The sequence below is a fragment of the Streptomyces sp. E-08 genome (assembly GCF_049913095.1).
Classification (GTDB): Bacteria; Actinomycetota; Actinomycetes; order Streptomycetales; family Streptomycetaceae; genus Streptomyces.
This window is the reverse complement of the sequence record NZ_CP183971.1, coordinates 6,683,642-6,739,975: the sequence shown is the minus strand read 5'-3', so window position 1 is coordinate 6,739,975 and position 56,334 is coordinate 6,683,642. Positions and strand designations below refer to the sequence as shown.

General features: G+C 71.9%; 51 protein-coding genes and 2 pseudogenes (2 of these 53 only partly in view). 11 read left to right on the top strand and 42 right to left on the bottom strand.

Annotated elements, in window-relative coordinates:
* The 6 genes from ACN9MM_RS31005 to ACN9MM_RS30980 form a co-directional block, all read right to left on the bottom strand.
* On the bottom strand, positions 1-37 hold the beginning of the coding sequence (locus ACN9MM_RS31005; RefSeq protein WP_382865644.1) for a nucleobase:cation symporter-2 family protein. The gene continues 1,382 nt to the left of window position 1, outside the view; only the first 37 of its 1,419 coding nucleotides appear in the window; the start codon lies at positions 35-37; its stop codon lies off the left edge, out of view.
* 71 nt (positions 38-108) lie between these two features.
* Entirely contained in the window at positions 109-1,032 is a 924-nt protein-coding gene (gene pucL / locus ACN9MM_RS31000) for a factor-independent urate hydroxylase (RefSeq protein ID WP_426367016.1), read from the bottom strand.
* Positions 1,033-1,037: 5 nt separating this feature from the next.
* On the bottom strand, positions 1,038-1,427 hold the full coding sequence (gene uraH, locus ACN9MM_RS30995; RefSeq protein ID WP_116158141.1) for a hydroxyisourate hydrolase: 390 nt from the start codon (positions 1,425-1,427) through the stop codon (positions 1,038-1,040).
* A complete protein-coding gene (gene uraD, locus ACN9MM_RS30990; protein WP_426367015.1) occupies positions 1,424-1,948 on the bottom strand; it encodes a 2-oxo-4-hydroxy-4-carboxy-5-ureidoimidazoline decarboxylase in 525 nt (174 codons plus the stop codon). Before uraD ends, uraH begins: the two co-directional genes overlap by 4 nt.
* 155 nt (positions 1,949-2,103) lie before the next feature.
* Positions 2,104-2,442 (bottom strand): helix-turn-helix domain-containing protein, encoded by a 339-nt coding sequence (locus ACN9MM_RS30985; protein ID WP_382865943.1) that lies wholly within the window; start codon positions 2,440-2,442, stop codon positions 2,104-2,106.
* A gap of 44 nt (positions 2,443-2,486) precedes the next feature.
* Positions 2,487-2,741, bottom strand: a complete 255-nt coding sequence (locus ACN9MM_RS30980; protein WP_382865653.1) for a hypothetical protein — start codon at positions 2,739-2,741, stop codon at positions 2,487-2,489.
* A 137-nt stretch (positions 2,742-2,878) separates the two neighbouring features.
* Between ACN9MM_RS30980 and ACN9MM_RS30975 the strand changes: the two genes are divergently transcribed.
* From ACN9MM_RS30975 to ACN9MM_RS30960, 4 genes and pseudogenes are all read left to right on the top strand, one after another.
* Positions 2,879-3,712, top strand: a complete 834-nt coding sequence (locus tag ACN9MM_RS30975; protein ID WP_426367014.1) for a TIM barrel protein — start codon at positions 2,879-2,881, stop codon at positions 3,710-3,712.
* 47 nt (positions 3,713-3,759) lie between these two features.
* Positions 3,760-4,650: a 2-hydroxy-3-oxopropionate reductase gene (locus ACN9MM_RS30970; RefSeq protein WP_426367013.1), complete on the top strand. Its 891-nt coding sequence runs from the start codon at positions 3,760-3,762 to the stop codon at positions 4,648-4,650.
* A 188-nt stretch (positions 4,651-4,838) separates the two neighbouring features.
* Complete coding sequence (locus ACN9MM_RS30965; RefSeq protein ID WP_426367012.1) at positions 4,839-6,296, top strand: catalase; 1,458 nt, start codon at positions 4,839-4,841, stop codon at positions 6,294-6,296.
* A 546-nt stretch (positions 6,297-6,842) separates the two neighbouring features.
* Positions 6,843-7,181: pseudogene (locus ACN9MM_RS30960) on the top strand (HNH endonuclease); the annotation flags it as partial.
* On the opposite strand, the gene ACN9MM_RS30955 reads toward ACN9MM_RS30960, so the two are convergent.
* Entirely contained in the window at positions 7,117-8,349 is a 1,233-nt protein-coding gene (locus ACN9MM_RS30955; protein ID WP_426367011.1) for an MFS transporter, read from the bottom strand. The pseudogene ACN9MM_RS30960 and the gene ACN9MM_RS30955 sit on opposite strands and share 65 nt — an antisense overlap.
* 58 nt (positions 8,350-8,407) lie before the next feature.
* On the opposite strand from ACN9MM_RS30955, the gene ACN9MM_RS30950 reads away from it, so the two are divergent.
* A complete protein-coding gene (locus tag ACN9MM_RS30950) occupies positions 8,408-9,424 on the top strand; it encodes an ArsR family transcriptional regulator (protein ID WP_426367010.1) in 1,017 nt (338 codons plus the stop codon).
* A 9-nt stretch (positions 9,425-9,433) separates the two neighbouring features.
* On the opposite strand, the gene gcl is transcribed toward ACN9MM_RS30950, so the two are convergent.
* Positions 9,434-11,221: a glyoxylate carboligase gene (gcl, locus tag ACN9MM_RS30945; RefSeq protein ID WP_426367009.1), complete on the bottom strand. Its 1,788-nt coding sequence runs from the start codon at positions 11,219-11,221 to the stop codon at positions 9,434-9,436.
* A 742-nt stretch (positions 11,222-11,963) separates the two neighbouring features.
* On the opposite strand from gcl, the gene ACN9MM_RS30940 reads away from it, so the two are divergent.
* From ACN9MM_RS30940 to ACN9MM_RS30930, 3 genes are all read left to right on the top strand, one after another.
* Positions 11,964-12,605, top strand: coding sequence for a hypothetical protein (locus ACN9MM_RS30940; protein WP_426368865.1), 642 nt, complete (start codon positions 11,964-11,966; stop codon positions 12,603-12,605).
* Between the two features lie 96 nt (positions 12,606-12,701).
* On the top strand, positions 12,702-13,532 hold the full coding sequence (locus tag ACN9MM_RS30935; protein ID WP_426367008.1) for a TIGR04222 domain-containing membrane protein: 831 nt from the start codon (positions 12,702-12,704) through the stop codon (positions 13,530-13,532).
* Between the two features lie 19 nt (positions 13,533-13,551).
* Positions 13,552-14,079: a GNAT family N-acetyltransferase gene (locus tag ACN9MM_RS30930; protein WP_426367007.1), complete on the top strand. Its 528-nt coding sequence runs from the start codon at positions 13,552-13,554 to the stop codon at positions 14,077-14,079.
* Here the strand turns inward: ACN9MM_RS30930 and ACN9MM_RS30925 are convergent.
* Both ACN9MM_RS30925 and ACN9MM_RS30920 read right to left on the bottom strand, forming a co-directional pair.
* Complete coding sequence (locus ACN9MM_RS30925; protein ID WP_426367006.1) at positions 14,076-15,662, bottom strand: AMP-binding protein; 1,587 nt, start codon at positions 15,660-15,662, stop codon at positions 14,076-14,078. The two genes, ACN9MM_RS30930 and ACN9MM_RS30925, sit on opposite strands and share 4 nt — an antisense overlap.
* A gap of 78 nt (positions 15,663-15,740) precedes the next feature.
* Positions 15,741-17,426: an AMP-binding protein gene (locus tag ACN9MM_RS30920; protein ID WP_426367005.1), complete on the bottom strand. Its 1,686-nt coding sequence runs from the start codon at positions 17,424-17,426 to the stop codon at positions 15,741-15,743.
* 91 nt (positions 17,427-17,517) lie between these two features.
* Here ACN9MM_RS30920 and ACN9MM_RS30915 point away from each other — a divergent pair, with 91 nt between their 5' ends.
* On the top strand, positions 17,518-18,342 hold the full coding sequence (locus ACN9MM_RS30915; RefSeq protein WP_426367004.1) for a helix-turn-helix transcriptional regulator: 825 nt from the start codon (positions 17,518-17,520) through the stop codon (positions 18,340-18,342).
* Between the two features lie 55 nt (positions 18,343-18,397).
* Here ACN9MM_RS30915 and ACN9MM_RS30910 read toward each other — a convergent pair whose 3' ends face one another.
* The 5 genes and pseudogenes from ACN9MM_RS30910 to ACN9MM_RS30890 form a co-directional block, all read right to left on the bottom strand.
* On the bottom strand, positions 18,398-19,528 hold the full coding sequence (locus ACN9MM_RS30910) for an SUKH-3 domain-containing protein (protein ID WP_426367003.1): 1,131 nt from the start codon (positions 19,526-19,528) through the stop codon (positions 18,398-18,400).
* Between the two features lie 11 nt (positions 19,529-19,539).
* Positions 19,540-19,932, bottom strand: a complete 393-nt coding sequence (locus tag ACN9MM_RS30905) for a YwqJ-related putative deaminase (RefSeq protein WP_426367002.1) — start codon at positions 19,930-19,932, stop codon at positions 19,540-19,542.
* Positions 19,925-20,386 (bottom strand): SUKH-3 domain-containing protein, encoded by a 462-nt coding sequence (locus ACN9MM_RS30900; protein WP_426367001.1) that lies wholly within the window; start codon positions 20,384-20,386, stop codon positions 19,925-19,927. The genes ACN9MM_RS30905 and ACN9MM_RS30900 overlap by 8 nt, the downstream gene beginning before the upstream one ends.
* A 58-nt stretch (positions 20,387-20,444) precedes the next feature.
* A pseudogene (locus tag ACN9MM_RS30895) lies at positions 20,445-22,163 on the bottom strand (YwqJ-related putative deaminase); the annotation flags it as partial.
* Positions 22,164-22,280: 117 nt separating this feature from the next.
* Positions 22,281-23,393 (bottom strand): winged helix DNA-binding domain-containing protein, encoded by a 1,113-nt coding sequence (locus ACN9MM_RS30890; RefSeq protein ID WP_426367000.1) that lies wholly within the window; start codon positions 23,391-23,393, stop codon positions 22,281-22,283.
* 146 nt (positions 23,394-23,539) lie between these two features.
* Here ACN9MM_RS30890 and ACN9MM_RS30885 point away from each other — a divergent pair, with 146 nt between their 5' ends.
* Positions 23,540-24,646, top strand: coding sequence for a magnesium and cobalt transport protein CorA (locus ACN9MM_RS30885; RefSeq protein WP_426366999.1), 1,107 nt, complete (start codon positions 23,540-23,542; stop codon positions 24,644-24,646).
* A 320-nt stretch (positions 24,647-24,966) separates the two neighbouring features.
* Here the strand turns inward: ACN9MM_RS30885 and ACN9MM_RS30880 are convergent, their stop codons facing one another.
* From ACN9MM_RS30880 to ACN9MM_RS30860, 5 genes are all read right to left on the bottom strand, one after another.
* Positions 24,967-25,494: a flavoprotein gene (locus ACN9MM_RS30880; RefSeq protein ID WP_426366998.1), complete on the bottom strand. Its 528-nt coding sequence runs from the start codon at positions 25,492-25,494 to the stop codon at positions 24,967-24,969.
* Between the two features lie 219 nt (positions 25,495-25,713).
* Positions 25,714-26,151 (bottom strand): NUDIX hydrolase, encoded by a 438-nt coding sequence (locus tag ACN9MM_RS30875; RefSeq protein WP_426366997.1) that lies wholly within the window; start codon positions 26,149-26,151, stop codon positions 25,714-25,716.
* Positions 26,152-26,181: 30 nt separating this feature from the next.
* Positions 26,182-26,358, bottom strand: a complete 177-nt coding sequence (locus ACN9MM_RS30870; RefSeq protein ID WP_426366996.1) for an SDR family oxidoreductase — start codon at positions 26,356-26,358, stop codon at positions 26,182-26,184.
* 798 nt (positions 26,359-27,156) lie between these two features.
* Positions 27,157-28,374 (bottom strand): cation:proton antiporter, encoded by a 1,218-nt coding sequence (locus tag ACN9MM_RS30865; protein ID WP_426366995.1) that lies wholly within the window; start codon positions 28,372-28,374, stop codon positions 27,157-27,159.
* A 396-nt stretch (positions 28,375-28,770) separates the two neighbouring features.
* Positions 28,771-29,352, bottom strand: a complete 582-nt coding sequence (locus tag ACN9MM_RS30860) for an aminotransferase class III-fold pyridoxal phosphate-dependent enzyme (protein ID WP_426366994.1) — start codon at positions 29,350-29,352, stop codon at positions 28,771-28,773.
* A 535-nt stretch (positions 29,353-29,887) separates the two neighbouring features.
* On the opposite strand from ACN9MM_RS30860, the gene ACN9MM_RS30855 reads away from it, so the two are divergent.
* Positions 29,888-31,249 (top strand): hypothetical protein, encoded by a 1,362-nt coding sequence (locus tag ACN9MM_RS30855; protein ID WP_426366993.1) that lies wholly within the window; start codon positions 29,888-29,890, stop codon positions 31,247-31,249.
* Here ACN9MM_RS30855 and ACN9MM_RS30850 read toward each other — a convergent pair.
* The 22 genes from ACN9MM_RS30850 to ACN9MM_RS30745 form a co-directional block, all read right to left on the bottom strand.
* A complete protein-coding gene (locus tag ACN9MM_RS30850; RefSeq protein ID WP_426366992.1) occupies positions 31,246-32,061 on the bottom strand; it encodes an alpha/beta fold hydrolase in 816 nt (271 codons plus the stop codon). The two genes, ACN9MM_RS30855 and ACN9MM_RS30850, sit on opposite strands and share 4 nt — an antisense overlap.
* Positions 32,058-32,972 (bottom strand): helix-turn-helix domain-containing protein, encoded by a 915-nt coding sequence (locus ACN9MM_RS30845; protein WP_426366991.1) that lies wholly within the window; start codon positions 32,970-32,972, stop codon positions 32,058-32,060. Before ACN9MM_RS30845 ends, ACN9MM_RS30850 begins: the two co-directional genes overlap by 4 nt.
* 42 nt (positions 32,973-33,014) lie before the next feature.
* Complete coding sequence (locus tag ACN9MM_RS30840; protein WP_426366990.1) at positions 33,015-33,866, bottom strand: alpha/beta fold hydrolase; 852 nt, start codon at positions 33,864-33,866, stop codon at positions 33,015-33,017.
* Between the two features lie 137 nt (positions 33,867-34,003).
* Positions 34,004-35,251: a PucR family transcriptional regulator gene (locus tag ACN9MM_RS30835; RefSeq protein WP_426366989.1), complete on the bottom strand. Its 1,248-nt coding sequence runs from the start codon at positions 35,249-35,251 to the stop codon at positions 34,004-34,006.
* 136 nt (positions 35,252-35,387) lie between these two features.
* Positions 35,388-38,222 carry a helix-turn-helix transcriptional regulator gene (locus tag ACN9MM_RS30830; protein ID WP_426366988.1) on the bottom strand — a complete coding sequence of 945 codons (2,835 nt, stop codon included), beginning with the start codon at positions 38,220-38,222 and terminating at the stop codon, positions 35,388-35,390.
* 59 nt (positions 38,223-38,281) lie between these two features.
* Positions 38,282-38,896, bottom strand: coding sequence for an FMN reductase (locus tag ACN9MM_RS30825; RefSeq protein WP_426366987.1), 615 nt, complete (start codon positions 38,894-38,896; stop codon positions 38,282-38,284).
* A complete protein-coding gene (locus tag ACN9MM_RS30820; protein WP_426366986.1) occupies positions 38,893-39,978 on the bottom strand; it encodes an LLM class flavin-dependent oxidoreductase in 1,086 nt (361 codons plus the stop codon). The genes ACN9MM_RS30825 and ACN9MM_RS30820 overlap by 4 nt, the downstream gene beginning before the upstream one ends.
* Positions 39,979-40,082: 104 nt before the next feature.
* Positions 40,083-40,919, bottom strand: coding sequence for an alpha/beta fold hydrolase (locus ACN9MM_RS30815; RefSeq protein ID WP_426366985.1), 837 nt, complete (start codon positions 40,917-40,919; stop codon positions 40,083-40,085).
* Between the two features lie 131 nt (positions 40,920-41,050).
* Positions 41,051-43,807 (bottom strand): helix-turn-helix transcriptional regulator, encoded by a 2,757-nt coding sequence (locus tag ACN9MM_RS30810; RefSeq protein WP_426366984.1) that lies wholly within the window; start codon positions 43,805-43,807, stop codon positions 41,051-41,053.
* Positions 43,804-44,691 carry a carbohydrate ABC transporter permease gene (locus ACN9MM_RS30805; RefSeq protein ID WP_426366983.1) on the bottom strand — a complete coding sequence of 296 codons (888 nt, stop codon included), beginning with the start codon at positions 44,689-44,691 and terminating at the stop codon, positions 43,804-43,806. Before ACN9MM_RS30805 ends, ACN9MM_RS30810 begins: the two co-directional genes overlap by 4 nt.
* A complete protein-coding gene (locus ACN9MM_RS30800; protein WP_426366982.1) occupies positions 44,688-45,653 on the bottom strand; it encodes a carbohydrate ABC transporter permease in 966 nt (321 codons plus the stop codon). The genes ACN9MM_RS30805 and ACN9MM_RS30800 overlap by 4 nt, the downstream gene beginning before the upstream one ends.
* The gene (locus tag ACN9MM_RS30795; RefSeq protein WP_426366981.1) at positions 45,653-46,978 is read right to left on the bottom strand and encodes an ABC transporter substrate-binding protein; all 1,326 of its coding nucleotides are present in this window, start codon (positions 46,976-46,978) and stop codon (positions 45,653-45,655) included. Before ACN9MM_RS30795 ends, ACN9MM_RS30800 begins: the two co-directional genes overlap by 1 nt.
* Positions 46,979-47,093: 115 nt before the next feature.
* Positions 47,094-47,819, bottom strand: coding sequence for an alpha/beta fold hydrolase (locus tag ACN9MM_RS30790; RefSeq protein WP_426366980.1), 726 nt, complete (start codon positions 47,817-47,819; stop codon positions 47,094-47,096).
* Between the two features lie 47 nt (positions 47,820-47,866).
* Positions 47,867-48,181, bottom strand: coding sequence for a GNAT family N-acetyltransferase (locus ACN9MM_RS30785; protein WP_426366979.1), 315 nt, complete (start codon positions 48,179-48,181; stop codon positions 47,867-47,869).
* A gap of 45 nt (positions 48,182-48,226) precedes the next feature.
* Complete coding sequence (locus ACN9MM_RS30780) at positions 48,227-48,967, bottom strand: GPR1/FUN34/YaaH family transporter (protein WP_426366978.1); 741 nt, start codon at positions 48,965-48,967, stop codon at positions 48,227-48,229.
* A 14-nt stretch (positions 48,968-48,981) separates the two neighbouring features.
* A complete protein-coding gene (locus ACN9MM_RS30775) occupies positions 48,982-50,868 on the bottom strand; it encodes an amidohydrolase (RefSeq protein ID WP_426366977.1) in 1,887 nt (628 codons plus the stop codon).
* Complete coding sequence (locus tag ACN9MM_RS30770) at positions 50,865-51,818, bottom strand: alpha/beta hydrolase (protein WP_426366976.1); 954 nt, start codon at positions 51,816-51,818, stop codon at positions 50,865-50,867. Before ACN9MM_RS30770 ends, ACN9MM_RS30775 begins: the two co-directional genes overlap by 4 nt.
* Positions 51,819-52,248: 430 nt before the next feature.
* The gene (locus tag ACN9MM_RS30765) at positions 52,249-53,673 is read right to left on the bottom strand and encodes a dihydrolipoyl dehydrogenase family protein (RefSeq protein ID WP_426366975.1); all 1,425 of its coding nucleotides are present in this window, start codon (positions 53,671-53,673) and stop codon (positions 52,249-52,251) included.
* Positions 53,673-54,251, bottom strand: a complete 579-nt coding sequence (locus ACN9MM_RS30760; protein WP_426366974.1) for a Dps family protein — start codon at positions 54,249-54,251, stop codon at positions 53,673-53,675. The genes ACN9MM_RS30765 and ACN9MM_RS30760 overlap by 1 nt, the downstream gene beginning before the upstream one ends.
* Positions 54,252-54,343: 92 nt before the next feature.
* Positions 54,344-54,850: a DoxX family membrane protein gene (locus ACN9MM_RS30755; RefSeq protein ID WP_426366973.1), complete on the bottom strand. Its 507-nt coding sequence runs from the start codon at positions 54,848-54,850 to the stop codon at positions 54,344-54,346.
* A gap of 5 nt (positions 54,851-54,855) precedes the next feature.
* On the bottom strand, positions 54,856-55,518 hold the full coding sequence (locus tag ACN9MM_RS30750; RefSeq protein ID WP_426366972.1) for a hydrolase: 663 nt from the start codon (positions 55,516-55,518) through the stop codon (positions 54,856-54,858).
* A gap of 219 nt (positions 55,519-55,737) precedes the next feature.
* Positions 55,738-56,334: the end of an FAD-dependent oxidoreductase gene (locus ACN9MM_RS30745; protein ID WP_426366971.1), read on the bottom strand. It continues 774 nt past the right edge of the window; only the last 597 of its 1,371 coding nucleotides appear in the window; its start codon lies beyond the right edge, outside the window; its stop codon occupies positions 55,738-55,740.

Sequence of the window (56,334 nt, the reverse complement as noted above, 5' to 3'; positions counted from 1 at the left end):
CTTCGGCGGTTGCCGGCCCCTTTGCAGGCTGTGCCATGAGATTCCCTCCGGTCTGGCGCGGCCCCCGCCCGACTGCGGGCGGGCGGGGGCCGGTCACTCAGATGCCGCTTAGAGGTTGGTCATGTCGACCGGGATCTGCGCCGTGGCTCCGTCACGGAGGACGGTGGCCTCGATGAGGCCGTACATGCGGTCGGCGGCGTAGTAGACCTCGTTGTCGTTCTTCAGGCCGAAGGGCTCGAGGTCCACCAGGAAGTGGTGCTTGTTCGGGAGCGAGAAGCGGACTTCGTCGATCTCCGAGCGGTGGTTGATGATGCGCGTGGCCATCTGGTACAGCGTCTGCTGCAGGGAGTACGAGTACGTCTCCGAGAAGGCCTCGAGCATGTGCTTCCTGGTCTGCTCGTACGAGCGCTCCCAGTTGGGCATGCGCTGGTCGTCGTCGGTCCAGTTGAAGCGCCAGCGGGCGGACACCTGGGTGGCCAGGATGCGGTCGTACGCCTCCTGGAGGGTGGTGTACTTGTCCTTGATGTAGCCCCAGAACTCCGAGTTGGTGGAGTTCATGACGACGAGGTCCTTGAGGCCGGAGATGACCTCCCACTTCTCGCCGTCGTAGCTGATCTGGGTGACGCGGGTCTCCTGGCCCTTGCGGGCGAAGGAGTGGTTCACCTCGTCGGATCCGATGAACTTGGAGTTGGCGTCGGAGGAGGCGATGCGCTCCCACGAGTACTCCTCGATCCGGATGCGCGCCTTCTTGATCGGCTCCTGGCTCGTCACGAAGTGGCGGGCGAGGTGGATGCCGAACTGCTCGGCGGACTCGATGCCGTGCTCCTTGGCGAACGCGAAGATGGTGTTCTTCGTCGTGTCGGTGGGGAGGCAGTGGGCGTTGGAGCCGGTGAGGTGGACGTCGTCGAGGTCGCCGGAGAGGGCGACGGAGACGTTCAGGTCCTTGATGTGGTGGGTGGCGCCGTCCCGCGTGATCTTGACGACGCGGTTCTCTGCTTTGCCGTACTGGTTCTGGCCGAGAATCGTGGGCATGTCTGCTAGCTCCCTCGGTAAACGGAGTAGCCGAACGGGTTGAGCAGCAGCGGTACGTGGTAGTGCTCGCCCGGCTTGACGGCGAACGTGATCGCCACCTCCGGGAAGAACGCACCGCTGTCCCTTACGCGGGGGGCGTCCTGCTGCGCCTCGGCTTGCTTCTTTGCGAAGTACGTCTCGGTCTCGAAGTCGAGACGTACGTGGGTGGTTTCTTCCGGCAGCGCCGGCAGGTCCTTGCAGCGCCCGTCCGCGTCGGTGGCGGAGCCGCCGAGCGTGACCCATTCCGCGTCGGAGCCGCTGCGGGCCGCGAGCGTGATGGCCACGCCCTCGGCCGGGCGGCCGATGCTGGTGTCCAGGATGTGCGTGGACACCGAGGCGGTGGTGTCGGTGCTCATGCGGAGCTCTCTTCCTCGGAGGTCTCTACGAGACGGGTCAGCCGGATGCGGTTGATCTTGCCCAGTTCGGTGCGGACGATCTCCCGCTCCCGTTCGGGCGAGTTGCCGATCCGGTCCCGGACCGCGTCGCGCATCTGCTCGCCGGTCCTGCCGGTGGCGCAGATGAGGAAGACATGACCGAACTTGTCCTGGTAGGCCAGGTTGAGTTCGAGCATCTCGGCCTTGAGCTCCGCGGAGGCGCCGGCCATCCCGCTCTGTTCGCGGGAGGAGGTCGGGTCCCCGGCCTTCGGACGACCGATCGGCGGGTGCCCCGCCATCGCCTCGGCCAGGTCCTCGGTGGTCAGCTCGGCCATGGCGGCGTCACTGGCGAGGAAGAGGGCTTCGGCGGTGGTGTACGGGCGCTGGGCGACAAGCTTGCTCCCCCACGCCGAACTGGAACACACCTCGTGGAGCGCGGCGACGGCCTCGCTGTCCGAGGAGGTGTTGAACCGGGTGAGGCCCGGTGTCGTACCTGAAGTCACGGGAAGCCTCCGTGGCTGTTTTTCGCTGTGCGTCGGACGGGCTGCGGATAGCTAACGCCCTCCGCAACACAACGTCAACACTTTGTTGAAAACTCGGCCACACAAAAGCCGTCGTCCCGACATGCGGACGACGGCTTGTGGCCATACATGATCAACTACTCGCCCTTGGTGGCCTTTTCCCTGTTCAGGGCGGTCTCCCGGTTGAGGTAGTTGTACACGGTGAAACGGCTGACACCGAGCGCGCCCGCCACCGTCTCCACTCCATGACGGACCGAGAAGGCACCGCGTGCCTCCAGGATCCGGACGACTTCCTGCTTCGCCTTGCGGTCCAGTTCGGCCAGCGGCATCCCGTGCCGCCGCTCCATCGCCGCGAGGATGTGGTCCAGGGAGTCCGAGAGCTGCGGCAGCCGCACGGCGAGCACGTCCTCGCCCTCCCAGGCCAGGACCACGTCGTCGCCCTCCGCCTGCGCGGGGACCAGCAGCTCGGCGCCCATGGCGTCCACCAGCGGCTTCACGGCCGCGACCAAGGGGTGCTCGCTCACTTCTCGCCCTCCCCGATGACATTGACCTGGAGCGAGACGCGCGTGGCGCCGGCCGCGAGCGACTTGCGCAGCAGGGAGTCGACGGCGGTGAGCACCGCGTCGGCGCCGCCCTCCGCCGTGTTGCCGAAGGGGCCGACGTCGACCGCGTCCAGTTCGGCGGACTGGATGACCTCACGGGCCACGACCGCGTGCGCCGGCGCCTCGTCGAGGTCGAACGGCTCGGTCGTGAACTCCACTCTCAAACGCTCCATGGCCCCACGCTACGGCCCCACCCCTCCCGACGGGAGCCCCGGACCTGCGGGGACCTCTTGACAAGTACGACACCCTCCTTGCAACATTCCGTCAGACAGAAACTTACTTCCGCAATACGGAAGGAGCGCCGCCCCTCATGGGATACACGGACCAGCGCTTCGATGTGAACCTGTCGATCCTCTTCACGGAACTCCCGCTCCTGGAGCGCCCCGCGGCCGCCGCCGCGGCGGGCTTCACCGCGGTCGAGCTGTGGTGGCCCTGGATCGACACCGCCACCCCCGAGCAGAGCGAGCTCGACGCCCTCAAGAAAGCCCTTGAGGACGCCGGCACCCAGCTGGTGGGCCTGAACTTCTACGCCGGGCAGCTCCCCGGCCCGGACCGCGGAGCCCTCTCCGTGCCCGGGGAAGAGTCGGACCGCTTCCGCGCCAACATCGAGGTGGCCGCCGACTTCGCCGCCTCGGTCGGCTGCAAGGCGCTCAACGCGCTCTACGGCAACCGCGTCGAGGGCGTGGACCCGCAGATCCAGGACACCCTCGCCCTGGAGAACCTGGTCCTGGCCGCCCGCGCGGCCGACCGCATCGGCGCGATCCTCCTCGTCGAGACCCTGAACAAGCCGGAGTCGCCGCTCTACCCGCTGGTGAGCGCCCCCTCCGCCATCGAGGTCATCGACAAGGTGAACGCGGCCACCGGCCTCGGCAACGCCAAGTTCCTCCTCGACATCTACCACCTGTCGATGAACGGCGAGAACGTCAGCCAGGTCATCGCGGAGTACGCGGCCAAGACCGGCCACGTCCAGATCGCGGACAACCCGGGCCGCGGCGCGCCGGGCACCGGCGACCTGCCGCTGGAGCAGCTCCTCGACGAGCTGAAGAAGGCCGGTTACGACGGCTGGGTCGGCCTGGAGTACAAGGCCGCCGACGCCGCCGCGTCCTTCGAATGGCTCCCGGCAGAGGCTCGCGCCGCCCGCTGACGCAGGCCCCCTCCCCGTACCACCTTGTTTTGAGAGGCACCCTCACCATGAGCACTCTTCCCAAGATCGCTTGGATCGGCCTCGGCATCATGGGCTCCCCCATGTCCGAGAACCTCCTCAAGGCCGGCTACTCGGTCACCGGCTTCACCCTGGAGCAGGACAAGCTGGACCGCCTGGCCAAGGCCGGCGGCTCCGTGGCCGGCTCGATCGCCGAGGCCGTCAAGGACGCCGACGTCATCATCACGATGGTGCCCGCCTCCCCGCAGGTCGAGGCCATCTCCTACGGCCCCGAGGGCATCCTGGAGAACGCCAGGCAGGGCGCGCTGATCGTCGACATGTCGTCGATCACCCCGCAGACCTCGGTCGACCTGGCGAAGAATGCGGCCGAGAAGGGCATCCGCGTCATCGACGCCCCGGTGTCCGGCGGCGAGGCCGGCGCGATCGAGGCCGTGCTCTCGATCATGGTCGGCGGCGAGCAGGCCGACTTCGACGAGGCCCTCCCGATCCTGGAGGCCCTCGGCAAGACCATCGTGCTCTGCGGCCCGCACGGCTCCGGCCAGACGGTGAAGGCCGCCAACCAGCTGATCGTCGCGGTCAACATCCAGGCCTGCGCCGAAGCCGTGGTCTTCCTGGAGAAGTCCGGCGTGAACCTCCAGGCCGCCCTGGACGTCCTCAACGGCGGTCTGGCCGGCTCGACCGTGCTGACCCGCAAGAAGGACAACTTCCTGAACCGGGACTTCAAGCCCGGCTTCCGGATCGACCTGCACCACAAGGACATGGGCATCGTCACCGACGCCGCCCGCAACGTCGGTGCGGCCCTCCCGGTCGGCGCGGTCGTCGCCCAGCTCGTCGCCTCGCTGCGCGCACAGGGTGACGGCGGCCTGGACCACTCGGCCCTGCTCCGCGCCGTCGAGCGCCTCTCCGGCCAGCAGGTCTGATCCCCCCGCCCCTTCACCGGGGCCCCTGATTTCCGGTCGGCGGCGGCGCTGACAACCTGTCCTGTCGCGCCCAGGCGTCGTCGCCGACCGGAACACCACACTTCATTTTCAACAAACTGTTGACGTGCTGTTCGAGCCGAATTTACGCTCCTCGGACCGTCAGCAGAGCTCCCGTACGGAAGGTCACGATGTCGAAGCGCGTGCTTACGACCGAGTCCGGCGCCCCCGTCGCCGACAACCAGAACTCCGCCACCGCCGGCGTCGGTGGCCCTCTCCTCCTCCAGGACCAGCACCTGCTGGAGAAGCTCGCGCGCTTCAACCGTGAGCGGATCCCGGAGCGCGTGGTGCACGCCCGCGGTTCCGGTGCGTACGGCTACTTCGAGGTGACCGACGACGTCACCGCGTACACCAAGGCGGACTTCCTCGGCGAGGTCGGCAAGAAGACCGAGACCTTCCTCCGCTTCTCCACCGTGGCCGACTCGCTCGGCGGCGCGGACGCGGTGCGCGACCCCCGCGGTTTCGCCCTGAAGTTCTACACCGAAGAGGGCAACTACGACCTCGTCGGCAACAACACCCCGGTGTTCTTCATCAAGGACCCGATCAAGTTCCCCGACTTCATCCACTCGCAGAAGCGCGACCCCTTCACGGGCAAGCAGGAGCCGGACAACGTCTGGGACTTCTGGGCGCACGCCCCCGAGGCCACCCACCAGATCACCTGGCTCATGGGCGACCGCGGCATCCCGGCCTCGTACCGTCACATGAACGGCTACGGCTCGCACACCTACCAGTGGACCAACGAGGCGGGCGAGGCCTTCTTCGTCAAGTACCACTTCAAGACGAACCAGGGCATCCGCTCCCTCTCCGCCGACCAGGCCGCCGAGCTCGTCGGCAAGGACGCCAACTCGCACCAGACGGACCTGCTCCAGGCCATCGAGCGCGGGGTGAACCCGTCCTGGACCCTGTACGTCCAGGTGATGCCGGCCGCCGAGGCCGCCGAGTACCGCTTCAACCCGTTCGACCTCACCAAGGTGTGGCCGCACAGCGACTACCCGCTGCAGCGCGTGGGCCGCCTGGTCCTCGACCGCAACCCGGACAACGTCTTCGCCGAGGTCGAGCAGGCCGCGTTCTCCCCGAACAACTTCGTGCCGGGCATCGGTCCCTCGCCGGACAAGATGCTCCAGGGCCGTCTCTTCGCCTACGCGGACGCCCACCGGTACCGCCTCGGCGTGAACCACACCCAGCTCCCGGTGAACGCCCCCAAGGCGACCGTGGCCGAGAACTACGGCCGGGACGGCGCCATGGCCACCCGCCAGGGCTCGCGCCACGACAAGAACTACGAGCCCAACTCGTACCAGGGTCCGGCCCAGACCGACGCCGCGCTCTCCGCGCCGCTCGCGATCCACGGCTGGACCGGCACCCACGAGGCGCCCGCGCACACCAAGGACGACGACTTCTTCCAGGCCGGTGAGCTCTACCGCCTGATGTCCGAGGACGAGAAGGGCCGTCTGATCGCCAACATCGCCGGCGGTCTGTCCCAGGTGTCCCGCGAGGACGTCATCGAGAAGAACCTCGCGCACTTCGCCGCCGCCGACGCGGACTACGGCAAGCGCGTCCGCGCGGCCGTCGAGGCCCTGCGCGAGGACTGACCGCACCGCAGTACCCAGACTGCGTACGGCACCTGACGGGAGGTCAGTGCCGTACGTGGTCCGGATCGCCGGCCCGGATGAGGGGTGGTCGGCGGACCGGACAAGCGTGAGGACCGCGGCGGCTCCGAGCCAGTGCGGTGGTAAGGACGCCGGGCCCCCTTCCTGACCTGAAGGAAGAGGATCACCACGGCGCCCGTCGGCACCGCCGCGGTCCCAACGCCCCCCTTCCGAGGGATCCCCAAGACTCCGCCCGGCGACGCGAACGTCCTGTCGCGCCAGCCTCGTGCCGTCGGGCGGTCACAAGCGGGAGAGCGCGGAACCAGGTTTACGGTCCCTGGTTCCGCGCTCTTCTTCTTTGTACGGCACCGCCAGCGCATCGTTTCTGCGGTGCAGATCCGCACCCGCTCGGGGGAGCCACCGCGGTTCGGGGCCGCCCTGCCACGGCGCCGGCGCTATCCACTCGTACTTGATCAAGAACCTGATGCGCGGTCTCGCGCCGCTCGCACTGATCCTGTCCCCGCTCGCCGTCCCCTCCCCCGCCGTCTCGCGCTCCGCGTCGACCACCTCGTCCCGCTCTCCGAGGCCTGGGAGTCGGGGGCCTCCGGCTGGACCGCCGCCCGGCGCGAGCAGTACGCGAACGACCAGGGCGCGCCCGCGACCCTCGTCGTCGTCACCGCCCGCAGCCTGCGGGACAAGGCCGGCCGGGACCCGGCCGACTGGGTGCCCGCCGACCCCGGCCGCTACTGCCGCTACGTCGGCGAGTGGGTGGCCACCAAGCTCCGCTGGAGCCTGTCCGCCGACAAGGACGAAACGGACGCGCTCAAGCTGTTCGCCGACGGTCCCTGCGAGGAGACGGTCGTGCTGCGGTCGAGGGCACCCCGGTAGGTTCCCCGGGCTCCCCGCCGCGCTCGGCCCGGGCGAGCAGGAACGTCACGGTGAGCGAGGCGAGGGCGAGCAGCACCATGCCCGTACGCGGTGACGTGTACTGGGCGAGGGTGCCGGCCAGTGCCGCGCTCACCCCCTGGAGCGCCAGCATCCCCGACGTGTGCAGCCCGAGCGCGTGACCGCTCAGCTCCTCCGGCACCAGGGTCATCAGCCGTTCCTGGTGCAGCAGGCTCGCCCCGTACCCGACCGCCGACACGGTCACGAGGACGAGCGCGAGGGGCAGCCCGGGGCCGAGGGCGAACAGCAGGAACGGGGCCGCGAGCAGCGCCTGGAGCGGGAAGCGGATCCGGGCCCGCAGCCGCGCCGGTACGAAGCGGCCGACGGCGGTGTCCCCGGCCAGCATCCCGAGCGCGCCGCAGGCGAAGAGGAGCCCGGCGCGCTCGGGGTCGTACGGCACGAAGAGCGACTCGCAGCCGACGACGAGGCCGTTCGGCACCCAGAGCGCGAGGTAGGCGCGGCGGCGGGCGGGCACGGACAGGAGCCGTCCGTTGGTGCGCCAGGTCTCGGCGACCGACGGCCGCCCGGCTGCGCGGGCCGGCCGGGCGCCGAGACCGAGGCGGGCGGCCAGGGCGGCGGCGAGGTAGAGCCCCGCCCCGGCCAGCACGGTGCCGCGCGGCGAGAGCAGCGCGACGAGGAGCCCGCCGGTGGCGAAGCCGCCGATCTGGAAGGCGCCGGTGGCCATGTTCATCACGGAGCGGCCGAGGAGGTACTCCTCGCGCGGGAGGATCTCGTTGAGGAGGCCGTGGCGCACGCCTCCGCCCAGCGAGGCCGCGAGCCCCTCGGCGAGCAGGATCACGAAGACCGCCCAGGTCGGCAGGGCGGGGATCGCCAGGACGGCGGTGCCGAGGGCGAAGAAGAGGGCGATGCCGGAGATCGCGGCGCGCGGTGGCAGCCGGTCGGCGGCGGAGAGCAGGGTGGTCGCGCCGAGCAGCTGGGCGAGCGAGGGGCCGAAGAGGGCGAGGGCGGAGAGGAACGGGGACCCGGTGGCGCGGAAGACGAGCGTGGCGAGACCGAGTCCGGCGACGGTCTGGGCGGCCGTGTGGGCGGCGCCGGTGGCGAAGAGCGGGGTGAATTCGGGCGTGCGGAAGAGCGTGCGGTAGCGGGGCATGGAGCGGAGTCTCGGAGAGCGCGCGGGCCGCAGGTAGTGTTTCGCGGGGAGGCGAAACATGGGCTGGTGGCAGATCGGCACGGACACCCTGGCGGGGAGCGGGTTCGTGCTCTCGCCGCTCGCCGAGACGGTCGCCTCGCTCAAGACCCTCCACGCGGGGGCGGCGACGCATCCGGGCGAGCGCGGCTGGCTCGTCCGGCACCTGCCCGCGTACCGGGAGCGGCTGGCGGCCGAGCCGCTCGACGCACTGCTCGTGCGGGCGGCGATCGGGCCCACCTGGAACGCGGACTTCCTCACCCCGACCCCGCTGGGCGACCGCGAGCGGAGCTTCGAGGAGGAGGTCGAGGCGGTGCGGGCGACCGGACCGGCCGACGCCGTGGACCAGTTGGCGGTGGCGGTCGGAGGTCCGGTCCCGGAGCCGCTGCGCTCCGCGCGCGACCTTCCGGAGCGGCTCGCGGGCGTGCTCGGCTGGGTCTGGCGGGAGACGGTGCGGCCGGAGTGGGCGCGGCGGCGACGGATCCTGGAGGCCGACGTGGTGGCGCGGACGGCGCTGCTGAGCCGGGGCGGCTGGGCGTCGGCGCTCGACGAGCTGTGCCCGGGGAAGATGCGCTGGCTGGGCGACGGGCGGCTCCAGGTCAACACCCGTGACTATCCGCCGCGTTCGGTCGACAGGGGACGGTTGCTGCTCGTGCCGGTGACGCCGGCGACGGGCTGGGTGTCCTGGGACGAGACGGAGCGGTACGCGATCGTCTACGCCTGCTCGGGAGTGCTGGCGGACGCGGCCGGACCGACGGCGCCGGAGGCCCTGGGGACCCTGCTCGGGCCGGCCCGCGCCGGAGTGCTCGTACGGCTCGGATCCCCGCTGTCCACCAGCCAGTTGGTGGCGCTCACCGGGCAGGGGCTCGGCTCGGTGGGACGGCACCTGAAGGTGCTGCTCGACGCGGGGCTCGTCCGGCGCGGGAGGGCGGGCCGCTCGGTGCTCTACGAGTGGACGGAGGCGGGCGCGGTCCTGGTGGCGGCACAGGGAGACCCCCGCCCCGGTGCTCCTCGGGGCGGGGGTCGGTCCCTCTGTTGAGGGATTCGATCAGACCTGGAGGGCCTTGATCGCGGTCGGCGCGTGGCCGGGCTCGGTGGCCAGCTCCTCGAACTCGGTGACGTCGCTCATGTCGACCGTCTTGCTCATGGCGATGTTGGTGATGCGCTCCAGGATGGCCTCGACGACGACCGGGACCTGGTGCTCGACGGCCAGCTTCTTGGCCTCCTCCAGCGCCTCGCCGAGCTTGTCGGGGTCGGTGACGCGGATGGCCTTGACGCCGAGGCCCTCGGCGACCTTGACGTGGTCGACGCCGTAGACGCCGATCTCCGGGGTGTTGATGTTCTCGAACTCGAGGTTGACCTCGAAGTTGATGCCCAGGTTGCCCTGCGCCTGACGGATCAGGCCGAGGTAGGCGTTGTTCACGAGGACGTGGACGTAGGGGACCTTGTGCTGGGCGGCGACCGCCAGCTCCTCGATCATGAACTGGAAGTCGTAGTCGCCGGAGAGGGCGACGACCGGGGTCTCCGGGTCCGCGGTGGCGGCGCCGATGGCGGCCGGGATGGTCCAGCCGAGCGGGCCGGCCTGGCCGCAGTTGATCCAGTGGCGCGGCTTGTAGACGTGCAGGAACTGCGCCGCGGCGATCTGGGAGAGGCCGATCGTGGTGACGTAGCGGGTCTCCGGGCCGAAGGCCTTGTTCATCTCCTCGTAGACGCGCTGCGGCTTGATCGGGATGTTGTCGAAGTTCGTGCGGCGCTGGAGGGTGGCCTTGCGCTCCTGCGCGGAGGCGGCCCAGGCGGAGAAGTCGGGGAGCCTGCCCGCGGCCTTCCACTCCTTGGCGATCTCGACGAAGAGCTCCAGGGCGGCCTTGGCGTCGGAGGCGATGCCGAAGTCCGGGGCGAAGATCCTGCCGATCTGGGTGGGCTCGATGTCGACGTGGACGAACTTCCGGCCCTTGGTGTAGGCGTCCATGTTGTAACCGGTGTGACGGTTGGCCCAGCGGTTGCCGACGCCCAGGACGAAGTCCGACTCCAGGAAGGTCGCGTTGCCGTAGCGGTGCGCGGTCTGGACTCCGACCATGCCGGCGGCGAGCTCGTGGTCGTCCGGGATGGTGCCCCAGCCCATGAGGGTGGAGATGACCGGGATGTTGGTCAGCTCGGCGAACTCGACCAGCAGGTCGGTGGCGTCGGCGTTGATGATGCCGCCGCCGGCGACGATCAGCGGGCGCTCGGACTCCAGGAGGAAGGACAGCGCCTTCTCCGCCTGGGCGCGGGTCGCGGACGGCTTGTAGACCGGCAGCGGCTCGTACGTCTCCGGGTCGAACTCGATCTCGGTCAGCTGGACGTCCATCGGGAGGTCGATGAGGACCGGGCCGGGACGGCCGGAGCGCATCAGGTGGAAGGCCTGCTGGAAGACGCCGGGGACCTGCGCGGCCTCCAGGACGGTCGTCGCGGCCTTGGTGACCGGCTTGGCGATGCTGGCGATGTCGACGGCCTGGAAGTCCTCCTTGTGGAGCTTCGAGGTCGGCGCCTGGCCGGTGATGCAGAGGATCGGGATCGAGTCGGCGATCGCCGAGTACAGGCCGGTGATCATGTCGGTGCCGGCCGGGCCGGAGGTACCGATGCAGACGCCGATGTTGCCGGCCTTGGCACGGGTGTAGCCCTCGGCCATGTGGGACGCGCCCTCGACGTGGCGGGCCAGCGTGTGGCCGATGCCGCCCACGTTCTTGAGCTCGCGGTAGAAGGGGTTGATCGCCGCGCCGGGGACGCCGAACGCCTGGGTGACGCCTTCGCGCTTGAGGATCTCAACGGCCGCTGCGGCGGCGGTCATACGAGGCATGGGAGTGCTCCTGCTTCGGCCGGGCGGATCCAGGCGGGTGGCTCGTCTCGGGAGGCCCGACCGCCTGTTTCCGTAATGCGGAAATACTGTTCTGTTATACGGAAGCAATGTAGGTCGGGCTGCGGAGAGCCGTCAAGAGAGGTCCGCCCGCCGGGATCACGGAAGTGGCCGAAGACCCTCCCCGGGCCGTCCGATGGGTGGACGATGGGGCGGAACGACAGGGGGTTGGGCTGTGGGCGAGTCGGTACCGGTGCGCTGTCCGGAGTGCCTGCGGACGCAGGCGTACGCGCCACCCGCCTTCCCCTGCGCGTGCGGCAGCCCGGTCGCGCCGGCCGTCGCCCCGGGCGAGTCCGCGGAGCCGGTCAGACACCGGAACTGGGCCGACGCCTGGGTCACCGTCCGCTGCGGGGCCTGCGGCGACGAGACCGACTGGCCCCACCCGGAACTGGGCTGCCCGTGCGGGACGGTCCTGCGGATACCGATACGGCCGGGGGTGGCGGGCGGGCCGGGCACGGACAGCGGGGCAGGTGGCGGGGCGGCGCGCAGCGCGGCCCATGGCGGGACGGACGGCACCGGCGGCGAAACGCCCGGCAGCCCGGCCGACGGTGCGGCGGGCGGCGCGCACGGTCGTACGGCGCCCCTCGGCGTGGGCGGCACGCCCCCCGTCGTGGACGGCACGCCCCCCGTGGTGAGCGGCACGCGCGACGGCCTGGGCGAAACGCCCGGCGGCGCGAGCGGCGGCATGGGCGGCGCGCCCGGGGGCCCAGGCGGCCGGGCCGCGGGCGACCCTTGTGGCGAGGGCGGTGCGGTCGCCGGTGACGGGGCCGCCGACGGAGTGCGGGCCGTGCCCGTCGAGCCCGGGTCCCCTTGGTTCGGGCCGGGCCCGAGGGCCCGGGGCGGGGCGGGTACGGCCGGGCCCGGTCCCTCGGGCCCCCGGACGTTCGCCGAGCGCTATCCCGCACACACCCCGCTGCCGGTCACGGCCCCGCACCCCGCACCCCTGCGCGGGGCCTTCCGGCCCGTGACCATCCGGACCTCGCGCGACGCGGTCGCGGCGGCTGCCGGATACCTCCGCTGGCTCGGCTTCCGGGACGTCGTCCAGCCCGAGGAGCGCCCCGCGTCCGGCGTGGACCTGCGGGCGCCCGGCCTGGTCGCCCAGGTCGACCCGAGCACCCGGCCGGCCGGGCTGCGGGCCGTCGAGTGCCTCTGGCTCAACGGACTGACCTCCGCGACGGTGAGCGTGTTCTTCTCGCTCGCGGGCTACACCCCGGAGGCCCGCTCGCGCGCCGACGAGATCGGTCTCCCGCTCTTCGCCCTCGACCTGACCGGCACCCCGCAGCCGGTCAACCCCGCCGCGGAGGCACTCGCGGCGGGCGACGCCTGAGCGGGAAGCCCCTCACAACTCCTCGGCATCCGAAATCGGCCATTCACGCGTGACGATCACGCTCCCCCGGGCACAACACCCTCGGGGGTGGGTGTCATGTCGACGGGGATGTGGTGGTTCATCGGAGCGGCTTGGGTCGAACTGCTGCTCGCCGCACTGCTGTTGAGGAGCTGCGGAACCCGCAGCGAGGAGACCGGGGCGGGCGCCACGCCCCCGCCGCAGGCCCTCGCGCTGCTGCGGGGCGGGCGGCGGGCGGCGGTCACCGTCGCCCTCGTGGCGCTGCACCAGCGCGGCGCGGTCGCGGCGGGCCGTAAACATACGATTCGGGCCAATGGCGGACCGGGCCGCACGCGTGACCCCGTACAGCTCGGGGTGCACGGGGCGCTGCACCGGGCCCTGGCGCTGCGGACCCTCGCGCTGCGCCCCGAGGCGCGGCGGGCCGTGGACGCCCTGCGCGGCGAGCTGCGCGGGGCCGGGCTGCTGCGCCCGCTCGCGCGGTGGTGGGCGGCCCGGGTGCTGCTGGTCTGCGTACCGGTGACCGCGGTGGCGGGGCCGTTCACGACCGGGGTGTCGGGCGCGGGGCTCGCCCGGGCGCTCGCGGCCGGGGTGCCGGCGGTGCTGGTGGCGGTGGCGCTGCTGCGGCTGCCGGACACCACGAGGGCGGCACGGCGGCTCCTCACCGGCCTGCGGGAGCGGTATCCGCTGCCGTCCCACCGCCGGGAGGTCACGGACGGACGGCTGGTGCAGCTGTACGTGGCGCTGTACGGCGATCCGGCCCTGGCCCTGTTCCTGCCCCGGTTCTCGCGGGACGGCGGGCTGCTCGACCGCCCGTGGGAGGACGAGGGCGCCCCGCGGAACGACCGCGAGGACGACCGGAACCGGCCGCCGTCGGACGGCGCTCCGGGCGCGGGAGGTCCGTCCCGCTGAGGCCGCGCCATACTGTCGTATGCGCATCAGAGCGGCCGCTCCGGCCGAACTCCCGCTGCTCCAGGACATCGAACGGGCGGCGGGCGAGCCGTTCCGTACTCTCGGCATGGCGGCGATCGCCGACGACGACCCGCTGCCCCTGGACGTTCTGGAGGCGTACCGCGGTGCGGGCAGGGCCTGGGTGGCGGTGGACGCCGCCGACCGCCCCGTCGCCTATCTGCTCGCGGACACCGTCGACGGCGCCGCCCACATCGAGCAGGTGTCGGTGCACCCGGACGCCGCCCGCCGGGGCGTCGGCCGGGCGCTGATCGAGCATCTGGCGGCGGCCGCCAGGGAGCAGGGCCTGGCGGCCCTGACGCTGACGACCTTCACCGAGGTGCCGTGGAACGCCCCGTACTACACGCGGCTCGGCTTCCGTCCGCTCGCCGACTCCGATCCCGCGCTCACGGAGGGGCTGCGTGCCATCAGCCGGGCCGAGGCGGCCCACGGGCTGTCGGTGTGGCCCCGCGTCTGCATGCGGCGGGAGCTCGTCCGGGACGCCGGTTAGGAACCGTACGTCTGCCGCAGTTCCACCTTCCGCACCTTGCCGCTCACGGTCATCGGGAACTCGGTGAGGATCTCCACCCTGCGCGGGATCTTGTAGTGGGCGAGCCGGTCCCGGCAGAAGGCCGTGATCTCGTCCAGGGTGGGCGGGTCGGCGGGGTCGCGGGGGATCACGCAGGCCAGGATCTCCTCGCCGTACCGCTCGTCGGGGACGCCGACGACCTGGACGTCCGCGATCTTGGGGTGCCCGTAGAGGAACTCCTCGATCTCGCGCGGGTACACGTTCTCCCCGCCCCGGATGATCATGTCCTTGATGCGGCCGACGATCTGCACGTAGCCGTCGTCGCGGATGACCGCGAGGTCCCCGGTGTGCATCCAGCGGCCGGCGTCGATCGCCTCGGCGGTCTTCTCCGGCTCGTCCCAGTAGCCGAGCATCACGCTGTAGCCGCGGGTGCACAGCTCCCCCGCCGTGCCGCGCTCCACGGTCAGCCCGGTCGCCGGGTCGACGACCTTCACCTCGACGTGCGGCATGACCCGGCCGACCGTGCCGGTGCGGCGTTCCAGGTCGTCGTCGCGGCGGGTCTGGGTGGAGACGGGCGAGGTCTCGGTCATGCCGTAGCAGATCGACACCTCGGCCATGTTCATCTCGGCGACGACCCTCTTCATCACCTCCACCGGGCACGGCGAGCCCGCCATGATCCCGGTGCGGAGCGTGGAGAGGTCGTACGCGGCGAAGTCGGGCAGGTTGAGCTCGGCGATGAACATCGTCGGCACCCCGTACAGCGAGGTGCAGCGCTCCTCCTGCACCGCGCGGAGGGTGGCGGCGGGGTCGAAGGAGGCGGCCGGGATGACCATGCAGGCGCCGTGCGAGGTGGCCGCGAGGTTGCCCATGACCATGCCGAAGCAGTGGTAGAAGGGCACCGGGATGCAGATGCGGTCCTGCTCGCTGTAGGCGATCATCTCGCCCACGAAGTAACCGTTGTTGAGGATGTTGTGGTGGGAGAGCGTGGCGCCCTTCGGGAAGCCCGTCGTCCCCGAGGTGTACTGGATGTTGACGGGCTCGTCGCAGGAGAGCGGCTCCGGGCGCAGCTCCCCGGGCGTCCGGGTGAGCAGCGCGTCCCAGGTCGGGTCGCCGAAGTAGACGGCCTCCCGCAACTCCGGGCATTCGGGGCGCACGTGCTCGACCATGGCCCGGTAGTCGCTCGTCTTGTGGGAGAGCGAGGCGAAGAGCAGCGAGATGCCGGCCTGCTTGAGGACGTACGCCAACTCGTGGGCGCGGTAGGCCGGGTTGATGTTCACCATGATGGCGCCGATGCGGGCGGTGGCGTACTGGACGAGCACCCACTCGGCGCAGTTCACGGCCCAGATGCCGACCCGGTCGCCCTTGCGGACGCCGCTGCCGAGCAGGGCCCCGGCCAGCCGGTCGACGTCGGCGCCGAACGCGGCGTACGTCCAGCGCCGCCCGGTCGGCACGTCGACGAGCGCCTCCCGCTCGGGCCAGGCGGCGACGGCCCGGTCGAGGTTGTCGGCGATGGTGTCGCCGAGGAGCGGGGTCTCGGACACCCCGTGCGCGTAGGCGAGGTTCATGCGAGGTCCCCTTCCGCGTACGGGAGATCGACGGTGGTCATGCGAGGTCCCCTTCCCCGTACGGACGATTCACGGCGATCATGCGAGGTCCCCCTCCGTGTACTCCTTGCCGCCGCCCTCCGCCGTCAGCCGGCGCAGTTCGACGCGCCGGATCTTGCCGGAGACGGTCTTGGGCAGGTCGGCGAACTCGATGCGGCGGACCCGCTTGTACGGGGCGAGGACCGCGCGCGAGTGGGCGAAGAGGGCCTTCGCGGTCTCCTCGTCCGGCTCCCAGCCCGCCGCGAGGACGATGTACGCCTTGGGGACGGCGAGCCGCAGCGGGTCGGGGGCGGGGACGACGGCCGCCTCGGCGACGGCCTCGTGCTCCAGGAGGGCGCTCTCCAGCTCGAAGGGGCTGATCTTGTAGTCGGAGGCCTTGAAGACGTCGTCGGCCCGCCCGATGTACGTGATGTAGCCGTCCGCGTCCCGGGAGCCGATGTCGCCGGTGCGGTAGTGGCCGCCCGCCATCGCCTCGGCCGTACGCTCCGGGTCGCCGTGGTAGCCGGTCATCAGGCCCACCGGGTTGGCGGCCAGGTCGAGACAGATCTCGCCCTCCTCCGCATCCGGCCGGCCGCTCACCGGGTCGACGAGGGTGACCCGGAAACCGGGGCTCGGGCGTCCCATGGAGCCCTCCTTGAGCCGCTGGCCGGGGCTGTTGGACACCTGGACGGCCGTCTCGGTCTGGCCGAAGCCGTCCCGGATGGTGACGCCCCAGGCACGCCGCACCGACTCGATGACCTCGGGGTTCAGCGGTTCGCCGGCGGCGACGACCTCGCGCGGCGGGGTCTTCAGCTGGCTCAGGTCGGCCTGGATCAGCATCCGCCACACGGTCGGCGGGGCGCAGAAGCTGGTGACGCCGTTCCGCTCCATCTCGCCCATGAGGCGGGCCGGGTCGAAGCGGGTGTAGTTGTGGATGAAGACGGTCGCCTCCGCGTTCCACGGCGCGAAGAGGTTGGACCAGGCGTGCTTCGCCCAGCCGGGCGAGGAGATGTTGAGGTGGACGTCGCCGGGCTTGAGGCCGATCCAGTACATCGTCGAAAGATGGCCGACGGGGTACGAGACGTGGGTGTGCTCGACCAGCTTGGGGCGGGCGGTCGTACCGGAGGTGAAGTACAGCATCAGGGTGTCGTCGGCGAGCGTGACGCCGTCGGGCTCGAAGACGTCCGACTCCCGGTCGGCGTGCTCGTACCCCAGCCAGCGCACCCCGTCGCCGCCGACCGCGATCCGGGTGTACTCCCCGGGGACGTCGTCGAACTTGGCGGTGTCCTCGGCGCGCACGATCACGTGCCGGGCGCGGCCGCGGTCGACGCGGTCGCGCAGGTCGGCGGGGCCGAGGAGCGGGGTGGCCGGGATGAGGACGGCGCGCAGCTTCATCGCGGCGAGCACGGTCTCCCAGAGCTCGACCTGGTTGCCGAGCATCAGGATGATCCGGTCGCCGGCGCGGACGCCCTGGGCCCGGAGCCAGTTCGCGACCCTGTTCGACCGGGCGGACATCTCGGCGAAGCTCACCCGCGTCTCGGAGCCGTCCTCCTCGACGATGTGCAGCGCGGTCCTGTCGTTGTCGCGCGCGATGACGTCGAACCATTCGAGCGCCCAGTTGAAACGGTCGGGCCGGGGCCAGGTGAAGCCCTCGTAGGCCGTCTCGTAGTCCTCGCGATGCTCCAGCAGGAAGTCCCGGGCGGCCCGGAACCTCTCCGTGGCGCCGGTCGCGCTCGTGGGCGTCATGTGTCCTCCTCATTGCGGGACCTGTCCCGGACATCGTGTAATCGGTGACCCAGGTCTCACTACCCCCGTTCGGGGGTGAAGGAGTGGTTCCGTGCCCGAGATGACGGAAGCGGTGGAGTGGCGGACGGCCCTGTTGCGGCTGAGGCGCGCCAGCGGGCTGCCCGTCGTGTTCGGCGGGCTGCTCCAGGAGGGGGCGGCGGGCCGCTCGATGCGGATCGCGGAGCTGAGCGGGGCGGTGACGCCGACGCTGCGCGGCCTGGCGATCTCGGCCGGCTCGGGCCTCGGCGGGAAGTGCCTGGCGCTGTCGCGGCCGTGCGCGGTCACGGACTACCAGGCGTCGCGGCACATCACCCACGAGTACGACGTCCCGGTCTCGGCGGAGGGGCTGCGCGCGGTGATCGCCGTCCCCGTGGTCGTGCGGCGCAAAGTGCGCGGCGTGCTGTACGGGGCGCTGCGCGAGTCCCTCCCGATCGGCGAGCGCGTCTTCGACGCGGCGATGGCGGCGGCCCGTGACGTGGAGCAGGCCCTGGCGGTACGGGACGAGGTGCGGCAACTGCTCGCACCGCCCGCGCCGGGCCCGTCCTGGGAGGAGGTCCGCCAGGCGTACGGGGAGCTGCGCGAACTGGCGCCGAAGGTCGACGACCCGGCGCTCCGCGACCGGCTGCTCGCCGTCTGCGGCCGCCTGGAATCGGCCTCCGGCGCCGCGCCTGCCGCCCCCGGGGTGTCCCTGACCCCGCGCGAGACGGACGTGCTCGCGGCGGTCGCCTCGGGCGCGACGAACGCGACGGCGGCCGCCCGCCTCGGCCTCCGCCCGGAGACGGTGAAGGGCTATCTGCGCTCGGCGATGCGCAAACTGGGCGCCCACACCCGCCTGGAGGCAGTGGTCGCGGCCCGACGGGCGGGGGCGCTGCCTTAGGAGGCGTCCGGCCGATCGGGCCGGGTGCTCGGCGGGCGCGCCGAGGCCGTCGCGCTCAGAGCGCGGCGGCCCAGGCGTCGAAGGCGGTGACGGCGGCCTCCAGGGCGGCCGCCGGGCGGCCGATGGAGGCTCCCGGGCCCGCCTTCAGCGTCAGGGCGAAGCCGTTCGTGCCCCCGAGCGCGACGGCGCAGTCGAGGCTCGCCAGTGGGGGCGCGGTCCGGGGCGGTGCCGGCACGGACAGCAGCAGCGCGCAGGAGGCCGGGGCCTGCACGTGGGCGGACAGCTCCGCCTCCATCGCCTCGGCCAGGGGCCGTGCGTTGTCCTCCAGGGATCCCCGGCGCAGGGGGAAGCCCTGGTCGAGGACGGTCACGCCGATCCCCCGGAGCGTGGTGGCCCGCAGGTGGACGACGCGGGCGTCGAACAGGCCGTGGGTGTGCAGGACGTAGACGGCGACGAGTGCCGCCCGGACTCCCGCGGCCAGGTCCGCCGGTTCCGTCCGCAGCGGCCATCGCCACTCCCGGCCCCGCACTCGTACGGGACGCAGCCCTTCGGTCAGCGCGATCAGCCCGTCCCGCACGGTCTCCCCGTGCAGCCAGGGGCCTCCCGTGCCGAGGGAGAACAGCCGGCCCTCCTCGTCCACGGCCATCGGCGCGTCCGCGGCGGTGCGGCCGAGAGGGAAGACGCGGATGCCGAGCGTGTCGGCGAGCCGGTGCAGGGGCGGGCCGGAGAACCGGGCCTCCTGGGGATCGACGACCCAGCCGGTCGCCGCGACCTCGCGGCCCCCGTGGGCCGCCGGTTCCGGCCGGAGGCCGTGGAACTCACGGACCGCGCGCTCGGCCGCGGGGAAGAGGTCCCAGGGCCCCAGGGCCGCCGTCTTGAGGACGGCGCTCATGGCGGCGTCACCGGCGTCACGTCCTGGGTGCCAGCCGGCCGGCGCCAGGGAGGTGCCGTACTGGGCCTCGCGTCCACCGTCGGGGGTGGCGGGAGTCCCGGGGGTGACGTCCCGGCCCTCGCGTCCACCGTCGGGGGCGACGTCCCGGCCCGCGCGTCCACGGTCGAGGGCGACGTCCCGGCCCGCGCGTCCACGGTCGAGGGTGACGTCCCCGCCCTCGCGTCCGCCTTCGGGGGTGGCGGGGGTCCCGGGGGCCGCCGTCGCCCGCCCGGCCGTCGTCTGCTCCGTCGTCATCGTGCCCCCGGTCAGGAGTCCTGGAGGACGGTGATGCCGAGCGTCCCCGCCAGGGCGGCGCAGGAGCGGCAGAGGGCGGCGGGCGTGCCGTGCTCGGGGTCGCCGTGCGGGCGCACCTTGCGGGAGACGAGGGCCGCGCCCGTGAAGTGTGCCGGGGCCTCGGCGAGGCTCGTGGTCCCCCCGTCCGCGCGCTGGGCGTCGACCGCGTACAGCCGGTCCGAGACGAGCGCGGACTCGGCACAGTAACCGAGGAACGGCTCGCGCAGGCTCGGTGCGAGCGCGTCGAAGAACTCCCGCACGGCGGGGTGGAGCCGCGGCTCTCCGTCGCCGGTGAGGTTGGTCTGGCTGGTGATCGTCCCCTGGACGAGAAGGGAGGAGGCGATTCCCGGAACGGTGTCAGACAAAGTAGTCCCGTGCTTCCTGCTGGGGGCCGCGCAGCAGACAGCTGATGGCCTCGTAGGTGTTCGCTCCCAGGAAATAGGGACCGGTGTGGTGCAGGAGGAAGAAGCGGCCGGTCTCGTCGATGAGAACCATGGCTCCGTCGAAGGTCTCGTATCCGACGGGAAAGAGTTTCTTCCCCAGGTTCCCCGCGAGTTCGGCGACGTCCTCGCCGCTCTCCTCGTAGATCCAGTGCGGGGTGAATCCGACGGCGTCCGGCGGTGTTCCCGGAATCACCAGGCGCAGCCCGCCGAATTCCCGGACGAAGTCCTGGGCGGCCTGGAACGCTTCGACCGGATGACCTTCCTCGGCGAAGCGTTCCATGACGAAGTCGAGGAGTTCGGGCACCTGTGCACCGATGTCCCGGCCCCGCGACCAGCCCGCCTCGACCAGGGCTGCCTCGACTTCCTCCGTTGTCATTCTCGGCATTGCAGGCTCTCTCTCAGTGGTGCGCGACGACGCCGGTGAGGGGCAGCATTCTCTCACAGGACCGGCAGGGCGGTTTGTAGTCGCCGTGCAGCAACTGGTCGTCCCCAGGGCGCATGTTGCCCACCTGAACCGTATAGACGCGGGACCCTTCCATGGCCTTCCGTACGTCGTCCGGCGTGACGATGCCCGTGCCGTTCGGATCCATCCGATGCAACCGGTCGGATATCAGCGCGACTTCCGAGCATTTCCCGTGACCGTTTCCCGGATTCTCGTTGTCCGCCTTCATGTCGTTCTCCACCCGGTCCAGGATCTGTTTCAGCGCCGGGTGGGTGGACATCGAGGAATCGCCGGTGGTGGAGCTGCTGGTGTGCGCGGTCAGGGTGCCGTCGTGGAGGAGGGCTCCGGCGCACGCCGTCTTGAGCCGGTGCTTGCCCTCCGGGTAGGGATTGCTCTGCGGCTGGTCCCTGGCGTTGTCGGCGAGTCGGTCGGCCTCGTCGGCGAGGAGCCTGTGCTGCTCGTCCTCGCTGAGGTGGCTGACGTCCAGGGCGTCCCTGCGATGGGTCTTCATGCCCTGTGCGGTCTGGCCGTGCCAGCCGGGCTGGGGGTCGATCGGCCTTCCCCCCGGGTTGCCGCCGCCGTTGCCCGGGCCGCCACCGCCGCCCGGGGGCGTGCCGCCGCCTCCCCCGCCGGCCGGGTTCTTGCCCCCCGGACCGCCGGAGCCGTTCCCGGCGTCGTGATCGCCCTTGCGCTGGCGGGCGAGGCGGGCGGCCGTGTCGTCGTCGTTGTTCCTGTGGTCCTTGGAGATCTGCTTGACGGCCTTGGGCAGGGTGTCACCGATGTGGTCGCCCATGGTCTTGGCGGACTTCACCAGGGCGCCCATGGCCTTCTCGATGACCGGGTCGAGGGCGTCGGCGATGTCGTCCCGGCCCCGGTTACGACGCTGGTGCCCCTTCGCCCTGGTCAGCTTCCCCGCGGTCTTGCCGTGGATGCCGACGCTCACGCCGTTCAGCCGGGTGCCGGCCTGGTCGTGCTCGTCGTGCTCGATGTGGAAGCCCTTGCCCTTGGCTCCTCCTCCGCCACCACCACCTCCGGCGGAGGCGAGGTTCAGGCCCTCCTTGACGCCCTTCGCGCCCTCGTCGAAGCCGTCCTTGCCGGCCTGCTTCGTCTGGTCGAGGTCCACACCGTTCTGGACGCCCAGCGCGTCCATGCTCACCTGGACGACCAGGTCCGCCGCCATGTTCTCCAGGGCGGCCACGACCGGCTCGGTCATCACCCCGACGATGTGGCCGACGGCCTCCTCCATCGCCCCGGTGATGAGCTTCAGCAGCTGCTTCTTGGTGAACGCGATCGCTCCCGCCCCCAGCAGCGCTGACAGCCCACCGGTCACGGGGATCAGCGCCATGGCGAGACCGGTCTGACCGGCCAGCACCCCGAGCTCCGCGACGGCCTTCCACTTCATGGCCTCGATCGCGCCCGCCGCGAGGTCCAGCGCGTCCGCGATCGTCCGGGCCGCGGACACCATGTCCTTGAGGTGCTTGTCCTTGACCTTGCCCCAGTGCGCGTTGAGGGCGTCCATCGCCTCGCCGTGCCCCGAGGACAGCAGACGCTGCACGTGATTGTTGGCGAGCCGGCCGTCGTCGGCGAGGTCGTCCGCGAACTCCCGCAGCGCGTCGGCCATGTCGCGGTAGGCGTCCTCGTCGACGTTGGGCCAGTTCACCCCGACGAGATCGAGCAGCGTGTCCGCCCAGTCGGGAACCGTGACAGCCATGACCGAAATCCCCCCATGCACACAGGCGTTCGCAGAACGCAAGTGCGAACAGCCTTGCACATCGGCGGGATTCGATCAACGCGGAATCGGAGCCCGTCACCCCTCGGTGGCCCCCCGTCAGCACTCCACGAGCGCCACGTCGTACGGGGTTCCGGAAGGCGTCATCAGTCGAAGGGTCCGCTCCGCTTCGGCCGCGAGCGCCGCACGCTCCGCTCGCGTCACTCGTGCGAAGGGCTCGATGGTGAGCGTGGTGCGGTCCTTGGCCTCGTCGAGGCGCCAGAGGCCGCCGAGGAAGCCGTCGAGGAGGAACGTGCGGTGCGCCTGGTTGCCGGTCCAGGTGCGGGTGCGGTGTTCGGCCGGGACGACGCGGGTGCGGTCGGCGTGCGAGAGGAGCAGGTTGTCGAACTCGGGGAGGAAGCGGGGCGGCGCGGGGGTGTCCTCGTCGGGGCGGGGCGCGTCGGGCAGGTCGAAGAGCTCGGTGCCGTGTTCGTCACGGAAGACGAGGAGCTCGGGCCGCAGCCGTTCGAACGCCGGGCGCAGCCGGGTGAGACCGCACCAGAGCTGCATGTCCTTGACGGAGGCGGGGCCGAAGGCACCGAGGTAGCGGCGTACGGTCTCGTCGAGGTCGGCGGCCTCGTCCGCGGGCCCGTCGAACCACGTACGGACGGTGGTGAGCGCGACCTGCCCGCTGCGCCGCCACAGGCCGCGCGGCGTGACCTGGACCATCAGGAGCAGACAGCGCGCGGCGATGGTGAGCGCCAGGGGGTCGGCGTCCGGCCACTCCTGGAGCAGGTGCTCCCGCAGGTCCTTGGGGGTGCGGGGCCGCTCCTCGACGTACGCGGTGGCCAGAGCGGTGAGCCGGTCGAGGTCGACGCCGTCGAGCCCCTTGCGGAACATCTTCAGCTCCCGGTCGATGGCCCCGGCCTGGACGAGCCGGCGCAGGCCGACGGCGTCGCGGGCGGTGTGGGTGTGGACGGTGGACCGGAGCGAGACGATCCGGGCGACCCGCCGGGACTCCATCAGGGCGGACAGGTCCTCGGGCCGGAACCCGTCGAGGCGGGCGGCGAGCGCGTAGTACGGGGGCTTGGTGTTCTGGGCCTGGAGGCCGACGAGGTGGGCGACGGCCTCCTCGACGCCGAGCGGGGCGGGGCGCAGGAGCAGCTGCCGGTCGAGGGTGGCGCGGTTCAGGGCGCGGGGGCCGAGCACGGGGTGGGTCGTCTTGAGGGCCATGTCGGCACGGTATCGGCGCTTGCGGACAGCTACGGTCCGCAAGGCGGGGAGACGAGAACCGGACGGAAAGGATTCACCCCATATATCCTGCTCTGAGCCCGCTCCAGGCCTGCCGGCCGAGGAGGAGAAGGAGGAGGCGCACGACGATGCCCGACCGCCGCCCCCGCCCGGCCTGGCGCCGCCGGGCCGAACCGCCGCCCTCGGCCTCGTCCGATCGGCCGCCCTCCGTGGAACCGAGCATGGTGCAGTCGGCGCTCTACCGCGACGGCCGCCGCGTCTCCTCCCCCGTCACCCTCGCGGACACCTTCCGCCAGCTGCGCGAACACCCCGACGGCATGGCGTGGATCGGCCTCCAGCGCCCGACCGAGGAGGAACTCCACTCGCTGGCCGCCGAGTTCGACCTGCACGAGCTGGCCGTCGAGGACGCGCTGGAGGCCCACCAGCGCCCCAAGCTGGAACGGTACGGCGACACGCTCTTCGTCGTCCTGCGCGCCGCCCGCTACCTGGACGCCCCGGAGGAGGTCGACTTCGGCGAGCTGCACGTCTTCGTGGGACCGGACTTCCTGATCACGGTGCGGCACGGCGCCGCCCCGGACCTCTCGGCCGTCCGCCACCGCATGGAGGAGGACCCCGACCTGCTGGCCCTGGGACCCGAGGCGGTGCTGTACGCGATCCTCGACGCGGTGGTCGACGGCTACGCCCCGGTGGTGGCGGGCGTCCAGAACGACATCGACGAGATCGAGACGGAGGTCTTCGGCGGCGACCCGGCGGTCTCCCGCCGCATCTACGAACTCTCCCGAGAGATGGTCGAGTTCCAGCGCGCCACCCGCCCCCTGGTGGGCATGCTCCACGCGCTGATGGCCGGCTTCGCGAAGTACGGCACGGACGAGGAACTCCAGCGCTACCTCCGCGACGTCGCCGACCACGTCACCCACACGAGCGAACGCGTCGACGGCTTCCGCCTGGCCCTGACGGACATCCTCACGGTGAACGCGACCCTGGTCACCCAACAACAGAACGCCGAGATGCGCGCCCTGGCGGAAGCCGGCTTCGAACAGAACGAGGAGATCAAGAAGATCTCCTCGTGGGCGGCCATCCTCTTTGCACCCACGCTGGTGGGAACGATCTACGGCATGAACTTCGACCACATGCCGGAGCTGCACTGGGCGGGCGGGTATCCGTTCGCGGTGGTGCTGATGGCGGTGGTGTGTACGAGCCTGTACGTGGTCTTCAAGAAGAAGGACTGGCTGTAACTCCCGAGAGAGTTCCGCACCCTCGGGGAGAATCTGGGGAGCATGCGCGGCGCTGGGGAGCGGGCGCCTGCCGCCCCTGCCTGAGGGCGGGTCCGCCGCAAGAGCCTCACCGACTGAATCAGGCAGGCAGCCCCACGACAACGGGGGCACAGCGTGTGCTGTGCCCCCGCTCGCTCACGCCAAGGTGAGGTTCTCCGGTACGTACTCGGGGATCACGCCGAGCAGCACGTCGACGGCCGCCCTGCCCTTGCCGTTGAAGCGGACCCTGCCCCGAGCGGCGCATCCAGGGGAACAGCGCTCGGCGAGAAGGGGGATCGCGTTCAGTCGAGCTTGCCCTCCAGCAGCTCCAACGCCTCCTCCCACCGGAAGCGGTCCGCGCCCCCGCCCGCCTTCGGCCGGTGGGGCTCGTACGACCCGACCAGCACGCCCATCTCGCGCAGTTGGTCCAGGCTCCGGCCGTACGCCGGGTGTGCGGCCATGGCCGCGTTCACGCACGGCAGGACCACGGTCGGGATACCCATCCCGTACGCCTCGCACAGGATGCCCAACGCGAGGGTGTCGGCGATGCCGGCGGCCCACTTGTTGACCGTATTGAAGGTGGCCGGCGCGACGGCGATGGCGTCGGCGGGCGGGAGGGGGCGCGGGTCGCCGGGGCTGCGCCAGGCCGAGCGGATCGGGTAGCCGGTCTGGGCCACGATCGCCTCGGTGTCGAGGAAGCCGAGGCCCTGGGGTGTGGCGATGACACCGACGCCGCAGCCCTGCTCCTGCGCGGCGGTGATCAGCTTGTGGGCGTCACCCGCGATGCCGGCGGCGCACACGACGACGTACAGGAAAGGCTGGTTTGCCACGTGAGAACTCCCGATTCGCCACTGCAGTGGTGAGGTTCGAGCAGCGTACGTCGCCGGCCTCTACGGGCACGGCTGTTCGGGCCACCGGGCAACGAGCAATCAAGGACACTGACGCACCTGGGATGAAGTCGCCCGCCCTCGCCGATTGCAAAGGAATGCCACCGGGGTCGGCGCCATCTCAGCGCCGCCCCCCCGGGCCCTACGGATGCACGCGAAGGCTCAGAACGATGCCCCGCCTCCAAGGCTTCCGGCGCCGATGGCTCCCCTCAGCATGTGGGCGAACTCCTCGGGCTTGAGGTCGATGCCGTCGAGCCCCTCCAGGGTCAGCGGGACCTCCTCCAGCGCGTATTCGCCTCGGCCTTCGACGCTGAACTCAGGACCGGTGCGGTCGTCGAAGGACCAGGTCGCGATCCGGGCGAGGTAGAAGAGCTGGCACTCGTCGTCGGTCTCGATCGTGTGGAGGAGGCGGACGATGTCCGCCTTCCCCGCGATCTCCTCGTGGATCTCCCGATGGAGGGCGGCCTCCCGGGACGCGTCGCTGGGCTCGACGCCGCCGCCTGGCAGGACCCAGTACTCGGGGATGCCGGGCCGGGTGCGGCGGATGACCAGCATCGTGTCGTCGGCGGTGACGAGGACGGCGCGGACTCGTTCGATCATTTCGGTTCGTCTCCTTGCCTGTTGAAGGTCTCAGTGGAGCATCCAGCCGCCGTCGACGTGGACGGACTGCCCCGCGATGAACGAGGCGGAGGGGCCCAAGAGGAACGCCACCAGGGCCGCGACGTCCTCGGGTTGGCCACGGCGCGGGACGCACTGGCGCTTGATCTGGCCCTCCGGCCGCGCACGGTGCCTGGAGAGGGGTCTCAAGCGGGTGCAGGGACATTGCTGCAGGGGCGTGCGTGGTCGTGCAGAAGGTGTCGAGCGTCGTGTGCGGGGCCTGGCTCTCGGCGAGTTTGATCAGGACGAGCAGGAGGTCGTGTCCGGTCAGCCGCGAGGGCGGGATGACGCCGAGGATGCGCAGGGCGAGGAAGGCACGGATGTCCTCCAGGCTGCTGGCATTCTCTCCGCACAGACCGTGCAGGACGCGGGAGCTCGCACCGACTGCGGCCTCCACCACCCGTGGTTGGACGGCGGTCCAGCCGAGTCGGCAACGCGGCGTCCTTACCGGTGAACTGTTCTCCGAGGAGTGGCTTGGTTCGCGAGAACCGGCAGCAGATGTTCACCACCTCGGGAGTCACCCGGGTCAGCGGCCGTTCGATTTCTACTGAGGCCCGCCGGCGACTGGACCGACGAAGTATTCGGTTGTTCATGAAGGGCTGAACCTGCGACGGTCACCGGCATGAACGTGGTTCTGGGAGACAAGTCCAGGTTCGCCGCAGAGGTCGGCGAGCCGGGCCCGCTGTGCCGGGTCGACCTCTGGGCGGCTGGAAAGTGGCTGACCTGCGACGACAATATGGCATACGTCCCCCAGTTCCGCCGCGATGTGCTGGACACCGCCGCCTGGCTGCGGTCCGGCGAAGGTTCTTCCTTGCCGTTCGCCGGCTTCTCCGCCGAGGCCACACACCGGCGTCTCATGCGGCACGCGGGGGACGACGAGTCCGAGGCGGACTACCAGCTGCGCAGCCGGTTTCGGTTCCTGTTCGCCCCATATGATCCGGGATCGTATCAATCGCCCCGCGCCGTCCCACCGTCCACGACGGTCTCCCGCCGCCCGAGCCAACGGGCGACGGGCTCCACGGTCACGCCGTGCAGAAGGACGCTGAGCAGTACCGTCGAGGCGGCGAGCTTCAGCACGAGGGAGGCGTCCTCCTCTCCCAGGTCGACGTAGGCGAGGACCGCGAAGACGATGGACGTGACCCCTCGCGGGCCGAGCCAGCCCATCACGTTCCGCTCGGCCCAGGTGAGGTCCGTGCCGATGAGCGAGACGACCACGGGCAGATAGCGGGCCGCGGTCAGGGCGAGGACGCCGTAGAGGACGACGGCGAGTTCGATCCCGTGCGAGAACTCGTCCGCGACCAGCTTGCCGAAGGCGAACCACGCCGCGATGGCCATCAGGTGGCTGGCATCGTGCACGAGGTCCAGGTGGTCGCGGCCGACATGACGGGCCGTACGGGCGTAGAACAGGCCGGTCACGAACGCGGCGACGAAGCCGTTGCCCTCGATCAGGACGGAGACCGCATAGGCGAGGAACGGCAGTGCGAGGCCGGCGAGGCGCAGCACATGGGGTGTGGCCCAGCCGGCTTCGTAGGCCCGTCGGACGAGCCAGGAGGCACCCAGGCCCAGGGCCGTTCCCACGAGCACCGCGAGGACGGCACCCTTCAGCGCGTTCACGACCAGCTCTCCGAACGAGTCGCCGCCGTGGCCGGCGGCGTTGGCCACGCAGAAGACGAAGAGCGGCGAGATCAGGCCGTCGTTGAACCCGCCTTCGATGTTCAGCGCGGCCCGGATCCTGAGCGGCACCCGCTCGTCCTTGAGGAGGTTCAGGACGGGAGCGAGGTCCATCGGCATCACGACGAGGGCGGCCACCGCGAGCAGCCACCAGCTCGTGCCGGGGAAGAGGGCCGCGCCGAAGAGGGTGGCGAGGCCGACCGAGGCGGGCAGTGCCAGGCCGAGGAGCCGGTGTTCGGCGGTCGGTTGCTCCAGCCGTTCGTAGGTCTGGGCCTCGGTGGCGTCCGCGAAGAGCATGACGGCCAGCACCAGCTCCACGGCCCGCTGAAAGGTGTGGGTGTCGAAGTCGAGGTTCAGGAAGGGGTGGTCCCCACCCGCCAGGACCGCCCCGGCCAGGACGAAGGCGATCGGCGCGGTGATGCTCCAGCGGGCCAGGCGGTCCGACACCAGCGCCCATGCGAACACCAGCGTCGTGACGACGAACAGGCCGATCACGGGCGGGCACTCCCCGGGAGCGGCCCGCGGACCAGCGCCGCCCGAGGCCGGGCGGGCGTGACGGAGCGGAGGAACGACGTCGGGCGCCGCATGGTTCTGCGCACGTGGAGGACCTTCCGCTCGCCGCCCTGAACGCTCTGGCCGTGTGCCAGTGGCGTCGACACGAGAAGCATCTCCCGTATCCGCGCGCATCCGCCGCAGACACGGCGCCCCGCCGCCGGGTGGGGTGGTCCCGCCCGGCGGCGGGGCGGCGGAGGGCCGGCTCAGCGGGCACGGCGTGGACGAGCCGGCCTCCGCCGACGGGACCGCGGGCGGCTGAACAGTCGCAGGACAGCCCAGGGGGACGTCAGTCAGACCCTGAGCCACGACCACCGGATCCCGCTACGAGTATCGATGTCAGACCCGCACCTGGCGCAGGACCCTCTCAAGGGCTTCGGCGGTGGCATCGATGTCCGTCTGCCGGTGCGCGGTGCTGAGGAAGTTCTTGCCCGGCGGCATGAACACCAGGGAGCCGACGCGCTTCAGGCGGGCGACGCGGGGCGTCGCAGCCAGCAGGTCCCCGATCACGCGCTCGAACCGCGCGGAGACGTTCTCCAGCGTTTCATAGACGGAAGGGTCCTTCAGCGCTCCCATGGCCGCCTGTACCGCGGCCAACGCGACGGGGTTTCCGTTGAACGTCCCGGCGCGGACCACACCGTCGGTCACCTGGTCGATCAGGTCCGCTCGACCGACCACAGCGCTCTGGGTGAAGCCACCGGCCATGGCCTTGCCGAAGACGGACAGATCGGGGCGCACCCCGAAGCGCTCGGCCGCGCCGCCCCGGGCGATCCGGAATCCGGCGATCACCTCGTCGTAGATGAGCACCACCCCGTGCCGGTCGATGTAGCGATCGCCGTCCAGGTCCCAGACGTGGGCTCCGCGCGCTTCGCTCACGAAGAGCGGATGGGGTCGCATGGCCGCGCGGAGGCCGGAGCCCACACCTGCCTCGATGTCGGGCAGAGGGCGGGTACGGACCCGCCGCCACTGGTCGTACCAGCGCGCGACCTGGCGGGCGAGGTAGCCCTCGGCCCGCCGAAACCGTCCAGCCCGACCGCGGCGGGCTCAAGGGCGTGCAGCCGTGCGAGCACGTCCACGAGGGCGTAGGCGCAGTCGGTGACCATCCGGTCGGGCCACGCGTCCAGGTGTGCTTCGGTGCGGATGACGACACCGGCCACCTACTCGACCAGGGCGAACGGCACTCCGATCACCCGGGCGTCACCGAGGGCGACGGCGCGTGCCTGCGGCTGGATCCGGACGGGGCCCGCACAGTGACAGGTTCACCCGGACGCCCGTGCCGGCTGCGGCCCTCTCGCGCCTGGCCGATTCTGGAGGCGTGACGCCCAACCGGCCTCAGCCTCAGATCATCGTGCACGGCCCCGACAGCCGGGGACTGCGCGAGGTCAGCGTGGGAGGGGAGACCGTGGGTCGGGCATGGTCGCCGCGCGATCTCCGCCGTGTGCTCCGGCGGGCCGGTGTGCCTGCGGACATCGACCTCGGGAACCCCGGACAGGTCCGGTGGCGGGCCGATCCGGACCTGTGGCCGGACCGTCCCTGGCTGCGGCGCTCCAGGGCCTGCCTCATGGTGCTCGGCCTCCTGGTGTCCGCCGCCGTGCTCTTCCGGGTCGGGCTGACGGACACCCTCGGGGCGCTGACCTTCGGCGGGCGGGTCATGGGTGTGGTGTTCCTCGCCGGCGCCCTGGTGGAGACGGTCGCGGCGGCCGCCGCCCTCGACCACTGGGGCAAGCGGGCCACCCGCTACGCGGGGCAGTCCCTGCTGTTGGGCGTCGTCGTCGTCACCGTGACGAGCCTGATGTTCTTGATCCTGCAGTGGGAGGGGGGTTATCACGCCGGTCTGTTCGGGCTCTGGATCCTGCTGGTCGCGTGGTCCGCCTGGGCGCTGTGGGAGTTGAGCCGGCAGAAGGTCTGGCGGGGAGTTCCCCACCCGAAGAGTTTCGCGACCGGGGTCGCCCTGTCCGCGCTCATCGGTTCGGCGAGCGTGGCGTACTCCGCCATGTACACCCCGTACGTCGCCCCGCCCAAGGTCCCCTTCATGGTGTCCTTCGGGAAGCCGACCCTGAACGCCGCCCGGACCAGCCTGTACGTACCGGCCCGTCTCACGTTCCGCAACGAGGGAGACATCAGCATCTTCGTCGTCGGAACGCAGTGGACGGCCACGATCTGGCCGAGCACCTTCCGCGAGAAGGGCACGGGACTGACGAGGTGGCGGGATGAACTGGGCGATGGCTGGGACACGTACCGCTACGAGGACTTCGACGCCCCGGCCCGCCTGCTGGCGGCGGGCCAGATCACCTCTGCGGGCAGCCGCCTCGACCCTGGTGACGACTTCTCGAGGCAGGTCGTCGTCGACGTGCCTCTGAAGGACGCCGGCCAGGGACGCGTGACGCTGGACGCGGCGATCTCGTTCATCCGGGCCGACCGCTGCAAGCTCGCCAACAGCTACCCGCAGTCGATCGAGTACTCGTGGGACGTGGACTCCGCCGAGCGGAAGCACGTCTGGGACGCCCCGGCGTGGCTAGCGAAGCCGGGCGACGACTTCTTCCGCTACCGGTCGAGGATCTACCGCAGCAGTGCAGTCATGAACATGACTCAGGCGCCCGACTGGGCAGCCATGTGGTGGGTGATCCCCCGATGGCATGAGGGGGACCTCTTCGGGCCCGGAGACACCCTCCCCTACATGCAGGTCCACATCGCCCGCGACCCGGACAGCCAGGAGGTCCTCAGCGAGGACGAGCAGGAGCCGTACGGGATGAAGACCAGGTCGACGTCGGTCGATCAGCCGGTCGCCCTGCTCCGCCGGGCCGCCGAGAAGCCCTAGGGGGTGTCTTGTCGATCGCCGGTCGAGCCGGGCGAGGGTGACGGCGGCGAGGTGGCGGGTGGCCATGCCGCACCCTTGCCCGAGGCGGTGGAAGCAGCGTTCGACGACGTGGCGACCGCGTCCCTGATCAGGTCGGCGACTCGTGTGGGCTCGGAGAGGAAGACGGCGTGGGAGGCGTCCGGAAGTTCGACGACGACGGCTCCGGCTCGTGCGGCGCCGAAGCGCTGGACCTCGGGGCCGATCGTGCGGTCCGCCCCGGCCACCAGGGCCCAGGACGGTTTCGACCGCCACGCCGCCGCGGACGCGGTCTCGGTGAAGGCGGCTGTGGCGAGCGGGCGTTGGGACGTCGCCAGGACGCCGGCGACGTCCTCGGGCACGTCCGCCGCGAAGACGGAGGGAAAGGCCGTCACCTCGATGGTGACCTCGACCGCCGAGGCACCGCCGGGGAGCTGGTACGTCCACTCCTTCAGGTTGTCCGTCAGGGGGGATTCGGGGAAGCCCGCCTGGAGCCGGCGCAGGCTCTCGCCCTCGTGGGGCACGTAGGCGGCGACGTAGACCAGCGCGACGACGTTCTCCGCGGTGCCGGCCACCGTGATCAGCGCACCGCCGTAGGCGTGGCCGACGAGTACGGCCGGGCCGTCGACCTGCGCGAGGACGGAGGTGAGGTACGCGGCGTCCGCCGTCAGCCCCCGCAGCGGGTTCGACGGAGCGATCACCGGGATGCCGCGGCTCCGCAGTTCCGCGATGACGCCGATCCAGCCTGTCGCGTCGGCGAAAGCACCGTGCACGAGGACGACGGTGGGGTGGGTCATGCGCGTTCTCTTCTCGATGTCGGGCCACGTGGGGGCGTCGTCGCGACGGTCGAGGTCGCCAGCGCCTGCCATTCACTGGGGCTCATGCCATAGGCCCCACGGAAGGTGCGGCTGAAGTGCGAGGGGCTGCTGAAGCCCCAGCGGTGGGCCAGCGCGGCCATGGTGATTCTCCGGTTGGAGCGGCCCAGTTCGATCCGGCAGAACTCGAGCCTGCGTTCCCGCACCCATTGGCTCACGGTGCTGCCGTCGTTCTGGAAGAGCTTCTGCAGGTACCGGACGGAGATGTGGTGGGCGCGTGCGATCGACTCCGGTGAGAGGTCCGGGTCCATCAGGTGCTCTTCGATGTGGGCGCGGATCCGGGACAGCATCTCGTTGGCGGTCCCGGAGGCGTCGTCGACCTCGTCCGTCGTGTCCGCTTCGAGGAGCTCCATGACCAGGACGGAGAGGAGACGTACAGCCGTCCGGGCACGCCGGTCCCCGATCGTGGACCGGCGGAACTCCGCCTGGGCGGCGAGGGCGGTCAGGAAGTCGGACACCAGCGACCCCACCCCCTCCCCGCCGCGGACGGGCACGCCGAGCACCTGGTTCAGTTCTGACTCCGAGAGGCCGAGAAAGGAGCGGGGCACGCGGAAGAAGATCATCCGGCAGTCTCCGTCGAACCGCAGCAGGTGCTGTCGGGCCGGGTCGCAGAAGACCAGGTCGTTCGGCTCCAGCAGGGTCGTGGCGCGCTCGTGGACGACGGTGACGGGCCCACGGACGTGGACGCCGAGGTAGACGTGGTTCCGGTCGTTCGTGTCCGGCATCTCGGAGAGCACCTGGACCAGCCATCCCGGACGTGAGGAGGGCGAGGTCGGAGCAGTCGCCTGCCGGGGCACCCGGTCGGGCGCACGGGACATCAGTGTGAGGGTCATGGTGATTCCTAGCCGTGGGTTCGTGCAGGTCGGAGCGCGGGTTCACGCTCCTCTCGCCGGCTCCTCGGCCAGGAACTCCTCCACCACGGCGTTGAAGGCCGGCGGGTTCTCCAGGAAGGGGAAGTGCGAGCTCGCCACGTCGGAGGTGAAGACGTGCAGGCGCGCGCCGGGAATCCGCTCGGCGACGAAGCGCTGCGAGTCGGGGTGTACGTGGCTTCCCTCGCAGCCGATCACCAGGGTCGGCACATCGATGCGGGGAAGCACGTCGCGCCAGTCCTGCGCACAGTGGTCGAACAGCAGCGGTACGCCCGCGTGGGGCGGTGTCGACCTGATCTCCTCGGCGACGAACGACAGCACCTCGGGGTCGGGTTCACCCGAGAACATGCCGCGCACGAAGTCGGCGAGGACGGTGTCGCCCTCGGGACCCGCGAGGGCCGCGCCCAGGTACAGCAGGCCCGACACGTCGAAGATGGCGCCGGAGTCCCGCTGTTCCCGCTCGGTCATCCACGGCACGGCGGCGACGGCCGCGGGCTGGTCGACGGCGACGAAGCGCCGGATCCGTCCGGTCCCGTACTGGTCGATGAAGCTCCACCACACCGAGACGCCCATGGACCAGCCCAGTGCGTCGAAACGGTCGAGGCCGAGACGGTCGACGAGTTCGAGCACGTCGCGGGAGAGCCGGGCGATGCGGTAGCCGTGACGCGGTGTGCCGGACTTCCCGTGGCCGCGGAGGTCGACGGTGACGACGCGACGACCGGGCGCGAGACCCTCGACCTGGTGGCGGAACATCGCCTGCGTCTGGCCCCAGCCGTGGAGCATCACCAACGGGACCCCCTCGCCGCCGGTGTCCTGGTACGCGAGCCGCGCACCATCCGTCGTGATCAGTTCTTTCATGGCCTCTTCCCTGGTCAGAGGCGGTACATCCGCCCCGCCATCCCGAACATCATCGAATCGGGCCCACCGCCCGCACCACCGCGCGCTGTAGGAATCGGGCCGCGGATCCTCCTCGCTCTGTCGAAACGAGTGCGGGGTCACCGGGCCCCGCCGGCGCCGGTAGCAAGGAGTTCCTCGATCCTGAGGCCGAGGTGCAGGGTGAGCCGGTGGGCGCCGTCGTCGAGGTCGAGTCCGGTCAGCTCCTGGATCTGGCGCAGGCGGTAGTAGAGCGAAGTGCGGTGGATTCCCAGGGTGTCCGCCGTCCTGGGAATCGATCCCGCGTGTCCGAGGAAGCAGCGCAGGGTGTCCCGCAGGCGGTCTCCGCCATGAGCCTCGCGCAGGGTGCGGAGCGGCTTCGGGACCAGGGAGGCGTTCAGGGCGTGCTCGGGGAGCTGGAGCAGTACGGCGAGTTCCCCGAGCAGCTCCCAGTCACCGATGCTGTTCAGGGTGGGCAGTCGGCGTGCCGCGCGTGCCGCGACGAGCGCCTGCTCGTACGACGTCCAGGCGTCGTCCAGGTGGGGGTGCCGGCCGCCGACGCCGATCACGGGGGCCGCCGACGGGTCCAGGAAGGTGCGGAGTTCGTCGAGGATGCGAGCGGACTGGGCGGCGATCTCGTCCGGACCGGGCGGCCGGTCGCGGAGCTGGAGCAGCATGGCCCGCTCCTTGCCGATCGCGATGAGGCCCTGGGCGGAGCGCGTCTGCCGGAATCCTTCCAGCGCCGCCCACAGGGCCGCTTCGGACTGCCGGACGAGCTCCGTTCCGCAGCTCAGCCGGACGACGGTGACCACGACGTGCTCCGCCGCCCCGAGCAGCCCGAGTTCCCTGCCGTGCCGAAGCGCGGTGGTGCGTGCGGCGGCGTCGGCGCCGACCATGGCGAGGGCCAGGTCCCGTTCGTCGGTCTTCCGGGTGTCGGCGGCGATGTGCTCTCCGTACATCTGGGCCGACATGGCGTCCGCCGCCCGGGCGATGGCGGCGATGTCCTCCTCCCCCAGCGTCTTCTCGGGCACGACCACCACGAGCAGCCCGAGGAGATGTCCGCGCTCGCGCAGCGGCACGACGTACCGGGGCAGCAGTCCGAGGTCGTCGCGGCCGTCGATGAACCCGGGCCTCGACCACCGGGTCACACCCTGGTCGAGGACGTGGCGGATGGCCGCGTTGTCGGCGCGGCCCTGCAGCAGGGTGCCGATGCGCACCGGATCCTCGTCGCCGAAGTGGCGGCTCGTGCAGACCATGCGGACCAGCGGGTCGTCGACGGCGACGGACCGGCCGAGCCGGTCGGCGAGCTCGTCGACGAGTGCCTGGAGCTCGGGGCTGCCGGGGCGGGCTCGCTGGAGCCTTGCGGTCATGCGCTGTTCCTCTCTCGATCAACTGCCCCCGCGGACTTCCGCAGTCCGCGGTTCTTGATCAGTCTGAGGAAACGACGACGTCGGCACATCGCATGAATCGTCCATTGCCATGACGCCCGCGTGCGATACGAAGCGACTACTCTCCGTCGTCGCGGTGCTGTGCCAGCCGGGTCAGCTCGGCGCGCGAGGTGACGTCCAGCTTGGTGAAGGCCCGGCGCAGGTGCGAGCTCACCGTGTGCGGTGAGAGGGAGAGGTGCTCGGCCGCCTGCTGGTTGGTCAGCCCTCGGGCCACGAGTCGGACCACGCGTAGCTCCGCGGCCGTCAACTCGGGCCATGCAGGGCAGAGTTCGGTCGTCGAGGGCCTGCGGCGGACACCGGCGGCCCGCAGGCGCCGGCGCACCCGGGCGACGTCCCTCCCGGCGCCCGCTCGCACATAGAGCGCGAGGGCCGCCTCGAAGTACGGGACCGCTTCCGGTTTGCGGGTGGTCGCCAGCTTGCGTCCGGCGTCCTCCAGCGCCGACGCCCGGGCCAGTACCCGAGGGCAGTCCTCGTACAGCCGGACGGCGCGTACGAGAGGGGCGAGGTCGTTGTCGAGGAGCCCCCGGGCGTGCGCGGCGGTGGCGGCGAGGAACGGGAGGCCGGGATTGAGCGCGGCTCGCTTCTCGGCCATGGCGACCGCCTGCACGGCCCGTTCGTGCCTGCCCGCGCGCAGCGCCAGGCGGACGAGCACCGGGGCGTCGGCCGGGTCGATCAGGCCGGCGTAGGCGGGCCGGTCCGCGGCGGGCGACGTCATCACCGCGTCGAGTTCGGCCATGGCGCGGTCGGGCCGGTCTTCGTAGTCGGCCATCAGTGCCAGCATCCAGGTGCCGAAGTGCCGGACGACGGGTGCGTCGTCGCTCCGCATGCGCCTCGCCTCCGCGGCGTACGCCTCCGCGGTCTGCCGGTCGCCGGTGTGGAGGGCGACGCGCAGCATCACATAACGGAGCGTGACGTCGGCGAGGTTGCCCGGGCCGGGTTCGCCGGTCGCCGGGGACGCGGCCTCCGCGTCGGCCCGGGCCTCCGACAGCCGTCCGGTCTCCAGGAGGATGCGGGTGCGGGTCATGAGCCACATGCGGGTGGCGGCCGTCCGGCCCTGCTCCCTGGTGATCCGGATGCCCTCCTCCACGACGGCGAGCGCCTCCGCGGTGCGTCCGGTGGTGTTCGACAGGAGGGCGTGCCACAAGGCCTCCGGCACCCACAGCGAGGTGCTGACGCCCAGGGCGTCGGCCAGCGCGGCGGACCGCTCGGCCTGCCGGAACGCCTCGGCCAGGTCCATGCGGTGGAAGCTCACGGCCGAGCGGACGGTCGTCAGCGTGGCCTCGGCGGTGCGGTCCCCCGCTGCCGCCGCGGTGTCCCAGGCCCGCGCGGCGATCTGCTCGGCCGCCGCGTGTTCGCCCGACATCGACAGGCCGACGGCGAGCATGGCGAGCAGTCGCCCCCTCGTGGTCAGGGAGATCCCGGGCAGTGCCGCCCCGGCTCGGGCCTGCCGGACCGCCTCGGAGAAGTCGAACTGTACGGCGAGGCGTGCCAGGGCCAGGCGTATGAGCGCCTCGTCCTCGGGTCCGAGATCGCCGGCCGCCAGGGCGTTGGCTCCCAGTTCACGCGCCTGGGCGGCCCGGCCCGTCTGCCAGAGCAGGGGGATCGTCTCGGCGACGACCCGCGGACGCTCCGGAGCGTCCGCGGCGGTGAGCTCCAGGGCCTTGAGGCTGCGTTCCGCGGCGGTTGCGGGAGCGGTGCCGGCGAGTTCCGCCGCTTCGGTGCGCTGCCGGTCGGCCTCCGACGCGTCTCCCGGTGCCGATCGCCCGGCTTCCGTCGCGTCTGCCGGTGCTCTCCCCGGCGGCGGCCCGGCGGCCTGACGGCTGAGGGCCTGACGCAGGGGGAGGGGGAGGCCTGCCTCCACCGCCTCGCGGATCAGGTCGTGGCGGAAGGCGAGGCGGTCGCCGCTCTCGGCGAGCAGATCGGCGTCGAGGGATTCCCGCACGGCTGTGATGAGCGCCGCCGAGGACCTGCCGAGCAGTTCGGCGAGCAGCGCGACGGTGACCGTGCCGCCCACGGCGGCCGCCGTCTGCACCAGCTCCCGCGCCGGGTCGGACAGCTGGTCGAGGCGGCGCACGACAGAGGGGAGTTCTCGTGGCGCGGGGGGTCCCGCCGACAGCCTGGCCGTGCCGTTCTCGATGGTCACCGCCTCCTCGCGCAGCGAGCGGAGCAGCTCGACCAGCAGCTGGGGCACCCCCTCGGCGCGGTGGGCGAGCCGGAGGACGTCCGGATCGGGAGGGGCGCCCAGGACGTCCTCGGTGATCCGTGCGATCGCCCGGTCCCCCAGCGCTCCGAGGACCAGTCCGTGTGCGCCCGCCTGACGGATCCTGTCCAGGGTGGTGCGTACCCCGGACGGCACGCTGCCGGCGCGCACGGCGACCAGCCACAGGATCGGGTGCGACGAGAGTCCCGCCGCGAGGGTGTGGAAGGTGAGAAGCGTCAGGTCGTCGCACCACTGGAGGTCGTCGAGGACGACGAGCAGGGGTCCGTTCCGAGCCGCCTCCCGCAGGCGGTCCCCCAGCTCCTGAAGCAGCCAGAACCGCTGGCCGGGTGTGGCGGCGAGGTCCCGGAGACGTGGGGCGCCCGGGAGCGGTTCCTCGCCGGAGAGTACGCCTTCGAGGAGCGGGCCGAGCGGTACGAACTGTTCGTCGGGGTCCGCCGCCCCCTCGAACACCCGTGTCCCGCGCCGCCTCGCGGACGCCGCGGCCTCGGCGAGGATCCTGGACCTGCCGATGCCGGCGGGGCCCTCGACGCGGACGATCCCGCCTTCGCCCCGGCCGAGCGCGTCGAGCCGCTCCTCGATGAACGCCCTCTCGGCGTCCCTGCCCCGGAGGGGTGTCCGTACGCCGTCGGACTCCTCGGGCGCGGTCCTTGTCGTCACTCGGTTCACGCTCATACGGCGGATCAGTATGAACCATGTGAACCGCCCCGCCCTCGCCCGGCCCGGGGCCCGGCTCAATCGAAGCGCAGGTCGGCGAGTTGCCGTTCGAGGACGGTGACGTCGTCCTCGGGCTCCTCCCCGACCGGGCGCGCCGCCATGAGCGCGGCGAGCTCGGCGCCCGCGCGGCGGACGCGCCCGGGCAGGCCGTCGGTGTACTCGTCTCCCCCCGAGCCCCAGTCCTCGGAGGCCGCGAACACGGCGGTGGGGACGACGACGGCGCGGAGGTAGGCGAAGAGCGGGCGTACGGCGTGCTCCAGGACCAGGGAGTGGCGGGCGGTGCCGCCCGTGGCGGCGGTGAGGACCGGCTTCCCGGTGAGGGCGTCCGGGTCGATCACGTCGAAGAAGGACTTGAAGAGACCGCTGTAGGACGCCGCGAACACGGGGGTGACGACGATCAGGCCGTCGGCCGCCGTCACCGCGTCGATCGCGGCGCTCAGTCGTGGCGGTGGGAATCCGGTCACGAGGTGGTGGGCGATGTCGCCGGCGAGTTCGCGCAGCTCCACGACGTCGGTCGACGGAGTCCGCCCCCGGGCGGTGAGTTCGTCGCGGGCCGCTGCGGTCAGCCGGTCCGCGAGGAGGCGGGTGGAGGAGGGGGTGCTGAGGCCTGCGGAGACGACGGTCAGCTTCATGCGGCGGACACCTCCCGGGCGGCTCGGAGGGACGTGTGCGTGGGGGCCTCCGGCACGTCGGCCGGACGCCTCTCGGCGAGTTCCCGCCGCAGTACGGGCACGACCTCCTCGCCGAGGATGTCGAGCTGTTCCAGGACGGTCTTCAGGGGCAGGCCCGCGTGGTCCATCAGGAACAGCTGGCGCTGGTAGTCGCCGACGCTCTCCCGGAACGACAGGGTCCGCTCGATGACCTGCTGGGGAGAACCCACGGTCAGCGGGGTCTGCTCGGTGAAGTCCTCGAGCGACGGGCCGTGGCCGTACACCGGCGCGTTGTCGAAGTAGGGCCGGAACTCCCGTACGGCGTCCTGGGAGTTCTTGCGCATGAAGACCTGTCCGCCCAGGCCGACGATCGCGTCCTCGGGCCGGCCGTGACCGTGGTGCGCGAACCGGCGACGGTACAGCTGCACCATGCGCCGTGTGTGGTCGGCCGGCCAGAAGATGTTGTTGTGGAAGAAGCCGTCGCCGTAGAAGGCGGCCTGCTCCGCGATCTCCGGAGACCTGATGGATCCGTGCCAGACGAACGGCGGCACGCCGTCCAGGGGCCGCGGTGTCGAGGTGAAGGCCTGGAGCGGCGTACGGAACGTGCCCTCCCAGTCCACGACGTCCTCGCGCCACAGCCGGCGCAGCAGCGCGTAGTTCTCCCTGGCGAGGTCGATGCCCTTGCGGATGTCCTGCCCGAACCACGGGTAGACGGGACCGGTGTTGCCCCGGCCCAGCATGAGGTCGACCCGGCCGTCGGCCAGGTGCTGGAGCGTCGCGTAGTCCTCGGCGATCTTCACCGGGTCGTTGGTGGTGATCAGCGTCGTGGACGTGGACAGGATCAGCTTCTCGGTGCGGGCCGCGATGTAGCCGAGCAACGTGGTCGGCGAGGACGGTACGAACGGCGGGTTGTGGTGCTCGCCGGTCGCGAAGACGTCCAGGCCGACCTCCTCGGCCTTGAGCGCGATGGCCACCATCGCCTTGATGCGCTCGTGCTCGGTCGGCGTACGACCGCCGGTGGGGTCGGGGGTCACGTCCCCGACGGTGAAGATGCCGAACTGCATGGGGTGTCTGTTCTCCTGAGCTCGTCCGGTTTCCGCGCCGGGGAACCGGGGGCGGGGTGACGCCGGGGGTTCCGGCGTCACCCCGGCGGGTCAACGGTGCGGTGTCACTTCGCCAGGAAGGCGAGGAGGGCGGAGTTGACCTCCTCGGCGTGGGTCCACAGCAGACCGTGCGGGGCGCCCTCGATCTCGACGTAGTCGGCCGACGGAAGCGCCTTGTGGAAGGGGCGCGCCGTGCCCTCGGCCGGGAGGATGCGGTCGGCGGTGCCGTGCAGGATCAGCGCCGGCACGTCGACGGCGGGGATGTCGGCGCGGAAGTCGGTGTACCAGGTCGCCGGCGCGGCGGACGCGGCGAAGGAGCCGCCGCGGGCCGCGGTGTCCCAGCTGTTGCGGACGGCCTCCTCGCTGATGCGGGTGCCCAGGTTCTCGTCGAGGTTGTAGAAGTCGTTGAAGAAGGCCGTGTAGTAGGCGTACCGGTCCGCCTTGACGGCGGCGACGACGCCGTCGAAGAACTCCTTCGGGGCGACGCCGTCCGGGTTGTCGTCGCTCTTGAGCAGGCAGGGCTCCAGGGAGGCCAGGAAGGCGACCTTGGCGACGCGGCCGGAGCCGTAGGTCGAGACGTAGCGGGCGACCTCGCCGGTGCCCATGGAGAAGCCGACGAGGACGGCGTCCCTCAGGTCGAGGGTCTCCATCACCGTGTTCAGGTCGGCGGCGAAGGTGTCGTAGTCGTAGCCGGTGGTCGGCTGCGAGGACTGCCCGAAGCCGCGGCGGTCGTACGTGATCACGCGGTGGCCGGCGTCGAGCAGAGCGGCGCTCTGGCGCTCCCAGGAGTGGCCGTCGAGCGGGAAGCCGTGGATGAGGACGACGGGCTGCCCGGCGCCCTGGTCCTCGAAGTACAGCTCGATGGGGTTGGTGTTCTCCTGGCCCACGGTGATGTACGGCATGGGGTTCCCTCGTTTCGGGTGGACGGGTCCGCGCGTCGGAGCGGCGCGGTGTGCCCGTCACGCTAGGACCGGTCACGCACCTCCTGTTGCCGTCCCGCGCACCGCGCCTTGCACGGGGGCGCAGAGGTCGCTCAGTCGCCGGTGACCGTTCCGGCGCCGTCCTCCGCGAGGACCGTCCGGGCCAGGTGGACCCGGGAGCGCACCGCGAGCTTGCGGAAGATCGACGCCAGATGGGTGTTGACGGTGTGCGGGGAGATGACGAGGGTCTCCGCGGCCGACCGGTTGGTGTGGCCGGCGGCGATCAGCCGGGCCACCTTGCGTTCCGAGGCCGTGAGCGCGTCCCAGCCCTGGTCGGTGCGCGGCCGGAGGCGTCCGGCGCGCCGGCGCGGGATGCGTGTGGCCCGTTCCAGATCGGCCCGGACCCGGTCGGCTTCGGCGTCGGCCCCGGCCCGGGCGTAGAGGTCGTGCGCCCTCGTCAGGGCAGCTGTCGCGGCGGCGTCACCCGAGGTCAGCAGGGCGCGCCCGAGGTCGGCGGACGCGGCGGCGAGGGCCAGGGGCCGGGGGCCGGTGAGGAGGATGCCCACCGCCCGCTCCAGGAGTTCGTGGTCGGCGTTCACGAGGCCGGACGCGTGGGCGGCCGTCCCCTGGGCGGTCGGCACGGTGGGGTTGCGGGTGGCGTGTTCGGCGGCCTGGGCCGCGAGGTCCTCGGCCAGCTTCCGGTCCCCGCCGCGCAGGGCGATGTGCACGGCCTGGACGACGTGCGGGCGCAGGAGCCGCCACCGGAGGAAGGGGTGGTCCCGCTGCACGGACCGGACGAGTTCTGCCGCGGCCGCGTGGTCGCCGTCGGCGTCGGCGACGACGGCCTCGAGGAACCGGTGCGCGGCGTGGTTGCCCGTGTTCGGCCGGTCGGCCACGGTCGCCCGCACGACGTCCAGGTGTTCCCGCACGGCGTCGCGGTCGCCGCGCAGCATCGCGAGGAGGCCGCGGTTGACGCGGATGTTGACCAGGTTGCCGGGCACGTGGAGGTCCGCTTCGAGACGCTCGGCGGTGACGAGGTCGGCGTCCGCGTCGTCGAGCCGGCCGAGCCCCATGTTCAGGGTTCCCTGGGTCCAGAGGAGCATGGCGGGGCGCAGGGGGGCGTCGCCCGCCGTCCGGAGCGTGCGCCGTACGGCATCGAAGTCGTCCATGTGGATCAGGGCGACGGCCTCCTCGGGAAGGAAGGCCGAGTCGAAGACGCTCAGCGCCGTGTGGTGTTCGACGGCGGCGGCGCAGTCGCCCGCGTTGAGGGCGATCTCACCGAGACCCCACAGAGCGAGGACGAGGGCCTCCCGGTCACCGGCCCGCTCCGCCTCGGCGAGCGCCCGTTCGCCGGTCTCGCGAGCGGCCCCGAGGTCGCTCCCCCGGGACCGGGCCAGGGCCTGCCGGGCGGTCAGCCGGGCCCGGATCGCCGGGTCGGTGACGGCCGCCAGCGCCGTCGTCGTGCGGCGGCTCAGCTCGGGGACGTCGTCGAGGTGCCACAGCGTGTCGCCGAGTACGCACTGCAGACGTGCGAAGACGTCCAGGGGCGGCTGCCGGGCGAGCAGCGCGTCGCCGGTGTCGCGTGCCTGCGTGTACCGGCCCGCGCGGGTCAGCGCGACGATGGCCCGCTCCCCCGCGTCGTACGCCGTGGGCGCACGGGGCGGTACGAGTTCCAGAGCCCGTACGGCCAGGTCGGCGGCGAGGTCGGGCATCACGGCGAGCACGTCCTCGGCGGCTGTGCCGAGCAGTCCGATCGCCTCCGTGTCGCCGGGTTCGGCGCTCTTCAGAAGATGCGGGACCGCGTCGACGGAGCTCCGGCCCGCCGCGACGAGACGGCTCGCGGCCTCCCGGTGCAGTGCCCTGCGCACGGAGGGGGCGAGGTCCGCGTACACCGCCTGGCGGAGCAGGTCGTGGCGGAACAGGAGGCGGTCGCCGTCGTCGTGGAGGAGGGCGGCCGCGATCGCCTCGTCCACTTCGGCGCTGAGTCCGGAGGCGGGCCGGCCGCACAGGGCGGCGGCGTCGGCGAGCGAGAACGCGCGGCCGAGGACCGAGCCGATCCGCAGGAAGTGGAGGGTGTCCGGCCGGAGGTCGGCCAGTCGGCCGCGGACGCCGAAAACCAGCCGCTCGGGCGGCTCCGGACTGTCCGCGCCGGTCGCCGCGATGCCCGAGAGCATCTCGGCCGCGAGGAAGGGGTTGCCGCCCGCGCCGTCGAGGAGTTCCCCGACCCGCGCCGGCACGTCCCCGCCGAGGACGTCGTGTGCCAGTTCGGCCAGGGCCGTCTCGGACAGCGGCCGCAGAGGGAGGGTCGTCGTCAGCGCCCCCTGCCCGTACAGCTCCGGATCCTCCCTGCTCGTGAGCAGCCAGAGGACCGGGGAGCTGAGCAGCCGTGCGGGCAGGACGCTCAGGGCGAACCGGCTGAGCGGGTCGGCCCATTGGACGTCGTCGACCGCGATCAGCACGGGCCGGCCCGCCGAGCGTTCCTCGATGAGCTGGGCGAGCCGTTCGACGAGCCAGATGCGCTGGTCGTGGTGGCCGGCGAGGTCCGCGAGGTCCGTGCCGGAGAGCAGCGGCGGGTCACCGTGCAGGAGGCCCGAGGCCAGTGAGGCGAGCGGCGCCAGTTCGTGCAGTTCCTCGGCGCGTCCATGGCTGACGAGGTGTCCGTGGGCCCGCGCGAGCGAGACGGTCTCCTGGAGCAGCGCGGTCTTCCCGATCCCGGGCTCGCCCAGGAGGAGCGCGATCGCTCCTCCCTCGCCGTCGCGCACCGTCTCGACGAGGGCGCGCAGCCGCTCCAGCTCGGCTTCGCGGCCCCGAAGCCCGGGCCTGCTCAGCCCGGTCGCCGCGTCCGGTTCCCCGGGCCGGTCGGGGCTCATCCCTTGACCGATCCGGCGAGCAGTCCCCGTGCGAAGTGCCGCCGGAGGGAGAAGAAGACGAGCAGGGGGACGAGCGCCGCCACGAATGCTCCCGCGGTGAGCCGCTGCCATGCATTGCCGTAGGTCCCGGCCATGCCGGCCAGTCGGACCGTCATCGGCGCGGTCTCGCCCGTTCCGCCGGACAGGGTCAGGGCCACGAGGAGGTCGTTCCACACCCAGATGAACTGGATGACGGCGAAGCCGACCAGGACCGGGCGGGCGAGCGGCAGCACGATCCGGAGCAGCAGCGTCGCGTGCGACGCGCCGTCGACGCGGGCGGCGTCGATCAGGTCCCGGGGCAGCCCGGCCAGGAAGTTGTGCAGGAGGAACACCGCGAAGGGCAGCGCGAAGGCCGTGTGGGCGAACCAGACCTGGCCGAACCGCGCGGGACCGGTGAGGTGCCACGCGGGCAGGAACAGCCAGCCCTGGGAGAAGAGCTTCAGGAGCGGGACGAGTGCCATCTGGAGCGGCACGGCCTGGAGCGCGAAGATGCCGACGACGAGCGCGTCGCGCCCCCTGAAGTCGATCCAGGCCAGGGCGTACGCCGCGAGGAAGGCCAGGACGAGCGGGAACAGCACCGAGGGCACGGTGATGACGACGGAGTTGACGAAGTGCTCCGCGAGCCGCCCCGCCCCGTTCCCGCCGCCGGAGAGCACGTCCCCGTAGTTGTCGAGCGTGAGGTGCGGCGTACCGAACAGGGTCCACCATCCCCTCGTCTTGATCTCCTCCTCGGGGCGGAACGAGGAGAGCAGGAGACCGAGGGTCGGTGTCGTCCAGAGGACCGCGATCACCACGGCGGCCCCCGTGAAGGCGCGGGAGGTCAGACGCTCCCGGACGCTGTTCACCCCGTCCTCCGCTGCACCCGGACCTGGTGGGCCACGAAGGGGGTGACGAGGAGGAAGAGGAGCACGGCGAGCGCCGCGCCGCGGCCCGTCTCGCCGTAGCGGAAGGCCTGGTCGTACATCTCGTGGGCGAGGACGCCCGTGTCGAACTGTCCGCCGGTCATGGTCTTGACGATGTCGAAGGCCTTGAGGGTGCCGATTCCCTGGGCGAGGAGCACGACGGACAGCATGGGCCTGATCGACGGCAGGGTGATCCGCCGGAAGATCTGCCGGGGGGACGCGCCGTCGAGCCTGGCGGCCTCGGTCAGCTCCGCGGGTACGGCCCTGATCGCGCCGGCCAGCAGGACGGCCGCGAAGCCCGCCTGCGTCCACACCATGGCCACGATGAGGAACAGGACGTTCCAGGGAGAGTCCACGAGCCACTGCCTGGGTTCGCCCCCGAAGACGACGACGAGCTGGTTCAGCAGCCCGATCTGCCCGGTTTCCGCGGGACGGTACGCGTAGACGAACTTCCATACGACTCCCGCGCCGACGAAGGAGATCGCCATCGGCGTCAGGACGAGGGACAGCGCGAACGCTCTGAACCGCGACCGTGCGACGACCGTCCCGTAGAGCAGACCGACCCCGGTCGACGTCAGCGGCACGAGGACCGCCCACGCCAGGGTGTTGCGCAGCGCCACCAGCGCCCGGTCGTCGGTGAACATCCACACGTAGTTGTCGAAGCCCGCCCATGTGCTCCCCCCGCCGTCGGTGAACGACAGCGCCAGGGTGCGCAGACCGGGCAGGACGAGGCCGACCGCGAGCAGCAGCAGCGCGGGGGCCAGCAGGATCAGGGCCGCGGACCTCCTCCGCACCGGCCCCCGGTGCAGTGCGAGCAGGATCAGGGCGACCACCGCCGCGAAGGCGGCGACACCCTGGAGCAGGTACAGCAGCTTGGGCTGCTGGGCGACGGCGTCGAACGACATCAGCGGCTCGGCCAGGACCGTTCGACGGACTCGGCGACCTGCCGGGTGCTCGCGCCGCCGATCCAGTCGACGGCTCCCTTCCAGAACGTCCCGGCGCCGACCGACGCCGGCATCAGGTCCGAACCGTCGAACCTGAACTGTGTCCGGGGATCCTGGAGCAGCTGGATCGAGAGCCGGTCGACGGGGGTCGCGGCGTTCGCCGGGTCCACGCCCCTGTTCGCCGAGACGAACGGGCCCTTCCTCATCCGCGCGTTCGCGAAGTCCGCGGAGGCCAGGTACTCCTGGAACGCCCGCACCTCGGGACGGTCGGCGAACGCCGCGGTGAAGACCCCGCCGCCCAGTACGGGGCGGCTCACCGGGTCGGCCCCCGGCAGGAGGAAGGCGTAGACGTCCTTGTCCGGTCCGATCTCGGTGCCCTTCGGCCACATGTCGGCGTAGAACGAGGCCTGGCGGTGCATCGCGCAGTCGCCGGAGAGGATCGGTGTGCCGGCCTCCTGGAAGGAGATCGACGCCATCGACCGGGCCGGACCGAAACCGCCGTTGGCGTACCGGTCGTTCTTGAGGACGGACCCCACGGTGTCCATGGCCTTGATCACACGGGGGTCGTCGAACGGGATCTCGTGGGCGACCCACTGGTCGTAGACGTGCGTGCCCTGCTGGCGGAGGAGGACGTCCTCGATCCAGTCCGTCACGGGCCACCCGGTCGCCTCGGCGGACTCGATGCCCGCGCACCACGGCGTGACGCCCGAAGCCGCGACCTTCTCGGTCACGGCCATCAGTTCGGTCCACGTGCGGGGAACGCTCAGTCCCCGGTCGCGGAAGAACTTCGGGGAGTACCAGACGAACGACTTCACGTTCGCGACGAGGGGCGTGCCGTAGAGGGTGCCGTCCACGGTCGCGTAGCTGTTCCAGTCCGCCGACCAGCCCTGCTCGGCGAGGGCCGCGACCCCGGCGCTCACGGGCTTCAGCCTCCCGGCTCGCGCGAAGCGTTCCATGAGCCCGGGCTGGGGGAAGAAGGCCATGTCGGGCGCGTTCCCGCCGTCGACCCGGACCTGGATCTGCGTCTCGAACTCCCCGTCCCCCTCGTACTGGACGTCGATTCCCGTGCAGTCCTCGAAGTCCGCCCAGGTCTCTTCGAACAGATCGGCCTCCCGGTCCCGGTTCTCCGCGTAGACGGTGACCTCGGTGCCGGGGTGCTTGCCGTACCGGGCGTACGGTGCGCAGTCCGCGGTGGTGCGCGAGCGCGAACCGCTGTCCTGCGGGGCGCCGCAGGCGGTGACGGCGAGGGTGATGACGGCGAGCGCGAGCCCCGCGCCGAACCTCATGGGTGTGCTTCCTCCGATCGCCCGCCGCATGTTCTCGGCGGGCGTTTCGGAAAGCTACAGCGTTCGAACGGCAGAGACCAATCGTTCGATGTTCAAGCGTCGGCCCGGGGTGGGATCAGTGCCCCGTGGACCGGACGGCGTCCATGATCAGCTCCGCCACGGCCTCGGGCTGGGCGAGCATGACCAGGTGCGAGGAGTCGACCTCGACGGTGGTCATGCCGGCGCGCTCGTAGCCGAAACGCTCCACATCGGGGTTGATCGTGCGGTCGGCGGAGGCCACCAGACCCCACGAGGGCTTGGCCTTCCACGCAGCGACCGGCGCCGCCTCCGAGAAGGCCCGCGCGGCCAGGGGGCGCTGGGAGACCGCGAGCACCGCGGCGAGCTCGGGGTCGACGTCCGCCGCGAACAGGGCGGGGAACTTCTCGATCGCCACCGAGACGTCGGTGCCGGTCTCGGTGGATCCGGGCACCGGGAACGGGGTGTGGACGAGGGCGTCGGCGAGACCGGAGTCGGGGAAGCCGCCCTGCAGTTCGCCCAGGCTCTCGCCCTCCTCGAGCGCGTATCCCGCGAGGTACACCAGTGCGCGGACGTTGTCCTCCGTACCGGCGAGGGTGATGACGGCGCCGCCGTAGGAGTGCCCCACCAGGATCACGGGGCCTTCGACGGCACGGACCACGGAGGCGATGTACGCGGCGTCGTCGACGAGGCTGCGGTTGGGCACCGCCGGGGCTATCACCTCCAGGCCGGCGGCGGTCAGCGCGGGGATGACACGGGCGAAGCTGGAGGCGTCGGCGAAGGCGCCGTGGACCAGGACGACGGTGGGGCGGGCGTGTCGGGCCATGGGGGAATTCCTCTGAGAGTGGGCGGGGAAGGCGGTGGTGGGGTGCTTCACAGGCCGAAGCGGGCGCGGCGCGCCTCGGGCACCAGGTCGGCGTACTCGGGGTGCTTGCCGATCCAGCCCCGGACGAAGGGGCAGTACGGCAGGACGCTCAGCCCGCGGACCCGGGCGTCGTCGAGGGCGCCGCGGGCGAGCAGCCCGCCCAGCCCCCGGCCGCCGAAGCGGGGATCGATCTCGGTGTGGATGAAGGCGATCTCGCCGTCCGAGAGGTGGTACTCGGCGAAGCCCGCGGTCTCGGTGCCGTCGTCGCCGGTGAGGATCTCGTACCGGGACTTCTCGGGCCGGTCGGTCACTCGGGGTTCCATGGGTGCTCCTGTGCGGTCGTGGTGGGACGGGGGCGGCGGCTGCGTTCAGAGGGTGCGGCGCACGCCCGCCTGGCGCTCCAGGTTGCGGAGCTGGACGGAGAGGTCGCCTTCGACGGCGAGGTGGGCGGGGCCGCTGCGGCCGAGGGGCAGGACCTGCTCGCTGCGCATGTCCTCGAGCATCAGGGCGAACGCCGTGTACGTCGCGACGACCGCCACCAGCAGGCCGAGCGCCCCGGACGTGCGCGTCAGCCATTCGGCGCCGGTGACGCCCGCGAGGCCGGTGGCCGCCCAGCGGGGCAGGGAGACCGCGAGGACGAGCCACAGCGCCCGCTTGGGCCGGGTCACGGCGGTCATCAGCGCGCCGAAGCAGAGAAGCGCCAGGTTGAACACGCCGAGGACCTGAAGGCCGTCGGCCGCGCCGCTGAGCATGATGAGCGAGTAGGGCAGCCAGCTGCCGGCGAAGACCGCCATCAGCGTCGCCGCGATCACGTCCCGGGCACCGAAGGCCAGGAAGCTCACCAGGAGTTGGAGGACGAAGGCCGGCAGCACGGTGAGGGCGACGGCGGCGCGGGCCGCCTCGTCGAAGAGCCCGAGCTGGAGGCAGCCCGTCATCACGGAGGCGATGGCGATCGTGAAGAAGCCGAGCGGCATGGGTGAGGCGATCGGGCGCAGGTTGATCCGGGTCATCGACCGGAGGTCCGGCTCGAAACGGCGTCCCGGGGGGACGTCCGGCGGGGTGGCCCGGGCGTCGTCGCCGCTGTCGGCGGTGGGTGAGGCGGTACTCATCGTGTGGATCTCTCTCAGTGCTCGAAGCAGGGGTCGACGAACGACGGCTGTGTGTCGGGGACGGGGCCGCGCGCGACGCGCCACCGGCGGTGCTGCTCGGACTCGGCGACGGCCTCGGCGACGAGCGAGGCCTGACGGGCACCGTTCTGGTAGCCGCCGAAGTGGGCCACGGGGCTCCACTCGGGGCTCACCGGCGGGACGGCCTCGTCGAGACCCTCGTACTCCGCGGTCGCGTAGACGATGCGGCCGCCGACGACGGTGAGGACGGACTCGATGCCGGGGATGAGGTCCTCGGGCACGGTGAGGTAGTCGTCGGACAGGATCGCGAGGTCGCCGTAGCACCCCTCGCGCAGAGTGCCCTTGACGTCCTGTTCGCCGGTGAGCTCCGCCCCGCCGCGGGTGTAGAGGCCGAGGGCGGTCTCCCGGTCGATCAGGTTGCCGGCCGGGTAGAGGGCCGTGCCGCCGACGGTGCGCCCGGTGACCAGCCAGTGGAGTGCGACCCACGGGTTGTACGAGGAGACGCGGGTGGCGTCGGTTCCGGCGGCGACGGTCAGGCCGCGGTCGAGCATGGCCCGGACCGGCGGGGTGTGGGCGGCGGCCTCGGCGCCGTAGCGGTCGAGGAACGCGGCGCCCTGGAAGGACATCCGGTTCTGCACCGAGACGGCGCCGCCGAGGGCGGCGATCCGGTCGAGGCTGCCTGCCGAGACGGTCTCCGCATGGTCGAAGAGCCAGCGGTTGCCGCCGGGGAAGAGCCCCTCCGCGGCGAGCTTCTCGAAGACGGCCAGGTCGCGGCGGATGGTCTCGTCGTAGGTCGCGTGGAGCCGGAAGCCCCAGCCGTTCTCGAGCAGGAGCCGTACGGCGCTCTCGAACTCGGTCTCGTAGCCCGCGGCGAGCTCGGGCCGGGGCTCGGAGAAGTTCTCGAAGTCGGCGGCGGCCCAGGTCAGGTTCTCACCCGCGCCGTTCAGCCGGAGCCACTCGTCCCCGTCCCCGGGCTTGACCGTCTCGGTCCAGCGCTTCAGGTCGGCGAGTTCCTGCCCGGCCGTCTGCGGGAAGAGGTGGTAGGCGATCCGGAGGGTCAGCTCCCCCGACCTGGCGAGGTCGGTGACCGTCGCGTAGTCGTCGGGGAAGTTCTGGAAGCCGCCGGCGGCGTCGACGGCGGACGTCAGGCCGAAGCGGTTCAGCTCGCGCAGGAAGTGGCGCGTCGACGTCCGCCTGGCGGCCTCGTCGAGGGCAGGTGCCTTGGCCAGCGTCGAGTACAGGACGAGAGCGCTAGGCGCCGCGAGGAGGACGCCGTTGGGTTCGCCGTCCCGGCCCCGGACGATCTGCCCGCCCCGGGGGTCGGGGGTCTCCCGGGTGAAACCGGCCGACTTGACCGCGGCCCGGTTCATCAGCGCCGACTGGTACAGGTGCAGGACGAAGACCGGGGTGTCGGGGGCGGCGGCGTTCAGCTCCGCGACGGTCGGCATCCTGCGCTCGGCGAACTGCTCGGCGGTCCAGCCGCCCACCACCCGGATCCACTGTCCCTTCGGGGTGCGGCCGGCCTGCTCGCGCAGCATGGCCAGGGCCTGGCGGAGGCTGCGCACGCCGTCCCAGCGCAGCTCCAGGACGTAGTGCAGGCCGCCCCGGATGACGTGCAGGTGCGAGTCGTTCAGGCCGGGGACCACCCGTCGGCCCAGCGCGTCGACGACCCTGGTCCCCGGCCCGACGAGGTGGGCGAGGTCGTGGTCGTCGCCGAGGGCCGCGACCCGGCCGTCGCGCAGGGCGACGGCTCGGGCCTCGGGTCGGTCGGCGTCACCGGTGAAGACCTTGGCGTTACGGACCAGGAGGTCGGCGTGCTCGTGTTCCCGCCGCGGGGCGGGGACGAGGCCCGCGACCGGCATGCTCATGGAGGGCCGGGTCATGCGAGGGCCTTGCGCAGGATGTCGGTGGCGACACCGAGGGCGAGTTCCGCGCCCCGCGTCTCGCGCAGCGCGTTCAGCATGACGAAGTCGTGGATGACGCCCTGGACGCGCAGGGCGGTGACGGGGACCCCGGCGGCGCGGAGCTTCGCCGCGTACGCCTCGCCCTCGTCGCGCAGGACGTCGGCCTCGGCGGTGATGACCAGGGCGGGCGGCAGACCGGTGAGCTGCTCGGTGGAGCCCCGCAGCGGCGAGGCGGTGATCTGGGCCCGCTCGGCCTCGTCGGTCGTGTACTGGTCCCAGAACCACTTCATGGCGTCGCGGCGCAGGAAGTGGCCCTCGGCGAACTGGTGGTAGGAGTCGGTGTCGAAGCTCGCGTCCGTGACCGGGTAGAAGAGGACCTGCTGGACGAGCGTGACGTCGCCGCGCTGCTTGGCCATGACGGTGAGGGCGGCGCTCATGTTGCCGCCGACGGAGTCGCCGGCCACGGCGATCCGGGTGCCGTCGAGGTCCTTGTGGTGTCCCTCGCGGGCGATCCACTGGGCGACGCTGTAGTTCTGCTCGATCGCGACGGGGTAGCGCGCCTCGGGCGACAGGTCGTACTCGGGGAAGACCACGGCCGCCCCGGTGCCGACGGCGAGTTCGCGGACGAGCCGGTCGTGGGTGTGGGCGTTGCCGAAGACCCAGCCCGCGCCGTGGATGTAGAGGATGACGGGGAGCGGGCCGGTGGCGCCGCGGGGGCGGACGATCCGGGTGCGGACGTCACCGGTCGGGCCGCCGTGGACGGTGGTCCACTCCTCGTCGACGTCCGGCAGGGGGACGCCCTCACCGTTCTGGACGTCGTCGACGGCCTTACGGCCTTCGGCGACGGGGATCTGGTAGAGGTACGGCGGCTGGGCGGTGGCGTCGGCGAAGGCCTGGGCCGCGGGTTCGAGGACCGGACGGTTCTTCATGAGGGGTTCTCCTTCGGGGGATGTACGGGGCGGATCGGAGCGTCAGCGGGTATCGGAGCGTCAGCGGGTCGCCCGCACGGCGGCGAGGGTCACGTGGGTGACCACGGCCGGGCGGGAGACCGCCACTGCATGGGACGCGTCCACTTCGGTGATGTGCGAACCGGCACGCCGGGCCGTCCGCCGTTCGGCGGCGGCCGGGATGTTCTTGTCGGCGGTGGCGATCAGCGCCCAGGACGGGATCGTCTTCCAGGCCGGCTCGCGGGTGCGGCGCCGATCACCGCGGCCGGCGTCGCGGGCACGGCGAGGGCGAGGGCGCGCCTCGTGAGCTGCATGGGTGGGTGTCTTCCTTGTCGGGTGGGTCGGGTGGGGAGGCGTGGGGGTGTGCTCGGTCGGGCGGACGGGACCCGGCTCGGGAGAAGGGGAGCAGGCCTCAGAGTCCGTACGCCTCCAGGAGCCGGAGCCAGACCTCGCTCACCGTCGGGAAGGCGGGCACGGCGTGCCACAGCCGCTCCAGCGGGACCTCGCCCACGATGGCCACGGTGGCCGTGTGGATGAGCTCGGTCGCCATCGGGCCGGTGAGCGTGCAGCCGACGACGACCCCTCGGGTCTCGTCGACGACGAGCTTCGCGAGGCCGCGGTAGTCGTCCGCGTGGAGCGCGGCACCTGCGACGTCGTCGATGCGGTACTCCACCGCGCGTACCGCGAGACCCGCTTCGCGTGCGGCGCGTTCCGTGAGACCGACGCTCGCGACCTCGGGACGGGTGAAGACGGCCTGCGGGACGGCGACGTGGTCGGCTTCCGCGCTCCACGGCTGCCGGCCTCCGGTGACGGCCGGGCGCCCCGCGGCTCGCTCGGCGATCGCCGCCGCGCAGGCGCGGGCCTGGTACTTGGCCATGTGGGTCAGCGGCGCACGGTGGTTCACGTCGCCGACGGCATGGAGCCAGTCGCCCTCGACCGCCGTGACGCGGCAGGTGTCGTCGACCGGGAGCCAGTCGCGTGCCGCCAGTCCGACGGAGTCCAGGCCGAGGTCCGCGGTCCGCGGGCGCCTGCCGACGGCGGCCAGGACCTCGTCGCAGACGAGGGCGGTGCCGTCGTCGGTGTCCACGGTCACCGCGCGGGTGTCCTCGTCACGGGCGACCCGGACGGCGGACACCCCGAAGCGGATCGTGACGCCCAGATCGTTCAGACCCCGGGCGACCTCTTCGCCGGCGCACGGCTCCCAGCCGGTCAACAGGGCCTGGTCGCGGACCAGCAGAGTGACCGAGGAGCCCAGCGAGCGCCAGGCGGTGGCCATCTCGCAGGCCACCACTCCCCCGCCGATGACGACGAGCCGCTCGGGCACCGCGTCGGCCGTGGTGGCCTGCCGGTTGGTCCACACACCGATCCGGTCGAGCCCCTCCACCGGTGGAAGGGCGGGCTCCGTGCCGGTGCAGATCACGACCGCGCGCCGGGCCCGCAGGGTGCGGACCGTGCCGTCGGCCCCCGTCACCTCCACCCGGCGCTCACCGGCGAGCCGTCCGTGCCCCCGCACGAGCGCGATGCCCGCACCGTCGAGCCAGTCGGCCTGGCCGGTGTCGTCGCCCCGCCCGGTGAAACGGTCACGGCGGGCCAGGACGCGCGCCGGGTCGAGTGCCGCCGTGACCGCCTGCCGGGCCCCGTCGACCGAGCGGGCCTCCGCCCGGGCGGCGCCGGGTCGCAGCAGGGCCTTGCTCGGCACGCAGGCACGGTAGGAGCACTCGCCGCCGACCGCGTCGGCCTCGACGACGACGACGGTCAGTCCCGACCGGACGGCCCGGTCGGCAACGACCTCGCCGGCCGGACCGCCGCCGACCACGACGACGTCGTACGTGTCCATCAGCCGCGCACCAGAGGGGTGTCCACGAGATGCTCGGCGAGGAACCACACCTGCGCCTCGCCGGTGCGGACGACATCGGAGACGAGCAGGTCGGCGCTGCCCTCGTCGCCCTCCCCGGAGAGCCGGGCGGCGGCGTCCCGGGCGTCGATCAGGATCCGCTCGTGCGCGTCGAGAAGCCGCGACAGCATGACGGGCACCGGCTCGACGCCGTCCGGCGGCCGGGGGATCGACGTCAGCTCCGCGACGTGACGCGGGTCCCCGACGGCGACGCCACCGAGGCTCTGGACCCGCTCGGCCAGCGCGTCCACGATGGCCAGTTGGGCCTCCGCCTGCTTGTCCAGCATCAGGTGGAGCGAGTAGAAGGTCGCCCCGCGCATGAGCCAGTGGTGCTTCTTGTAGAGGGAGTACAGGATCTGCGTGTCGGCGAGTACGCGGTTCAGCCGCTGGCAGGCGTACATGCGGGTGTCGTGGCCGAGGCCGATCGGCAGCTGCTTGAGCGTGCCGAACGCCTGGGTCTCGGCGCCCTTCTGGTGCAGCAGCGGCTGGCCGCCGCCGTGCGGGGTCGTGAGGGTGTCCATCGAGTGCTCCTGTTCGGGAGAGAAGGCGGGAAGGGCCCGGCCGCCCGGTCGGGGGGAGGCGGGCGGCCGGACCCGGTCTGGGCGGCTCGCGCTCAGCGCTCGGCGGTCGCCGGGGCGGCGGTCCGGTGCAGGACGAGCCGGGTGAGGAGTCCGCTGCCGAGACCGGCCACGAGTGCGAGGCCCGCCCACCACAGCGGGTACGGCGTGAGCCCGAGGGCCGCGTCGAGGGACCAGGCGCCGGGGCCGGTGGCGGCGAGGGCGGCGGCGGTGCCGATGAGGACGAGCGGGTACTCGTACCCGTCGTTCTGCACCCACAGCCCGTGGCTCCACTTCACGGTGAGCGCGACCGTCATGACCCCGATGGCGCCGGTCGCGGCGAGCGGGGTCAGGAGGCCGGCCGCGAGCAGCAGACCCGACCCGATCTGGCCGCCGCCGGCCGCCAGGGCGGTGAGGGCGCCGCCGCGGAAGCCGTCGGCACGGAACTCCTCCGTACCGCCCTCGAGTCCCTTGCCGCCCAGGTGCGAGCTGATCTTCTGCACCCCGTGGCCGGCGACGAGCAGTCCCACCAGCAGACGCAGGATCAGAATGCCGGTGTCCAAGGGGCTCAGCCCGCCGCGTGCGCGCCGATGACGCTCTGCGCGTACACGACACCCAGGCCGTAGGCGCCCGCGTGGGCCTTGACGATCTCCATGACCGCGCCGTACGTCTCCTGACGCGCCCAGTCGCGCTGCAGCTCCAGGAGCACCTGCACCCAGGTCACCGGGACGGCGCCGGCGGCGATCATCCGCTGCAGCGCGTGCTCGTGGGCGGCCGGGCTGACGCCGCCGGAGGCGTCGGAGACCACGTACACCTCGTATCCCTGCTCCAGGGCGGAGAGCGCGGGCAGCACCAGGCAGACCTCGGTCCACAGGCCGGAGAGGATGATCTTCTTGCGGCCGGTCGCCTTGACGGCCGCCACGAGCGCCTCGTCCTCCCAGGCGTTCATGGTCGTGCGGTCGATGACCTCCTGCTGGGGGAACACCTCGGCGAGCTGGGGCAGCAGGGGCCCGGAGAACGACTCGGCGGCCACCGTGGTCAGGACCGCCGGCACATCGAACGCCCGGGCCGCCTTGGCGAGGCCCACGGTGCTGTTGATGATCGCGGCGCGATCGCCGCTCCCGGTGCCGAAGAACATCTGCGGCTGGTGGTCCACGAAGAGCATGACCGCGTTGTCGGGGGTGAGCAGATCCTTGCTCGGGGCGGCCTGCACCTTGGCGATGTCGAACATGAGGGGTCCTCTCGAAGCATGCGTGACGTGCCCGCCGCGTCCGCGGCTCGGCACGTCTTCACGCTACGAGCGCCCCCACCGGCCGCGTTGACCTCCGGCGCCCAGGAGTTGGCACGACAGCGCACAACCGGTCGAGGACGGGATCCGCGAGGTGTCACGGGCGTGAACGGACGGCGTCACCGCGAAGGCCCCGTCGGCGGGCGGGGTGGTGGGGGCGGGTCAGCAGCCGCCGGAGGTGGCCGGGGAGCCGACGCCGAGCTGGATGAGCGCGGGGGCGGGGGCGCAGCAGCCGCCCTCGGCCGCCTCGTCGGTCTGCGGCTGGTCGAAGAGTCCGGCGCCGCCGCACACTCCGGTCTCCGGGAGGACCAGTTCGACGCGCTCGGCCGACTCCCGGTCGCCCGCGATCGCGGCGACGACGGAGCGGACCTGCTCGTAGCCGGTGAGGGCGAGGAAGGTCGGGGCGCGGCCGTACGACTTCATGCCGACCAGGTAGACGCCCTCCTCCGGGTGCGACAGCTCCTTCACGCCGTGCGGGTAGACGGTGCCGCAGGAGTGCTGGTTGGGGTCGATCAGCGGCGCGAGCTCGACCGGTGCCTGGAGGCGCTCGTCGAGACCGAGGCGGAGCTCGGAGAGGAAGGAGTGGTCGGGGCGGAAGCCCGTGAGAACGATGACCTCGTCGACCGGGTCGAGCCGGCGGCCGTCCTCGGCCACGAGGACCAGGCGGTCGCCGTCGCGCTCGATCGCCTCCGTACGGAAGCCGGTGACGGCGTCGGCGTGGCCCTCGTCGACGGCCGCCTTCGCCGCGAGACCCAGGGC

Coding starts and splice junctions, on each gene's coding strand:
- ACN9MM_RS30910 (WP_426367003.1), bottom strand. CDS start 19,528: ATGACGACGGAGCAGACGACGGCCGGGCGGGCGACGGCGGCCCCCGGG.
- ACN9MM_RS30795 (WP_426366981.1), bottom strand. CDS start 46,978: ATGAGGTTCGGCGCGGGGCTCGCGCTCGCCGTCATCACCCTCGCCGTC.
- ACN9MM_RS30890 (WP_426367000.1), bottom strand. CDS start 23,393: ATGGCCCTCAAGACGACCCACCCCGTGCTCGGCCCCCGCGCCCTGAAC.
- ACN9MM_RS30985 (WP_382865943.1), bottom strand. CDS start 2,442: ATGGGCGCCGAGCTGCTGGTCCCCGCGCAGGCGGAGGGCGACGACGTG.
- uraH (WP_116158141.1), bottom strand. CDS start 1,427: ATGAGCACCGACACCACCGCCTCGGTGTCCACGCACATCCTGGACACC.
- ACN9MM_RS30810 (WP_426366984.1), bottom strand. CDS start 43,807: ATGAGCCCCGACCGGCCCGGGGAACCGGACGCGGCGACCGGGCTGAGC.
- ACN9MM_RS30835 (WP_426366989.1), bottom strand. CDS start 35,251: ATGACCGCAAGGCTCCAGCGAGCCCGCCCCGGCAGCCCCGAGCTCCAG.
- ACN9MM_RS30970 (WP_426367013.1), top strand. CDS start 3,760: ATGAGCACTCTTCCCAAGATCGCTTGGATCGGCCTCGGCATCATGGGC.
- ACN9MM_RS30975 (WP_426367014.1), top strand. CDS start 2,879: ATGGGATACACGGACCAGCGCTTCGATGTGAACCTGTCGATCCTCTTC.
- ACN9MM_RS30850 (WP_426366992.1), bottom strand. CDS start 32,061: ATGACCCACCCCACCGTCGTCCTCGTGCACGGTGCTTTCGCCGACGCG.
- ACN9MM_RS30840 (WP_426366990.1), bottom strand. CDS start 33,866: ATGAAAGAACTGATCACGACGGATGGTGCGCGGCTCGCGTACCAGGAC.
- ACN9MM_RS30925 (WP_426367006.1), bottom strand. CDS start 15,662: ATGAACCTCGCCTACGCGCACGGGGTGTCCGAGACCCCGCTCCTCGGC.
- ACN9MM_RS30820 (WP_426366986.1), bottom strand. CDS start 39,978: ATGCAGTTCGGCATCTTCACCGTCGGGGACGTGACCCCCGACCCCACC.
- ACN9MM_RS30955 (WP_426367011.1), bottom strand. CDS start 8,349: ATGCCCCGCTACCGCACGCTCTTCCGCACGCCCGAATTCACCCCGCTC.
- ACN9MM_RS30935 (WP_426367008.1), top strand. CDS start 12,702: ATGTCGACGGGGATGTGGTGGTTCATCGGAGCGGCTTGGGTCGAACTG.
- ACN9MM_RS30790 (WP_426366980.1), bottom strand. CDS start 47,819: ATGGCCCGACACGCCCGCCCCACCGTCGTCCTGGTCCACGGCGCCTTC.
- ACN9MM_RS30920 (WP_426367005.1), bottom strand. CDS start 17,426: ATGACGCCCACGAGCGCGACCGGCGCCACGGAGAGGTTCCGGGCCGCC.
- ACN9MM_RS30750 (WP_426366972.1), bottom strand. CDS start 55,518: ATGTTCGACATCGCCAAGGTGCAGGCCGCCCCGAGCAAGGATCTGCTC.
- ACN9MM_RS30900 (WP_426367001.1), bottom strand. CDS start 20,386: ATGACAACGGAGGAAGTCGAGGCAGCCCTGGTCGAGGCGGGCTGGTCG.
- ACN9MM_RS30770 (WP_426366976.1), bottom strand. CDS start 51,818: ATGAAGAACCGTCCGGTCCTCGAACCCGCGGCCCAGGCCTTCGCCGAC.
- ACN9MM_RS30965 (WP_426367012.1), top strand. CDS start 4,839: ATGTCGAAGCGCGTGCTTACGACCGAGTCCGGCGCCCCCGTCGCCGAC.
- ACN9MM_RS30760 (WP_426366974.1), bottom strand. CDS start 54,251: ATGGACACCCTCACGACCCCGCACGGCGGCGGCCAGCCGCTGCTGCAC.
- ACN9MM_RS30785 (WP_426366979.1), bottom strand. CDS start 48,181: ATGGAACCCCGAGTGACCGACCGGCCCGAGAAGTCCCGGTACGAGATC.
- pucL (WP_426367016.1), bottom strand. CDS start 1,032: ATGCCCACGATTCTCGGCCAGAACCAGTACGGCAAAGCAGAGAACCGC.
- ACN9MM_RS30825 (WP_426366987.1), bottom strand. CDS start 38,896: ATGAAGCTGACCGTCGTCTCCGCAGGCCTCAGCACCCCCTCCTCCACC.
- ACN9MM_RS30815 (WP_426366985.1), bottom strand. CDS start 40,919: ATGCCGTACATCACCGTGGGCCAGGAGAACACCAACCCCATCGAGCTG.
- ACN9MM_RS30780 (WP_426366978.1), bottom strand. CDS start 48,967: ATGAGTACCGCCTCACCCACCGCCGACAGCGGCGACGACGCCCGGGCC.
- ACN9MM_RS30940 (WP_426368865.1), top strand. CDS start 11,964: ATGGGCGGCGCGCCCGGGGGCCCAGGCGGCCGGGCCGCGGGCGACCCT.
- ACN9MM_RS30775 (WP_426366977.1), bottom strand. CDS start 50,868: ATGACCCGGCCCTCCATGAGCATGCCGGTCGCGGGCCTCGTCCCCGCC.
- ACN9MM_RS30800 (WP_426366982.1), bottom strand. CDS start 45,653: ATGTCGTTCGACGCCGTCGCCCAGCAGCCCAAGCTGCTGTACCTGCTC.
- ACN9MM_RS30885 (WP_426366999.1), top strand. CDS start 23,540: ATGCCCGACCGCCGCCCCCGCCCGGCCTGGCGCCGCCGGGCCGAACCG.
- gcl (WP_426367009.1), bottom strand. CDS start 11,221: ATGCCTCGTATGACCGCCGCCGCAGCGGCCGTTGAGATCCTCAAGCGC.
- ACN9MM_RS30875 (WP_426366997.1), bottom strand. CDS start 26,151: ATGATCGAACGAGTCCGCGCCGTCCTCGTCACCGCCGACGACACGATG.
- ACN9MM_RS30845 (WP_426366991.1), bottom strand. CDS start 32,972: ATGACCCTCACACTGATGTCCCGTGCGCCCGACCGGGTGCCCCGGCAG.
- ACN9MM_RS30830 (WP_426366988.1), bottom strand. CDS start 38,222: ATGAGCGTGAACCGAGTGACGACAAGGACCGCGCCCGAGGAGTCCGAC.
- ACN9MM_RS30930 (WP_426367007.1), top strand. CDS start 13,552: ATGCGCATCAGAGCGGCCGCTCCGGCCGAACTCCCGCTGCTCCAGGAC.
- ACN9MM_RS30765 (WP_426366975.1), bottom strand. CDS start 53,673: ATGGACACGTACGACGTCGTCGTGGTCGGCGGCGGTCCGGCCGGCGAG.
- ACN9MM_RS30950 (WP_426367010.1), top strand. CDS start 8,408: ATGGGCTGGTGGCAGATCGGCACGGACACCCTGGCGGGGAGCGGGTTC.
- ACN9MM_RS30980 (WP_382865653.1), bottom strand. CDS start 2,741: ATGGAGCGTTTGAGAGTGGAGTTCACGACCGAGCCGTTCGACCTCGAC.